The sequence below is a fragment of the Mastigocoleus sp. MO_188.B34 genome (genome assembly GCF_030065675.1).
In the GTDB taxonomy this organism is placed as follows: Bacteria; Cyanobacteriota; Cyanobacteriia; order Cyanobacteriales; family Nostocaceae; genus Mastigocoleus.
This window is the reverse complement of record NZ_JASJDK010000004.1, coordinates 1-57,671: the sequence shown is the minus strand read 5'-3', so window position 1 is coordinate 57,671 and position 57,671 is coordinate 1. Positions and strand designations below refer to the sequence as shown.

The following is a 57,671-nucleotide window of genomic DNA, read 5'->3' as shown; positions in this document are numbered from 1 at the left end:
TGGAGCTGTTTGCAAGCGTGTAAATATTTGCCTTGACTTGTTGGGTGGGTGTTGGGGACTGGGGTTAGCGCCTAGCGTAAGCGTACCGTAGGTATTGCGTGACGCGACAGCGTCATATGGGGATTGGGTATTGGATTGGTAACTATAAGTAAAAAACTAGGTTTATGGATTAAGTATTTCAATACTTGTAGAGACGTAGCAATGCTACGTCTCTAGATTTTGGAATCTGAAAATATATTTGACTCAAGCGAAAAACTGTATCTATATTTACATTGTCCTCAGCCATTAGTCGCTACATGCCGCAAGGCCGTAGGCAGTGCTATCCCCAGTTATCAGTCCTTTTTTAATTCACGACTGACTGAATATTTTGTAAAAGACATCTAGTTTCAGCACAAGCCAGACGATCAATTACTTGTTCTGCACTCATAAGCCTTTTGAGAACTACCTGACCAATTTTTTGTCCAGAACCATTTTTACTCGGGGGTAGTATTGGCATGACTTCCACCATGACAATGGTATCTTCTACCCTATGAAGCCAAAGAACTTCATTTTTTTCTTCCAGAGATACATCAATGCGTTGAATCTCGGGTTGGCGTCGCCATGCAGTTGTCTGCCATAATCCTTCAGCAGCCCAGATTCTGCCGACTTTCCAGCCCTCGGTTAAAAAGAAATACTTCACGAGCTTTTCACTCTCTACGTTAGATTTTCAATTTGCCGTTCGTAATTTAAGGATAATCTCGGAGTTTAATGTATAAATAAAATCTGTTTTATCCATTAATCTATCGGAGATAAAAGTTTTAGGCAATTCAAATATATACCCTATCTCGGTGAAGTTAGGTCGTGAAAAAAAGTTAATAAATATGTCGGAATATAGAGGAGAAATTGAAGCTATCTTTGGTAATGATTGATTTGCTTGACTTCACTTAAACTTTTTCAATCATCAAGGAATATTATTGTATGGATTTGAATTCAATATTGTAGCGGGTTTGTCATTTCTTGATTTCTTACATAAGAGTATTTTATTAACATAGTAAGTTGAGAAAATGTGGTTGTAAGGAAGCTTCTAATAACACATTTTCAATTTCAATATATTTTTTCTATAGCTAAATTTCAATTGCTTTTTAAGTCTTGGTTTAAGTATTAGATTTTTTGTATTTCTTTTAACTTTTATTGATGCTTTTTTTTACGCAGAGCTAAATTATTTGTTAGAGATTTCTAAATTGCAACAACTAATCTACAGCGTTCAGGCAAACATATAGTAAAATAACTCACCACTGAATTCAATCATCCCACTGCTATGTGCTGGTTTCCTTTGTCTAGAAAAAGTTGGGGTCGACTTAAACCATTATTTTCTTTGTTTTGCGCGTGTTTAATTTTACTCAGTAGTTGTGCGAGTAACCCCCAAACCGTAGCCCAATCATCCAATCGTATTACCATCGGGACAACAGGCAAACCACGTACTCTCGATCCCGCTGACGCTTACGAATTATCTTCGATTTCCTTGATTTCCAATATGAGCGATCGCTTATACGCTTACGAACCGGGAGATCCAGAAGTTAAGCCAGATTTAGCAACTGCGCTACCCAAGGTTAGTGAAGATGGTTTGACTTACACTATTCCCATTCGTAAGGGAGTTGTCTTCCATGATGGAACCCCTTTTAATGCTGAAGCGATGGCGTTTAGTATTAACCGTTTTATTCAAAATAAAGGTAAACCTTCATTTTTGTTGGGGGATGTTGTTCAGTCTGTAAAAGCAACAGGGGAATATGAATTAACTATCCAGCTTAAAAACCAATTTGCAGCATTTCCAGCTTTGTTAGCTTTTCCGGGTGTTTGTGCGCTTTCTCCCAAAGCTTACAAAATTGGCGAAGGTCAATTTAATCCAAATAATTTTGTCGGTACAGGAGCTTACAAGTTAGCTCGATATGGTACCGATTTGATTCGTTTTGATGTATTCGATCAATATTGGGGCAAAAAACCAAAAAATCAAGGTGTTAACGTCCAAATCCTCAGTAGTGGAGTCAATTTATATAATGCTTTCCGCAAACAAGCTGTGGACATTGCATATTTAACCTTGGATCCTGACCAAATTCGCAGTTTACAACAAAGTGCCAAAAAAGGTAAATGGGATGTCATACCCAATGAAGGTAATGTTATTAGTTTTTGGTCCCTCAACCGCAATCAACCACCTTTAGATCGAATTGAGGTGAGACAGGCGATCGCTGCGATGACTAACCGGGAGGTACTCTCCGAACGGGTACTCTACGGACAAGCAGATCCGCTTTATAGTTTAATCCCAACCGGTTTTGATGTTTACAAACCAGTATTTCAAGAGAAATATGGCGATGCAAATACTGATAAAGCTAAAGAATTACTCAGAAAAGCTGGTTTTACTAAAGATAATCCCGCTGTTGTGGAAATTTGGTATCCTTCAGGCTCAGCACCCCGTGCATTAACTGCAATGGTACTTAAAGCCCTGGCGAAAAAAACCATGGGTGGATTATTAGAATTTGATATTAATACTGTAGAAGGTACTACTTTCTTTAAAAATAATGGTCAAGGTTTATATCCAACAACTTTAGTGAGTTGGTATCCTGACTTTTTAGATCCAGATAATTACACTCAACCATTTCTAGCTTGTCAGAAAGGAACCCCAGAAAAGGGATGTGAAGATGGGGGTAGTCAAACCCAAGGTTCTTTTTATTATAGCGATCGCATTAATAAATTGATTGAACAAGAACGGAAAACACAAGATCCTGTCAAGCGCAAACAAATTTTTGCCGAAATTCAAGAACAAGTTGCTCGGGATGTTCCATATATTCCTTTGTGGCAAAACCAAGATAATATATTTGCTCAAAAAAATGTCAAAGGTGCGTTGTTAGACCCGACGCAAAATTTGATATACAAAAACTTGGAAAAATAGTTTTGAGTTAATAGGGAACAGGGAGAGAAGTCAGGAATCAGGAGTCAGAAGTCGTAGAGACGCGACATGTCGCGTCTCTACAGAAGTCAGGATTCAGAAATAAGAAGTAAGAAGTTTATTATCCGGATTACCAATTACTCATTACTCATTACTCATTACTCACTACCAATTACCAATTACCAATTACCAATTACCAATTACCATTCCCCAACAAAAATGTCTCGTTCAAAAGCTTTAGGATATTACATTACTTCTCGGTTGTTGTTAGCACCACTCCAGCTAATAACCATTGTGACTATTGTTTTTTTGCTACTCAGAGCTACACCTGGAGATCCTGCTGATGCAATCCTGGGTGGACGCGCTCCAGAAGCTGCTAAACAAGCCTTACGCGAACAGTTAAATTTAAATTTGCCTTTGCCATTACAGTATCTTGAATATGTTAAAAGTCTGCTGAGCTTCGATTTAGGAAAGTCTATTAGTAGCAGCGGACAACCTGTTTGGGACATTATTTGGCAATATTTTCCCGCGACTGCTGAGTTAGCAGTATTTGCAATTTCTATTTCTTTACTTATTGGTATCAGTGTTGGTGTATTTGCTGCTTCTCGTCCCGGTACATCTCTTGACCTGAGTGGTAGATTATTCGGTATTATCACTTATGCTTTGCCCATGTTTTGGGCGGGAATGATGCTGCAATTAGTTTTTGCAGTTGGTTTGGAATGGTTTCCCTTTGGAACTCGTTTTCCGGCTTCCCTTGCTACACCGGATAGAATTACTGGCTTATATACCATTGATAGTCTTTTGCAGGGTAACCTGACACAGTTTTTTACAGCGGTTCAGTATTTAATTCTCCCTAGCTTTACTTTGGGATTATTGCTTAGTGGTATTTTTGAGCGAATTGTCCGGGTTAACTTAAAGCAAACCATGCAAGCCGATTATGTAGAAGCTGCAAGAGCTAGGGGTATCCCCGAACGAAAAATTTTAATTTCCCACGCTTTGAAGAATGCTTTAATTCCCGTAATTACTGTTTTGGGTTTGACCTTTGCATCTTTGCTGGGTGGAGCAGTATTAACAGAAGTAACATTTTCTTGGCCGGGATTAGCAAATCGTTTATTTGAAAGTATTGCCGAACGGGATTATCCTACAGTTCAAGGAATCATGGTGTTTTTTGGGGCGATTGTCGTGGGAGCAAGTATTTTAATTGATATTTTGAACGCTTATGTCGATCCGCGCATTCGGTATTAGAAATTTTCAATAAAAAATATACCAATTTTTAGGGCGCATATCGGTGCGCCCCTACCAAAAAAATAATGATATGAAAACACATAGTAAATCGTAGGGTGTGTTAGGCGCGCAAGAGAATATCTTTTTTAGGTCACACTTATCACCGCGCCGTAACGCACCGCCGCATAAAATTAATTGCACCGCAATATATTTGCCAACAAGTATCAATCAAAGATGTGAATATGATAAATTATTTGAGTCTTAAATTCCCAAACAATTAAATTTTGACACTCACCTAAATGAGTAGTTCTTCCCCTATAAAAATTTTGTTTTTAGCAGCCGATCCCAGTGATGAATCTCGGTTACGTTTGGGGCAAGAAATACGGGATATTAAAGAAAGATTGCGAATTGCAAAAGAAGCAGACAAGTACCAATTAGAACAGCGAGAGTCGGTACGGGTTGGTGATATAACCCAAGCAATATTTGATTTTGAACCACAAATAATTCATTTTTCAGGACATGGAACCAATCAGGGAGAACTCTGTTTTGAAGATGAGCTAGGTACAGCAAAACCTGTGGAAGCTGAGGCTTTAGCTGCAATGTTTGAATTGTTAGAATCTCAGGTTAAATGTGTAATTTTAAATGCTTGTTATTCTGAAATTCAGGCGCAAGCGATTGCTAAACATATTCCCTTTGCGATCGGGATGAATGATGCGATCGGGGATAAAGCTGCGATCGCATTTGCTGTTGGTTTTTACAAAGCTTTGGGAGCAAATCGTTCCATTGAAGATGCTTGCAAATTTGGTTGTGTGGAAATTAGGTTGCAGGGAATTCCGGAGCATCTCAAACCAGTTATTTACAAAAGAGAAATTACACCTACACCTACACCTACACCTACACCAAAAAATAATCCTTTTGTTCCTCTCACAGGAATAGTTAAAGATCCAAACAAATTCTTTGGTAGAAAACGAGAAATTAGCTGGATATTTGAAACCCTCAACAGTGGAAGTAGTGTAGCGCTGATTGGTAAAAGAGAAATTGGAAAGTCTTCTTTACTCTGGGCGATTCAACAACAAGCAGAAGCAAAATTAACTCCGCCCCGCAAACCAATTTATCTCGATATGAGCCAGGTTTATGACGAAGAAGATTTTTATTTTGCGTTGTGTGATGAGATGGGAATTGAGGAATGCAAAGGATTTCGTTTGAATAGAACTTTAGCAAAACAACGTCTACGATTCTTACTCTTACTTGATGAAATTGAAAAAATGACTTGGGAAGGTTTTACCAATCAGGTAAGGGGACAACTACGGGGTTTAGCAAATGGAAGAGATGCACCTTTACGTTTAGTTGTTGCTGCTTCGACTTCCTTAGATCGACTGTTCCCCGATAGTCACGAGTTAGGGATGGTTTCGCCTTTTCAAAATATTTGTCTTGAGGAAGAAATTGAATTGTGGAATGAAGCTACTGTTAGGGATTTTATTAGTGATCGCTTGGTGAATAATCCGATTCGGTTTACAGAATCAGAAATTACCCAAATTATCGAAAGCTGTGGTGGTCATCCCAAGGACATAATGCAAATGTGTTATCGAACTTATGCGGCGAAATTTCCAATAATCATAGAATAACGGAAAGCCAAAAATGACCCAAGAAAACCCCGTACCTCGCTTAGATTTAGCACCAAAACTAAAACGCCCGCTCTCCCTGTGGAATCCGTTAGATTATCTGCGTCTGTTGTATTGGGTATTTTATTTTCCCCAAGCTTTGCGGTGGTATGTGGATACTTTTGGCGGTGGGTATATTTCTCCAAAAGAAATGAATTGGCGTAAGGGATGGGAGTTACTGCAACAAAATGCTATTAAGCGTAATTTGTCTCTCCAAGGGTTGATGTTATCAGGTATAACACCATTGATTTTGAGTGTAATTCTACAGTCCATGGGTGTTTATATTGATTGGTTAAACGTGGCAGGGGGTGTAGCTTTTGGCGTAGCTTTTATGCTGGTTTTTGGCGTGGCGGGGGGCGTAGCTGTTAGTTTAGCTTTTGGTATGGCGGGAGGCTTAGCTTTTGACCCCCCGGTAAGAGACGTGGCTTTCAGTATAGCTTTTAGCATAGCGGGAGGCGTAGTTTTTAGACTGGCTTGTGGTGTGCAGGGCTTGGCAAGCATGGCTTTTAGCTTGAGGAGGGACATGGTTGTGAACCTAACTTTTAGCGTCGCTTTAGGTCTGATGTTTACCCGGTTTTTTATCCCGTTTTTAGACCTGACGGGGATTGTGGCGGAAAGCATGATTTTAGCCCTAACTTTTGGCGTGGTGATTCTACGTCCAGAAAGTTGGTTGATTGGTTTATCCTTCAATATCCGATATCTTCAAAGAGGTAGCTTACTTTTTTTACGTCCTACTTCGCTACCCCTACCTTACCTTTCTGTTCGCTTAAAAAAATACCTGCAACACGATTGGGAAACAGGTTTACATAATGCTAATCAGCTGCTTGCTTACACCTTACAATTCATTCCTGTTCTTAAAGCAATTAATCAAGTACTTAGTAAAATACCATCCGAACAAATTATTTGGTATGTTTCTAAACTAGCCGAAGATCCCTTTGATTGGAAACTTGTGCAATCTACTTCAGTGACTCTAAGGGAAGTACTAATTTCAGAAAATCCAAAAATACGCTTAGACACCCCAGCCCGTGCAACAGCAGCCGGTTTTTGGTACCTCCACGAAAAAAAACCAGCCAAAGCAGAAAAAGCTTTTACTGTTGTACGTCCTATCCTTTATGGAGAGGAAATGTACGCCCTCAGCCACAATCTTGCAATATTTCATGAGGCTAAAAATTTTGATGATATTACCAATATTCCTGTAGAGACGTTGCATGCAACGTCTCTACAATTATCACAAGGTCAAACGTTTCTACAATCGTCTCAAAAAGCCCTTTTACGCCCAAAAACTTGGGAAGCAATTTCTAAGCTGCATCGTGTTATCGAAGATATTCAACTAGTACAACGCAGTGTATCCCGTGCGACTCGCGCCTTTGCTCTCAACCGCGCCCAAGGAGAACTTACCAATATCCTCAATAATTCCGATACCTTACCCCAAGCAGAACGGGGACTCATCATTGATATCGCACAAAATTGGCAAAAAGCTTTACTACAAATTGCTGGTGAAGTTGGAGAAGTTTCCATCACCAAACCTGTCCGCAATCCCTATATTATTGGCGATCCAGTTTTAGGCGATCGCTTTGTGGGAAGAGAAGATGTGATGAGAGAGCTAGAAGAACTTTGGGTGACGGGCGAGCAATTGCAGTCTGTAGTTATTTACGGTCACAGGCGCATGGGTAAGACTTCCATCTTACGGAACACAGCTAACTCAGTAGGTTCAGGTGTCAAAGTCGCCTATGTGAACATGTTAAATGCTGGCAACATTTCTGAGGGAGTGGGTGAAGTATTAATGGCGATATGTGATGCTGTTTCTGACGTGGTGAATGTTCCTCCCCCAGATGACTATAAATTGTTGCAAATTCCCTACCGTACCTTTGAACGTTATTTAAAACAAATTGCAGAGACGTACCATGGTACGTCTCTACAGGGTTTAATTATTGCTTTAGACGAATTTGAGAAAATTGAAGAACTGATTGCAGCTGGAGAAATACCCCAAGACTTTATGGGTTATTTGCGGGGATTGGTGCAAATGAATTCCCAAGTAGCTTTTGCTTTTGCTGGTTTGCACACCTTGGAGGAGATGACAGCAGATTATTTTCAGCCCTTCTTTGTCAGTGTAATTCCCATCCATGTTGGTTTTATGGGACGTGCAGCAACCAAGCAGATTTTAGCTAATCCTGTGCAATTGTTAGATGTGGAAACGCGTCATCAGTCATCAGATACAGAAAAGACGTACCATGGTACGTCTCTACAGGAAGATTTCCCTCTAGACTACACCCCGGAAGCCCTAGATAAAATCTATGATTTAACCCACGGACAACCATATTTAGTCCAATTGATCGGGTTTCAGCTTGTTCGTCGCTACAATGACCAAGTATTTGAAATGGGACGCAAGCGCGATCCAATTTTTACTGTGGAAGAAGTCGAAGCTGTCATCAACGATCCTCAATTCTTCAAACGGGGACGCTATTACTTTGATGGGGTCTGGAGTCAAGCTGCTCAAGGTGCACCTGGACAACAAATGATACTAAAAATATTAGCGCCTCATCCCAGAGGATTAAATTGTGGAAACATTACATCATGTAGAGACGTACCATGGTACGTCTCTACAGAGAATATTGACGACGAAAGTGTACAAGAAGCCCTCAACACCCTTAAACGTCATGATGTAATTCAAGAAACTGAAGGACGTTGGTATATCATCGTGGAACTATTTCGCCGCTGGGTTTTGCAATTACAGTCAGGCAAATAGTACAAATGAACTTAAATAGTGTTATCCTGTGTAAGTATTGCATCGGGAGCATAAGAGAATATCGACGTATATGTCCTGCGGACACGCTGCGCTAACGCAAAAGCTCTGAGATTGCTATCTCCTAAACGGAGACGCTCCGCTAACCCTACACTGCGTTTCGGTCGCAATGACAAATCTTCTTTGCGTAAGTCCTGTAAGATTTAACAGAGTCTAATTTACGACATACTTTTCTACTGTATCCTTGAGATAATCATAGGTGAGGAGTTCAGATTTGCCATAAGAATAAGATGGTGTGGTGTATCTGGCAAAAATTTAGGTAAATACAAATGAGCGATACAGTAGAAACAAATAAAACACTAACATTTCCCAAAATCAAACTAATTCTCATTGGTATAGGTGCAACCATTGTAACTGGCGCTGCAATTTATGGTATTGGTTGGTGGCAAGGACGTTCCCATGTTTCAGTGGAAGACGAAGAAATCAAGTCCGTTCGACAGGAGTTACAACAAACTCAAAGTCAACTTGAAGCTGTAGGAAATTACGCCTATTTAATGCAAGCACGAGCTGCGCTATATCATTCAGCTGTTGATTTAGATCAACGTAATTTTGGTACTGCAAACACTAGTTTACAAGAAGCATCTACCGCTTTAGGTCAAGTTAAAGATAATAGTGGTACTTTAGATATCAATAAAATATCTTCATTACAAAAGAATATTTCTCAAACTAATATTAATGTTGCAGTTAACTTAGAAAAACAACGGCGACAAATTTTAAAACATGTCAATCAATTAAATAGTTTAATTCCTGAAGAAACACCAATTAATAATTCTACTTCTGAAAAAAAGCCTGAGAAATAAGTGATCGCATTTGTGCTTTAGCACCACATAAATTTATAACTATAGTAATCCTAAATCATTTATGAGAATTAATTAGAGACGCGACATGTCGCGTCTCTACGAGATTTATCTGTTCACAAATCAAATATGATTGATATATATATTTTGTATAACTATAGATTTTATGAGTACTTACTATAACTCCCAATATGAAAAATTTTTAGGGATGAGAATTTAATAACCTGTAATTCTGAAATTTGGAATGGTGCGTTACGCGATGCTAACAGCACCGTACTTTTGCACTTTATTTCATCCACATTTCTTAGTGAAGTTGGTAAATAATACCAATTCAATAAATCATTGCAACAGATTAACCCGTAGAGACGCGACATGTCGCGTCTCTACAAAAATTTATTTGTCTCATTGTTTTTCCAAACTGGTATCATTTGCTGTCTGTTTTTTCATTAATTATTGAGGGACTTTTGCCCACTTTTTAAGGAGGTTGGGGGATCTCAATAATGATATTGGGTAATAAGCTCTACTTTCCAAACATCCTCTAATGACTTCCGCGCAGCGATAATAGTTCAAAATCTTTAAAAATAGTGAATAATTAGGCAAATTTCTGGATAACGCTCGCAATAAATTGTAGTTAAGTAGACTCATGAGGATAAAACCTCTGATTTTTTGAATACAAGTTATAAATAATACTTACAGCATTACATCTTAAAAATGAGTGAATCGCCTTTATTCCGTTGGCTGAAATCTGTAAATATTTTACTATTCTTTTTTCTTGGTTTAGTAATGCTAGCCGTATTCGGCTATGTTGGCTATTACATGTTCCGAGATATTTCTCGAGAGCGTAATGTCTATAACTCAGTAAGACAAGAGCAAACAAGCGACGTTGAAGTCAAGGTGAGCTTAAGTAACTTCAAACCACTCAGTGGAACTCCTTACTTAATGGCACCAATCGGTTCTCAACAAAACTATCGCCACTCATACTACGACAAAAGCGCAAATAGCATTCGTAATTATTTGTTTTTCAATGGTAACGATAAGTCAGCCAAAAAGTTATTAACAAAAAATGATTTTTTATTCCTTAATGCAAACAATGTGGTAGAAAGAAATACACAAACAAATATTAATAAAGTAAACGGAATTTGGTACACATTAGTCATAGAAGACACTAACAATGATAAACGTTTAGACTCTCGCGATAAAAAAACAATTGCTGTTTCTGATGTTTCTGGAAATGGTTATACTGAGGTAATAAAGAAAATTGATAGAGTAATTGGGAGCCATCAAAAAAACCAAAACACTGTATTAATTTTTTATGAATCAGGTGGAAAAAATCTTTTTTCTGAAATTGATGTTGTTCAACGTAGATCAGTAACGGAGCAAAATTTACCTGCTCTAGATTAAAGTTGACGATGGGAAGGGGTAATTGCTAATTGCGATTAAAAATCTAAAATCCCGTATCAAAAATTGAGATGACACTTCCTGCACTTCCCAAATCTTGGGAACATATATTAGTTGAAGAACTGGAAAAGCCTTATTTTCAGCAACTTCAAAATTTTTTAGCCGAAGAACGAGAAACCCAGACTATTTTTCCCGCAGAGGAAGACATATTTTCAGCTTTTGAACTGACACCTTACGAAAATGTCAATGTGCTGTTACTGGGACAAGATCCATACCATAATCATAATCAAGCTCATGGGCTTTGCTTTTCCGTTAAGCCCGGAATAAAACCACCCCCATCATTGGTTAATATCTTCAAAGAGCTTCATTCTGACTTGGTGGTTCCGACTCCGGAACATGGATTTCTCGTTACTTGGGCAAAACAAGGTATCCTCATGTTAAACGCTGTTTTGACGGTACGGGCGCATACACCAAACTCCCATAAAAATAAGGGTTGGGAACAGTTTACCGATGCTGCGATCGCAAAAGTCAATGAAAAACCAGATCCAGTTGTATTCGTTCTGTGGGGTGGATACGCCAAAAAGAAACTTAAATTGATTGACACAAACCGACATATAGTGATTCAATCAGCGCACCCTTCACCGCTTTCTGCACGCAATGGTTTCTTTGGTAGTAAACCCTTTTCAGCAATTAATCAGGCTTTATTGCAGTTAGGTAAGCCGGAAATTAATTGGAAAATACCAAATATTAATACTAAAAATCAATTAAATGTTTAATTTATCAGTTAGCAGTTCACTACAGAAACTCTGACTGCTATATGAAAAGCTTATATTACTATGTCTTTGCTAACGGTACATTGAGCTTGTTGTAATAACTTGAAACACAATACATATCACTACGTAACTAGGTTGACACATTTATGAATGCGAAAACCTATGACTAGTAAAATTTTGGTCACCTTACGGACGCAGTCTGTTTTGTTAGCAAAGCTATTTTGACTTCCATATAACACCATAACTTGTTTTCAGAGGTATTTAAGATGATAAATTTTTCCCCTGCAAAGATTATCAATTCTCATCTTAAGTTTTTTAAGGAACTATTTTCTCTATGGTTACTCTTGTTAGCTAAATCAATGGAAATGGAATTAAGTTTATTTGATTAGAAATTATCATCCTTTTTCTTTAGCTGATATCAACTTATTTTGTTTATTCATGAATCACACGCAAGATATATGTTGGGAAGAACACTTTTTGTATTACCCTGAGTTCAGTTATGTCAAAAAATAGATGGAATCGTTATTTTCGGGGTTATAGCACTACGAAGTTACGTTAGGACATGTATTAACCCTAAAAGCCATACGTATTAGGCTTTTTACTTTTTACTTTTTACTTTTTACTTGCGCGTAGCGCTATAACTTTTTTGGGGTTTGCTTTTTTAAGACTTAATTTTTTGGAATTTATCTGTTTGGACTTTAATTTATTGGAGTTTTATTCAAGAGGTTTTAATGAAAAAAATAATCTCCACCACATTATTGCTTACCTCCTTTTCTTTAGTTGGTTGTGAGGGCATTCATAACAAATTCTGGGATAATAGAGTTGTCAGCCCTGAGCCAATTGCTTCCACTACAAATAGTTCATTCTCAGTACCTGAAACTAATATTATCCAGAAAACTAGAGATGGAAAACCAAAAGTTGCAACCATCAGAAGCATGATTCAGGGAGATCTGAAGTGTTACGTCAGCATTTTGGATCAGGGAGGAATCAAGCAAGAATTGGGTGCAACCTTCGATATCTGCGCCCAAGGAGAAAAGTTCTTGTCGAAAAAAGTTAATTTAACTTATGAAACAGTTAAAGTTAACGACTGCGAGAGTAATGAACCCTGTGGTAAGACCAAAGAGGAATCTTTAATTACCAAAATGGATATTTTGCCTAATGCTGCGACACAAAGCAACAAGATCCCCGATGTTGTGACTTTTACTAATGGTCAGTGGACGATCGCGATCGGCGGTCAGAATTCTTGGGACGGCATGAATAATACTGGCAATCTTACTTATTATGGATGTAATTCTGGGGGACGATGCATCAGATTAAGGGGTGGTAAAGTTAATTGTCGTGAGGGAGAATGCACTATTGTTTGGAAAAATAGCGATCGAGATTATGTTGTCAAAGGCAGAATTAATTCTAAAAATGGTCATCATTCTGTTTCTCCATCAACATTAATAGTTCGTCAGAATAATAAAGTTATTGCCACAGCACAAGGCTTAAGACCTTTAAACTAACTTATTTCGGGTGGTTTTTGTTAGTTTTTAAGATTCCTAATATTTCAAGTTTGACTTTAATTTTTTCATTTAATTCTTTCACTTATTAGTGTTCGTGTTGTATTCGAAAATCAGTTACTCATTACTCATTACTCATTACTCATTACTTATTACTCATTACTTATTACTTGTTACTTATTACTCATTACTCATTACTTTTCAAACTCCCAACAATTGTTTAATAATAGGTAAAACAACAACAGCATTCTCTTCACTAAAGTCATTGTTGTCTGTTGTCACAGATTTATCTTTACCAGTAGTTCCTCTTCTCACCCGTTCGCCCATTTGACGTCGTTCTGGTTGGGTGAAGGTTGCAAAAGTACGTCTCAATAATGGTAGTAAATTAATAAAAGTTTCTTCAGGTAATTGGGTTACCCAATCGTCAATAACCTGCCAAAGATTATCATCATGTAATACCAATAAACCGCTACCCTTAAGAAAACCTTCTACCCATGCAGCTGCTTGGGGTGGTTCTGTAGCTACTGAAAGTGCTAAACCCATCCGACGTGCAGATTCCCTCGCTTCAAACACATCAGCATCAAGTAACAAACGACAGCAACGTCCAGCTATTAAACCGTGTAAATTAGGGTTGTCAACCATTTGAACTAAAACTTGTTGCCAAGAATTAACATGCTCTTGATTTTGCAATATACCAATAGCACCGTTAACCTTCATTAGATTCTCATACATTGCAACTGCTGCATCATCGTCTAAAGAACTGCAAGCAGCAGGTAAACCAATACAAATTCTTGCAACTAAGCCATCCACCACATGCGCAATCGTAGTTGTGTCTGTTTGACGGACGTTTCCATAACGCATTACATTCGCTAATGGCGGTAACGCAGCCATTAAGTGAGTTACATCACTAGCCAAAGCTGCAGCATTTTCTAAACAGGACATCAAGTGATTAACAGCATCTGGTAAATCAGACAAAATAACTTTATCTAACAAGTCTGTGAGTACCGGTAACTCTTCAGCATTATTTGCTCTATCGCAAGCCTTTGCTGCTGCTGCATCGCGAATTGTATTACCCCAAATCCCAGCCTCAATTAGGTTAACGGCAAATTCCGGGTGCCAAATTAAGTTCCAATATTCATGAAAAGTACCTTTCTTACCGTAACTTTGTTGAAATTTCCCCCAAGGGATATCCAGTAAATTTAGACGATGGAGTAGGTGCGATCGCGCCAGATCATTTTCTTTGCGTAGATCTAAATCGTAGGTTTTTTCAGTGGGTTGAGGTGGTATTCGTAAGCGTTTTTGTTGGCGAGTGAGGTCTTTTTGTAACGGTACCATCGGTGTTTCTTCCGGGACTTTACCCAGACATTCCCCAACAATTAATTTGTCGTGAATTAGTTGCATCGGTAAACTACTACCGAAACATAGTACTGTCTGTGTCGCCTCATTTAATTCCGGTAAGCCAGGTAAAGGACGATTTCGCAAAGCCGCTAAAGACTCTGCTAGGCGTACCGCTTCAATGACATGTGCAGAAGAAGCATCCAAGTCTTGTTCTCGCAACAATCGTGCAACCCGCGTCATCCAACTAATTGTCACATTTACATTAGAAGATTGGAAATTGTTATTTTCCTTAGTTCCACCTTGCCAAAGATGGTGATACCAACCAGGAGACTCTATCCCTGCACCATAGCCACTACTATAAGCCAAGCGTCCGTAAGTCCAGGGGATCCAAGTTACTTCCACCTTTGTTTTCGGTAATCCTTTCAGTAAAGCCGTATCTTCTTTAGCAGGGGGCATAGATGAAAGTGCGGGGGCATGCCAAGCACCACAAACCACAGCAATACGTTCAAAACCTGATTTCTGGGCTTGGCGGATAGTTTTGCGCATATATGCTTCGCGCTTTGCTTCCATCGGGTCTTGGGAAGGTGGTAATTCTTGGCGTACAGCTATCATGGCTTCCAAGATTGCTGCAAATAGATCGACACTATTGCTGCGAGTTTCTACCATATGCTCCCACCAACGTTCACCATCACTGTAGCCTGCAGCTTCTGCAAGTAAGGACAAGGGATCGGGAGGAATTTGGACTTGATTTAAATCGAGGCGTTCGGGATCGATTTGATGCGAACCTAGCTTTTCTAATTCTTCATTTTCTAGCTCCTCAGGGGATGGAGATTCTGGTTGTAGTTCTTTTTTTTGCAGTTCTTCCTTTTTTAATTCTTCCTTTTTAGCCTTCAACGCCAAACGATGGGTTTGGGGTAAGTCCATAAACCCCACGGGGATATTGTTACTTAAACCATGCTGGATCGCTTGCCATTCTGGAGAAAATACAGCAAAGGGGTAGTAAACACTTTCTTGAGGTAGATCGGGTTGATAAATTAATAATGCTACCGGAGGTTCCATTGCAGATGAAGCGATTAATGGTAGTAAAGGTTCTGCGTCCGGTGGACCTTCAATGAGGATGGTATCTGGTTGGAGTTCTTCTAATGCTTGACGCAGGCTACGTGCGGAACCGGAACCGTGATGGCGGATACCGAAGACGTGGATAGTCATAATTTTCCCAAAATGATTCGTAATTCGTAATCAACCGCATCCTGACGGAAGAAGGTACTTTGTAGTTTGTCATTTTGTAGTTTGTCATTGATAACCCAATAATCGCAACAAGTTATGGCATTTCAACTAATTTGCAATTGATCTCTTGTGTTACAAAACAGAAGTCAGAAGTAGTAACTCATTACCCATTACTCATTACCCATTACTCATTACTCACTCCCTGTCCCCTTGTGGTGAAAATAATCACCCATCTTCTAAAGCTATTTTCCCTGACCTAAATCAACTTTTTACCTGCAAAGCATATTTTTTAAAACGTTCTAAATCGGCTTGAAGAGTTGATTCAACAATTCTCCCCAAAATTAGATTATCCATTATTTTGCCCAATACCCCAGGAATGGCATAAGCAATAGTGAGTTTGATAATGCTACTATTTTTGCGATCGTAGAATCTTACAGTTGCGCGATTTGGTAGACCATCAACTGATTCGCATTGAATAATCTGATGGGTAACTACTTTAATAATCCGAGTTTTCCAAGTAAACTCAAAAGTACCGCTACGAAGTTTCCATAACGATATATCTGGATTATCTTCGGATATTTTCACCGAATCAATCCACTTCATCCAGCGTGTCATTTGCCCCAGATCCGACCACAAATCCCAAACTAAATCCATTGGAGCGTTAACTTCAATCTGTCCGCTGTGTTCTAGCCAGTTTGACATTATTTTTCGAATGATATTTATTGAGATGAGCAGGTAATATAAATAAATTTAATTTGTAAATCGCTACTCATTAATAATATGGAGACGCTTCACCGAAACGTCTCATGTGATTACTAATTTAAATTATTCTGCGTCTTCAAAGCATATTCCCGAAACCGCTCTAAATCTGCTTGAATCGTTGATTCTACAATTCTTCCCAAAAATAAGTTATCCATAATTCTGCCCACAATACCGGGAATATCATAGGCAACAGTCAGTTTAACAATACTGCTTTCCTTGCGATCGTAAAAACGAATTGCTCCCCGATTGGGTAAACCATCAACAGATTCCCACTGAATAATTTGATTGGTAATAACTTTAGTAATCCGAGACTTCCAAGTAAATTCAAAACCACTACTACTAAGTGTCCATAAAGATATATCTGGATCGTCTTCCGGTATTTTCACAGAATCAATCCACTTCATCCAACGTGGCATTTGCTCTAAGTCCGACCACAGACTCCAAACTAAATCAATAGGAGCATCAACCTCAACCTGCACGCTATGCTCTAGCCAGTCCGACATTTTTTGTATCCTTTATGTCTATAATGCTACCGCATGATGCAATCAATATTTAGCCCATAAGGCAGAGCCTGCGGCGTCGGCAAAGCCTTATTTGGCAAATTTATTCCTCGGAAAAACCCTTAAGAAAACTATTGCTTTACAGTTTCCAAAATCACTTTTGCTGCGCGTCTACCAGAAAGTGTAGCTCCTTCCATACTATCAATATAGTCCTGCTGCGTATAACTTCCTGCTAAAAAGAAATTTGCAACCGGTGTTTTCTGGTCGGGACGGTAAACATCCATTCCCGGAGCTTCCCGATATAAGGACTGGGCTAACTTCACCACATTGTACCAAGTCATATTCAGTTCCCGTGAAGACGGGAATAATTCATGTACTTGCTTGAGGACGTGTTGAGCAATTTCTTCATTGCTCTTCTTAATGAAAGGATCTCCTGGAGTTAAGACTAACTGTAATAGGGAACCCTGACCTTGACGATAATAATCACTTGGACTGGTCAAAGCTAAATCCGCAAAACAAGAAAAATCAGCATCCGGTGTATAAAGTAAATTGTCAATTCCTGCTGCATGTTCTAATTGCTTGCGTTTTTGGGGATCTTTAAGTTCGCTAACCCAACCATCAAACCGTAATTGCACCGTTGCAACTGGTACTGTATCTAATTTATATATATTGTCAAACTCCGACCAGCGACGCCATTGGGAAGGCAAAAGTCTTTTAATTCCCGGTACATCGCAAGCTGCAACATAAGCATCAGCTGTCACAGTTTCCTCTGTATCCCCATTCGCTACAAGCAAACCAGTTACTTGGGTTGTTCCTTCTTTCTCAATAAACTTAATTTCTCGTATCTGTTGACGCGTATAAATCTTTGTATTTCTTGCTTCGAGATATTTAACTATGGGTTTAAGCAGATATTCATGGGGTGAACCTTCTAACATCCTTAACTTGGAAGCTTCAGTTCTCACTGCAAATAATTGAAAAATTGTCAGCATACATCGAGCCGACATGTTTTCACAATCAATAAAACCCAAAGCATAAGCGATGGGATCCCACATCCGCTTAATGCTACTGTTATTACCGCCATGGGAACGAAACCAGTCAGCAAAACTAATTTTATCCAAGTCTCGGATGTTTTTCATCGCACCTTGAAAGTCCACTAAACCCCGAACTACAGGACTTGTAGCCAAAGCCATGGAATTTCTTACCTTATCCAACAAGGAAAGTTGAGAAGTGGTAAAAAACGCTTTCAACCCATTAAAAGGTGCACCGGTGATAAAACGAAAATCTAACTCTCCAGTTTTTCCACCCTTATTAATAAAAGTATGGGTATGTTCCTTAATACGAAGATGCTCTATCGCTCCAACTCTTTCCATTAACTCGAACAGTTGGTAATAGCACCCAAAAAAAACGTGCAACCCCATTTCTATGTGGTTACCATCTTTATCAACCCAACTTCCAACTTTTCCACCCACAAAAGGACGTGATTCAAAAATACTGACCTCACACCCCGCATCAACTAAATCCATCGCAGTTACTAGTCCTGCTAGCCCTGCACCTACTATTGCAACACGCATTCAATCTTGTAATTACTCAGTTTCTTTACAAATTGTAACTGTCTTCGCGTAATAAGATTAGCACCACCCAAAGAACTTTACCAGTTATTTTGTTGTACTGACATTTTTCATTACAAGTCCCTTCCTAGAAATTTTAGAAAGGGACAAGAAAAACAAGTAAATTTTCGACAATATGTTATTTTTTTGGCGTTGCGATATTTGCTACATTAATGTATTTTATGTAACTTAATTTCTAGCTTTTCCACAACACCAAATATGAGGATGGAAATTCTTGAATAACTGATGTTGGGAAGATTTAGAAGCACAGCGGTGCTATGCTTCTACAAACTTTATGTGTGTCATTTTATCCCCTATTAACACAAGGCGATACAACACGTAATGATTGTAGTCTGGGGATACTAGTCTGTATGAGATAAATTTATTTCGCGTCCTCAGCAACAGGTAAGCTACGAATTAGTTCTCTAATTACGTCGGTTGCGGGTCTACCCGTCTGTTGACAATACTTTTCTAACTTTTCTGCTTCTTGTGCTGCTAAGTTCACAGTTATACGTTTGACCGCCCATTTCTTATTTGTCATTTTATTATGTACATTACCGTATGTTGATGTCATTGAGTCCATGTAATCAAGTAATAAAAAATGAAAATTGTCTACTAGATTACTTCAAATAAACAATAAAAAGCAATATTGTTTATTTAATAATCGAAATCATGGTGAAAAGAATTTTATCATCTAAATTCAGATAGATGATTCATCCGGTGAAGTAATTAGTGTTTACAAAAGGGTTTATTGTTTACACGTGTTAAAGAAACAATTCAAACCACGCGAGAAAATTTGACTGTAAATCAGAACTTTATCCCTAATTAATAAGTGTCAAGCAAATAACTTTTTCTCGCCATTCAATCACCAAAATCACCTAAATTGAAAGCTAATTTTTTTCTCGCAAAAAATCTCTTGTGAGAAAAAATTAAACAATGCTTGAAAGCATATTCTAAAAGCTTTGGTTAGTTTAGCAGATAGCTGAACATATATTTGTTGCATGAGACGATTTTCTCCCGGAATAAATAGAACATCATTAAAATGAATTAATATTACATGGTTTTTGTTGAGTAAAGCATTACACATCTCATCAATGTTTAGGGTTTTGAAAATATTGATTACAAGTTGATTTAAATTATTTTTGTTTATTTTATGCATTGGAGGAGAAGCCTTTTTTTTATCTCCTCTCTTCGCCACTAAATCAATTAATTTTGTACTGAATGAATTTTGCATTTATTAGTTTTATTGGATTATATACAATCGATTTAAAAACGGAATTAATCGATAATCCTATTTTAACCGCATATCCTATGCCTCTTAGCCGCTTTACCCAATCTTTATTTAGGAAGAATTAATGAATTAGTTTTGATGCTTTTTAAAACATAGCTTTCATCGTTAATTAAAAATTAGATTAATTAATATTTTTTCACTTTTTATTAATAAAATATTCAATAAAAACGAGAGTTTAGCCTGAGGACAGGATAGTTCTGGGTATGATAATAATAAATATATTTTACTTAAGTTTTACTTTAAGTTTAAATGTCCCAATAAACACTGATGCTGTATAAAATAATCTGGGTTACTGATTCATAAGTTATCAAAAATCAACTACAACCGAAATTATAAACAAACTTATTAATATCTTTATCTCGATATTAAGTAATTTACTATTTAAAAGTTGGTTGATTTCTTATATTGTTAAGTAGGACAGGTTGAAAGCCAGTACTATTTTGAACGTAATATAAAATAAATCAGAAGGCATAACTGCACTACAATTATTTCACTCTCAAAATTTCTCCTGACTTGAAATCACAGGGAAGTTTTTTGGGAGTAAATTGTGTTTGCATCTGGCGAATAAGACATCCAAAATACTGACAGATTCGACTGTAATTATTGACAATGATTTCGGTTGTAATTTTGACGAAGTCCTAAGGACAAATTGAGTTACAAAATACAGAAGGAAGAAATCATAAAAGTTGAAGATGTTGAGCAAGTTATTCTATGCTCGGTTTTGCCCTAAAACGGGTACAAGACCTCACTTAATATCTTTTCCTTCTACTTTGCCTATTTGTTCTCAAACGCTTGAAGAAACAAGTTAAACAAAAAAATATTATTATTGTTTATTCACATAAAATCCGTATTTAGTCAAGAAGTATTTAGATGTATTTACCCAAGAGCAATAAACTTAAGTTAAAATCGCAGCACCTAAATTCCCATAACAAAGACAACATCGCCTTAACTTGTAGGGGTAAAATAGACAAAGTTTTTTTATGATCGATTTACAAATTCATTTGAGCATAGTCCTTAATATTACTCTGACGAGCCTATTATTTTTACTTAACCTTCTGTATCTGTTATGTTTATGCCTCTACGGCTTATAAAATCGTTGCTTCAATATTATCCAACCTTAGCTTATATGGGCGATCTTTGACCCAACTTAAAAGAATCACCAGACAAGGTTACAAGTTAAATAAGTTACACTATATTTTTAAGCCTCAAGGTTTTTCTTGCGTTTCAGATTCCACCCATAATCCCAATCCAATACAACCTATATTCGTTTTCAAAATTACTCTTCCGAAAAAAATTGATGATTTTAAGTTATTTTTTTTGGCTGTGAGCATTTATAGGTTTCATTCTGCTTGATAAATTGAATATAAAATCAAAAAACATCTGTAATTTTATTCACTAATACGAAATATAACGACCGAAATTCAGGAAAATAGTAAAAGATCCTTTCTCGAAATCAGCTTTCTTAGTGCAAGAATATGGCTTATCCTTTCCTCGAACACTTGAATAGTCCAAAACATCCCGTGTTAGTTTTTGATGGGGCGATGGGAACAAACCTTCAAGTTCAAAATCTAACAGCAGAAGACTTTGGCGGTGCGGAATACGAAGGTTGTAACGAATATCTCGTCCACACCAAGCCAGAAGCCGTAGAGAAGGTTCATAGAGGTTTCCTGTCTGCTGGAGCAGATATCATTGAAACCGATACCTTTGGCGGTACATCCATTGTATTAGCTGAATATGACTTAGCGGATCAGGCTTATTACTTAAATAAAACTGCAGCTCAATTAGCGAAGCGGGTTGCAAATGAGTTTTCGACTCCAGAAAAACCTCGTTTTGTTGCAGGTTCAATGGGACCGGGAACCAAGTTACCAACATTAGGTCACATTGATTTCGACACATTAAAGACTGCATATATCGAACAAGCAGAAGCTTTGTTTGATGGTGGGGTAGATTTATTTATTGTCGAAACCTGTCAAGATGTGCTGCAAATTAAAGCAGCTTTGAACGCAATAGAAGAGGTGTTCGCGAAAAAAGGCGATCGCCGTCCTTTGATGGTTTCTGTAACAATGGAAACAATGGGGACAATGTTGGTGGGTACGGAAATTAGCGCCGTAGTGACAATTTTAGAACGCTACCAAATTGACATCCTTGGTTTGAACTGTGCGACCGGTCCAGACCTGATGAAACCGCACATTAAGTACTTGTCGGAACATTCACCATTTATTGTTTCTTGTATTCCTAATGCAGGTTTACCGGAAAACGTTGGCGGTCAAGCACACTACAAGTTAACGCCAACGGAATTGAAGATGCACTTAATGCATTTTATCGAAGATCTAGGTGTCCAAGTGATTGGGGGTTGCTGTGGGACACGTCCAGAACATATCCAAGCCTTAGCTGAAATTGCTGGGGGTTTAAAGCCGAAAATTCGAGAACCACAATTAGAAGCTGCGGCTTCTTCGATTTACAGTATTCAACCTTACGATCAAGATAATTCCTTTTTGATTATTGGCGAGCGACTGAACGCTAGTGGTTCCAAGAAATGTCGGACAATGCTCAACGATGAGGACTGGAACGGCTTAGTTTCCATGGGAAGATCCCAGGTGAAAGAAGGAGCCCACATCTTGGATGTGAACGTTGACTATGTGGGACGCGATGGTGTGCGAGATATGCACGAATTGGTTTCCCGTCTAGTTAATAATGTAACTTTACCTTTAATGTTGGACTCCACCGAATGGGAAAAAATGGAGGCGGGTTTAAAAGTCGCTGGGGGTAAATGTTTACTTAATTCCACCAACTACGAAGATGGGGAACCCCGTTTCTTGAAGGTCTTGGAATTAGCGAAGAAATATGGTGCAGGTGTTGTAATTGGTACCATTGATGAAGATGGAATGGCGCGGACTGCTGACAAGAAATTTGAAATTGCCCAACGCGCATATCGCCAAGCCTTAGAATACGGTATCCCTGCCCATGAGATTTTCTTTGACACTTTAGCATTACCAATTTCCACCGGGATTGAAGAAGACAGAGAAAATGGTAAAGCAACTATTGAAGCAATCAGTCGCATTCGTCAAGAATTACCTGGATGTCACGTTGTTTTGGGTATTTCTAACGTTTCCTTTGGTTTAAACCCCGCAGCACGAATAGTTCTCAATTCCATGTTTTTGCATGAGTGTATGGCTGCAGGGATGGATGCAGCTATTGTCAGTGCAAACAAAATATTACCAATTTCTAAGATTGAGGAGAAACATCAAGAGATATGTCGCCAATTGATTTACGACGAACGTAAATTTGAAGGAGATGTCTGCGTATTTGATCCCTTGGGCGAACTAACCACAATGTTTGAAGGGGTAAGCGCCAAGCGTGATAAAGGTGTTGATGTTAGTCTACCCATTGAAGAACGTCTGAAGCAGCATATAATCGACGGCGAACGCATTGGTTTGGAGGAAGCACTCACCGAAGCAATGGGAAAATATCCACCTTTAGATATTGTTAATGTCTATCTATTGGATGGGATGAAAGTAGTGGGCGAATTGTTCGGTTCTGGACAAATGCAGTTACCCTTCGTGTTGCAGTCAGCCGAAACCATGAAAGCGGCGGTTGCTTTCTTGGAACCGCACATGGAAAAATCAGAAAATGGTAATAGTGCCAAAGGAACTTTTGCGATCGCTACGGTAAAAGGCGACGTTCACGACATTGGTAAAAACCTGGTAGATATTATTTTATCCAACAATGGTTACCGGGTAATTAACCTGGGTATTAAACAGCCAGTGGAAAATATCATTGACGCTTATAATAAGCATAACCCTGACTGTATTGCCATGAGTGGTTTGTTGGTAAAATCCACCGCCTTCATGAAAGAAAACTTAAACGTATTCAACGAGAAAGGAATTACCGTTCCGGTAATTTTAGGTGGTGCGGCGCTAACTCCTAAGTTTGTTCATGAAGATTGCCAAAATACCTATAACGGTAAGGTGATTTACGGGAAAGATGCATTCTCCGATTTACACTTCATGGATAAATTAATGCCAGCCAAAGCTGCTAATAAGTGGGATGATGCGAAAGGATTCTTAGATGAATTTAGCGAAGGAGAAGCTACTCAAAATCGTCATCAGTCAGCAGGGGGAGAAAAATCCGCAAAGAAAAAAGCACCTAAAGAACCACAGGTTATTGATACCCGCCGTTCTGAAGCAGTTGATGTAAATATCGAACGTCCCACACCACCTTTCTGGGGTACAAGATGGCTTCAAGGTGAGGATATTCCCATCGAAGAGATATTTTGGTACTTAGATTTACAAGCTTTGATTGCCGGACAATGGCAGTTTAGAAAACCCAAAGATCAATCGAAGGAAGAGTATCAGGTTTTCTTACAAGAGAAAGTATATCCAATTTTAGAAAATTGGAAGCAGCGAATTGTTGCAGAAAACTTGTTACATCCCCAGGTAATATATGGATACTTTCCTTGTCAAACCCAGGGGAATACATTGCACATTTATGATGAGGAAATAATCAGTCGTAAAGATACAAAGGATGCACAATTAAGGGCAAGTTTTGAGTTCCCCAGACAAAAGTCCTTGCGGAGATTGTGTATTGCAGATTTCTTTGCCCCGAAAGAATCGGGAATAATTGATGTATTTCCCATGCAAGCAGTGACTGTGGGAGAAATTGCTACGGAATTTGCTCAAAAACTGTTCGCAGATAATCAATATACCGATTATCTTTATTTTCATGGTGTGGCGGTACAAGTTGCAGAAGCTTTAGCTGAATGGACTCACGCCCGCATTCGTCGGGAATTAGGCTTTGGCGCAGAAGAACCGGATAATATTCGGGATACTTTGGCGCAAAGGTATCGTGGTTCCCGTTACAGTTTTGGCTACCCGGCTTGTCCGAATATCCAAGACCAGTATAAGCAATTAGAGTTGCTGGAAACTGACAGAATTAATCTGTATATGGATGAAAGCGAACAGATTTATCCAGAACAGTCCACAACGGCGATTATTACTTATCATCCCGTAGCTAAGTACTTTAGCGCGTAATGATGATTTAGGAGTATTAACCGGGATTCAGGAGTCACGAGCAAAAGGTTTTATAGCTCAATACGGTTAAAATAAGATTGAATTAGTTGATAGAGACGCGACATGTCGCGTCTCTACAATGTTATTTGTGTGAAGCATTTCAAACACTCCAAAGTTTTCTTCCTGGTCTGCTGTTTCTAGTGGTCTGTCTCCTGAATTCATCACCAAAGGGGAGCATAACAACAGACAATTCTCCTATAGATACAAACAGAGCGGGAAAACCGTACTTGGGTATTAGCATTTCCTACCCAGAAAATCCAAGTTTGGGTAGATACAATCGAAATGCGAAGAGTAATGCTAAGAGTAGGGCAAGATTGCAAAAGCAAATGCAAGCATTACAAGGAGAGGAATATCAATAATGGGAAATCAATTTAAAACTGCTGCTTTGTTAGCCGCACTCAGCGGTCTTCTAATTGCAATCGGTTATTACGTAATTGGCGGACCCATGGGTTTAATAATCGGCATAGGTTTTGCTGCAGTTACTAACTTAGTTTCGTGGTATCAGTCAGACAAAATTGCTTTAGCAGCCTACCGCGCCCAACCCGTAACGGAAGCAGAAGCACCAGGGCTTTATCGCATGGTTGAAAGACTCTCGCAGCGAGCAAATATTCCCACACCTGGTGTATACATTGTTCCTAGTTCCGGTGCTAATGCTTTTGCAACTGGGCGCGATCCCGAACATGCTGCAGTTGCAGTTACCCAAGGGATTTTGAATGCACTTACAGAAGAGGAACTAGAAGGTGTAATTGCCCACGAATTAACTCATATTATTAATCGTGACACTTTAACTCAAGCAGTATCTGCAACGGTTGCTGGTGCAATATCCTTTGTGGCACAAATGGCAAGTTACAGCTTGTGGTTTGGTGGCGGACGCGACAGCGATCGCGGTGGAAATGTCTTAGGAACAATTCTGACTATAACCCTTGCTCCCCTTGCTGCTACAGTTATTCAGCTTGCGATTTCCCGTACCCGTGAATTTTCCGCTGATGCTGGTGCGGCGAAATTAACAGGTAATCCCCGTGCTTTAGCTAGCGCTTTACAACGGCTAGAATCAAATGCACGACAAATACCCATGGATGCTAACCCTGCATTTGAACCATTATTAATTATTAATCCTTTCTCTGGTAATTTCTTAAGTAATCTGTTTAGAACTCATCCATCTACAGAGCAAAGAGTTAAAGCATTATTAAAAATAGAACAAAAAAGATTTAGGGCTATTTAGTTGGGGATTGGTGACTGGGGATTGGTAACAATTCGTAATAACAATAGCCTAACGATGGAGGACAGAGAAGAAATTACTGACTACTCTTAAAGAAGAAAGAACATTTTTCGTATTAGTTTTTCTCGCTTTCTCCTTTCCCTGTCTGCTTAAATTTATAGATTCATTTAAATTTTAAAGAAGGAAATCTAAAATCATGACTGATAAAAATATTGAAGAATCCTCTGCAATTGTAGAAGTTACTCCCCAAACCAATGAAATGGTCGACCGAGAAATGGCTGGAGCAAGTGATGATGTAAAAAACGAAACAAAAGCATTAATTGACGCTATCAAAAAACGCGCCCAAGCCGAAGCACAGTCAGCTGGAACCCTGACTCGTGAAACTTATCTCAATGCAGTGCGTCAGGCGCGCCAAGCCATTGAAGATAACCCAATTATTGAACGCGATCGCATTGAACACGCTTTTGACATGATTCAACAAGAAGCCCAAAAAAATTGGGATTCAGTTTTTAAGGAAGTTCAAGATTTGGGTGATCGCTTACAAGCAGCAGCTCAAGCAGCATGGGATGTACTTACAGGCGAACGTCCTAAGTCATAATTAGTAATGGGTAATGGGTAATGGGTTTTGAGCAAATTATTGTTTGTTATTGTTTGTAAAAACTCTTTAAACCTGTAGGGTGTGTTAGGCGCGCAAGAGGAATATTTCTTTTAGGTCACCTTTATCGCCGCGCCGTAACGCACCGCCCCAAAATTAACATACAAAGGTTATTAGACGTACAAGAGAAATCTTATTTCCATACAACCTTATCCCCTTACTGTACATGGTCATTAACATTAATATACAAAGATTTTTAGACGCATAAGAGAGTGTTTTATTTTAAGATCGCCTTTATCGCCGCGCCGTAACTCACCATCTTTAATATATTGACAAAAATATATTGACAAATTAACAGCAACCAAGAAATTACTTACAATTAATATGGTGCTAGATAATCAAAAAGCTTTAAGATTAACATGCATTTTCTAGCCCCAGGACTTCAGATTTAATACCTATGCGAACTCACTATTGCGGCGAACTCCGTGCGTCAGATATTGATAAAACCGTAACCTTGTACGGATGGGTAGATCGTCGCCGCGATCATGGAGGAGTAATATTTTTAGATATACGCGATCGCACTGGCGTTGTCCAAATAGTAAGCGATCCGCAACGCACCCCAGATTCCTACGAACAAGCGAATACTCTGCGAAATGAGTACGTGATAAAAGTTACAGGAAGAGTTTCTCGACGTCCAGATGACTCTCTTAACCCCCGTCTACCGACAGGTGAAGTAGAAATTTACGCCGATCATATTGAGTTACTCAATGCTGTTAGAAAACAATTACCGTTTCAGGTTTCTACCGCTGATAGCGAACCAGTTAAGGAAGAGTTGCGTTTAAAATATCGTTACTTGGATTTGCGTCGGGAACGAATGGCAAAAAATCTTCAATTGCGCCATCAAGTTGTTAAAGCAATGCGCCGCTATCTTGAAGATAAAGCCGGTTTCATAGAAGTGGAAACTCCCGTACTAACTCGTTCGACCCCTGAAGGTGCACGGGATTATATTCTTCCCAGTCGTGCTAACCCAGGTGAATGGTTTGCTTTACCCCAATCTCCTCAGCTTTTCAAACAAATATTGATGGTATCGGGTTGTGACAGATACTATCAAATCGCCCGTTGTTTCCGCGATGAAGATTTGCGGGCTGACAGACAACCGGAATTTACCCAGTTAGACATGGAAATGAGTTTCATGTCTACGGAAGAAATTATTGCACTGAATGAAGATTTAGTTGGTCATATTTTTAAAAGCGTTAAGGATATTGACCTCCCGTCACCTTTCCCCCGTCTCACCCATGCTGAAGCGATGGATCGTTATGGGTCGGATAAACCAGATACGCGCTTTAATTTAGAACTAGTCGATGTTTCCGATGTCGTTAAAGATTGCGGTTTTAAGGTATTTCGGGAAGCTGTAGCTAAAAATGGAATTGTCAAAATATTGCCGATTCCTGGGGGTAATGAAATTTCTAATGTCCGCATTAAACCTGGTGGTGATGTCTTCAAGGAAGCTAGTGAAGCAGGTGCAAGGGGCTTAGCTTATATTCGAGTGAGGGAAAATGGTGAAATTGATACCATCGGAGCAATCAAAGATAATCTGAGCGCTGAACAAAAACAAGAAATTTTACGTCGCACCGATGCAAAACCCGGTCATTTATTGTTGTTTGGTGCTGGGGATACTGCCACAGTTAACAAAACTTTAGATCGATTGCGTCAGTTCATGGCAAAGGAATTTAGGTTAATCGATCCCGCAAAAATCAATTTGTTGTGGATTACCGATTTTCCAATGTTTGAGTGGAATGCAGATGAGAAGCGCCTAGAAGCATTACACCATCCATTTACTGCTCCCCACCCCGATGATATTGATGACTTGAAAACTGCTCGCGCTCAAGCTTATGACTTAGTTTTCAACGGTTTTGAAGTTGGTGGTGGTAGTTTGCGGATTTATCAACGGGATGTTCAAGAACAAGTGTTTGAAGCAATTGGTCTTTCTGAGGAAGAAGCTCGTAATAAATTCGGCTTTTTATTGGAAGCATTTGAGTATGGTACTCCTCCCCATGGTGGTATCGCCTACGGTTTGGATCGATTGGTGATGTTACTAGCAGGTGAAGATTCGATTCGTGATGTAATTGCTTTTCCCAAAACGCAACAAGCTGGTTGTATGCTTACTGATGCACCTTCGAAAGTGGATCCCAAGCAACTCAAAGAATTGCATGTTGCTTCTACATACAAGCCCAAGTCTGATTCTTAGATCGAGATCGAATTATCTGGATCGAATGATGAATGATACTTGTAGAGACGTAGCATTGCTACGTCTCTACCGATATTACTGAATAAAAATCAGTACTCGTCTTCATCTCATATAAAGTCCGGTAAATTAGTTTTAATTCCCATGTCTTGTACAAAAAATTGGAAATCCTTTCTCCCTCTGCACCAGTGCTCACTCCCCTTGCATTTTACTTATAAGTAATTAAGCGAGCTTGATCTCAGCGGTGCGTTACGGCGCTATTTAGTTTTTTACTTAAAAAAATTTATTGTCGAGCGCCTAACACACCCTACGTGAATTACTATTAATTCAATTAATACTTTTAAAGCAAAAGTTAGCATATCTGTTGCCAATTAATCTTTGGAAATTAAATAGTTAATGTTCAATAAATTTAAAATTCGGCAACGTTTATCACTACTTAAATCTGGTTCTGAATTACACTTGATTGTTGCAAATACGGGTTGGTTGTTTGCTGATCGTATTCTTCGTATGGGTGCAAATTTATTTGTGGGAGTTTGGATTGCACGTCATCTCGGAGTGGAACAATATGGTTTATTTAACTATGCTGTTGCTTTTGTCGCTTTATTTGTTCCAATCGCTAATTTAGGGCTAGATAATATTGTTATCCGTCAACTTGTCCGTAACCCAGAAAATAAAACAGAAATATTAGGGACAACTTTCTGCTTGAGGTTATTGGGTGGTATTAGTTCTTTATTATTAGCCGTAATATGTGCTTTTTTACTACCTCAAAACGATCCAGTAACAATATGGTTGATTGTAATTTTAGCCACTACAACTGTTTTTAGAGCTTTCGACACAATTGACCTTTGGTTTCAATCACAAGTACGTTCTAAATATACTGTAATTGCCAAAAATATAGCTTTTATAATTGTCACAATTTTCAAAATCATTTTAATTACTTTTCAAGCACCATTACTAGCTTTTGGTGGAGCAGTATTAGCAGAGTTGAGTTTAGCTGCATTGGGCTTGGTAATTATGTATCACTTTGAAGGTAATTCATTGTGGTTTTGGCGTTGGAATCTATCCACTGCTCAAAGCTTATTGAAAGAAAGTTGGTCTTTAATTTTATCTGGTTTAACTATCATCATATATATGAAAATTGACCAAATTATGTTGGGACAAATAGTTGGTAGTAGTGCTGTTGGGATTTATTCAGCTGCTGCGAAGATGTCTGAAGTTTGGTATTTTATTCCCACAGCAATTTCCTCTTCTGTAGCCCCAAAATTATACAAATTCAAAGAAGAATCGGAAACAATTTACTATCGACGGCTCAAACAATTAATTAAGTTACTAGTAGTATTAGCTTTAGTAATAGCCTTACCTATTACCTTTATTTCTGGAAATTTAATTACTTTGTTATTTGGTCAAAGCTATATCGCCGCAGGCTCTATATTAGCAATTCATGTTTGGGCTTGTATATTTGTTTTTATGGGGATTGCATCATCTCCATGGTTTGTTGCAGAAGGTTTAACTCATTTCTCTTTACATCGGACTTTAGCTGGAGCAATTATTAATATAATATTAAATTTTTTACTGATTCCTAAATATGGTGGTGTGGGAGCTGCGATCGCCACTGTCATATCCCAAGCAGTCGCCTCATTTTTGGGTAATGCAATGCATCCACAAACCCGAAAAATTTTTTGGATCCAGATCGCATCATTTTTACCTATTTAAGGTTAGAAATTATGACCTATCTCACATCCTGCATATTTGGATATCTATTATATTTTTAGTAATTGGCAGGCGGATAAATTTACTGAAGAAACATTGTATAAACCTAATGTATTTATGCCTTTCAAAGTAAAGATTAAGCAAACCTTGAAGAAGATAGAAAAAAATATCCTAGGTTAACCGGATAAGAGATTAGGGTAATTATAATTTATAAAAGACTCGTACAACGGGAATAGATGCGTACAGGGCATATTGAAGACAGTCTAAGCTTGTGACAACATAAAATTGTGCTACATAGTTCCGTATCACATAAAGTTGTTGAAGACGCATGGAAACAGCGTCACTAACAACACAATCCTATTATTTCAACCAATAAATATCATCATCTCAAGCTCAAAAAATGGATGCGTCTTTGTTAAACTCATCCTCTTTATTTTACTGAATGATGTTGTCTATCAATTCTTGAGAGTATCCATTTAACGAAAACTTATCTTGTATGAGTTGTTTGTAGACAGCCTCGTACCCGTCAATCATACTGGAAACGCTAAACTTCTGTTCCACATGCTTGCGACACTCGTGACGGTCGATTTCTTTGATACGAGCGATCGCATCCACAAATTCTGCTGTCGTATCGCATAAAAAGCCTGTCTTACCATGGGCGACAACTTCTGGTGCAGAACCTAAAGGCTTCGCTAGCACAGGTGTCCCAGCAGCCATAGACTCTGTCATCACTAGCCCGAAAGGTTCGCGCCAGGTGATAGAGAATAATGTTGCTATAGCTCCTCCTAAAAGGGCATTTTTCTCAAAATGATTGGCTTCACCTAAATACTGAATTTGCTCGCCATCAATGTGGTGCTCAATTTCAGTTTTAAAATACTCTACATCTACTACGTCTACTTTCCCTGCCATTTTTAAGGGAATACCTGCTGCTTTGGCAATTTCAATTGCAAGGTGAGTACCTTTTTCTGGAGATATCCTACCTAAAAAGGCTAGATAGGGGGGATCTTGGGGCTCTGGGTAAAAACGATGGCTATCAATATCGATACCGTTATATACAGTTGCGGCATAGTTGAGCCCTAATCTTGGCTCCCGTTGAGCATTGGAGATACTAACATATGGCTGGGAACGCCCCTCTATATAAACTTTTTCGGTATCAGGCGTAAAAATACCGTGCAAGGTGTGCACGGTTGGGGTTTTGACTAAATCGGCATAACTAATAGCTGGGTAACCAACGTGAGAATGAATAATGTCAAACTTATCAGCTTGCTGGTAAAGGCGACTCAGTTGCAGTACTTCGTAGACGTTGTAGTCTTTGACGAGTTTATCTGAACGAAAGGAACGTGGATAAACTGAGTCTAAGTTGGCTAAGGTGATTGAGTCCCCTGATGCAAATAATGTTACTTCGTGACCGCGTCGGACTAACTCATCACACAGTAATCCTACGACTAACTCTACGCCGCCATATGCGGGTGGCGGTACTCTTTCCCACAGTGGAGCGACCTGAGCAATCCGCATGTAAGTCTCCTTGATTATATGTATATTTAGTGTAGCCAAAAGAGCTGGAAATTTCCACCCCCCTTTAGTAAGGCTTAAAGTATTTTACTATACAACTATCAACAACTGTATTTCTTCGGAGTAATATTTTCTGGATAAAGAATAAATATTTATTATGATTTTGCTTTATAAACGAGTATTTTTAAATGATTTTTGAAAAAATAATACTTGTGTAAAAACAGTTAATATGTTTGCAGTAGTACTTATACTGGTGATGTCAAGATATTAACTTTGTCATATATAAAATTTTGATGAATTTTGAATTTATATTAAATTGATTTTATTTAAAGTTTCTTTATTTTTTGGAGTTGAATTTTGGCTTATGTCAACTTAATCCCAATACAATTTAACTGGGATTAAGTATTAAGGCAAGACTACTTCCAGTTCCCATGTCGAGAGAAGGTTGTTTGATCGAGTGAAAGGAGTGTGGGGAGTGTGGGAGATGTGGGAAGTGTGGGAAGATGAGAATTTAAAAGATTCCTGCTGACTCGTAAAGTCTTTTGAGCATAGCTTTAATTTTCTCTCCGTATTGCAAATCTGCTGACCATCTACCGGACAGTTGGTCAATTAATGGTGCAATTCCTCGGGTAACAAAGCGGAAGCGTGGGTCTACGACTTCATTAACTAGGGGTTCCAAGCTGGCGTACGCTTTTAAGTGTTGGATATGAGCCCTAACACCAATTCTGGCGTTTTCAAAAATTGCTGTATCCGTACCACCACCAATGGTTCCCAAACCAGCAAAGTTATTTTGTTCGGGTCTAATATCGCCACCAAAGCGCAAAAATCCTGTTTCTACACACATTTGACAGAAGGCGACATCATAATTCACTCCTTCTACACTTGCTTCTTCCCGGTAAAGTTTGGGTAAATCCGGAAATTTAACTAGGGAGTTTTCATTATTATTTCTTAAAAATAACTGTAGTTGAACTTCAGATGTGTTGCCAGCGGACATAATTCTCTCAATGTTACCGACACAAATTTGTAAGTTGGATTTTAAGATTACAGTCCGAGTAGGTGCATCCCAACCAACGGAAACATTAAAATCTCGTAGTTCTACTGCTTTGACATAAACTACTCGCCGATAGGTAATACGACGGACATCGGGATTTTGGGATAAATCAATTCGCAAACGATCTATTAAATCGATGGGAATATAAGCGTTACCACTGACTAGTATCCCTTGCTCTTCGTAATTTTGCCCATTCATTTTAATGTTAATTGCTGGGTAGCTGGGCTCAGTGGGAGGAGGGGGAGCGGAACCGGGATCGATTGTGCGACTCCAAGAAGCAAGACCATCAGCAATACCCACAGCAAAATCACGCCGACGGCTTTGCAATAAAGAACGGTCTTCTGGGCTACTTAAAAACCCAACTTCCATCAACATTGAAGGTGCAGCAACTTGACGACAAAACATCAAGCGACCTATACCTGTAGCGGTATCTGGTTTGACACCCCGGTTTGGTAATTGGGGGACGCGACGCAACAATCCCACTAACAGTAATTCCGCGTGTCTTCTCCGCTCTTCATTATTGGCGATATAAAATACTGTGGAACCTCGGACAGAAGGGTTAGATCCTGCATCAGCATGAATTTCTACGGCGATATCATTTCTACGAGCGCGGGCGTTGATCCAGCTAATTGTTTGTCGCGCGCTTAAATCGTCAGGTACCCCTAAAACAGAAAATTTGCGCGATCTGAGTTCTGTTAAAATTAAATCTCGTAATTGAATCATTTCTTTGGCTTCGGTTGTACCACCTGCGACCGAACCTGGATCTATTCCTCCAGCTTCTCTACCACCATGTGCTGCAGAAATAAAAATACGTCCCATAATATATTGGTTCCTTATCTATATCGTTAAATCCGAAAATAAAATTTGAGAAAAAATTTGAGAAAACAAATTGAGAAAAAATTTAAAAGTCTACATAGCATTCTTGCCCGAACAATAACAATATGATAATTACTAATTCGTCGTGAATCGCATATTTACGGACGTTTGTGATTTTAGGGGCATATTTTATGGAATAATTCTTCCGAACAATTAAACTCAAATAATTAAACTCACATAATTAAAATTGAAAAATATTAAAATTGAAAAATTTATAGATCGTTCTTGCTTTAGGGACGACTATAATAAGGTCGAAACTTATAAACCACGGATATTCGAGCGGCAAATAACTGACGGCTAGTACTCCTTTTCATTTGTTGTGTTAGCCATTAGCCTTGTTTTTTCCACAAAACCCCGTAGAGACGCGACAGAGCCTGCAGCGTCGGCGTTAGCCTCTGTCGTGTCTCTACAAATCGCCAGAATGAATGAAAAATACTACTAGTCAACACAGCTAATTGATATTTAAGAATTGGAACTGAGCATGTAATGATGCAAATCCCCTCCCTACACCCAGATACTGTTGAGGAAGTTAAAAGCAGAGTAGATATATATGAGGTGATCTCAGATTACGTAGTCTTACGGAAGCGTGGCAAAGACTTTTTGGGTTTATGTCCTTTCCATAATGAGAAAACACCTAGTTTTAGTGTCAGCCCGAGCAAGCAAATGTATTATTGCTTTGGTTGTCATGCGGCAGGAAATGCGATTAAATTTTTGATGGAATTGGAAAAACGTTCCTTTGCTGAAACTGTGCTAGATTTAGCACGACGTTACCAAGTCCAGGTTAAAACTCTCGAACCACAACAAAGACAAGAATTACATCGCCAACTTTCTCTACGGGAACAACTTTATGAAGTTTTGGCGGTAACCGCACAGTTTTACCAACATGCTTTGTGGAATTCCCCCAGCAATCCTTCTGTTAGTAAGTCAGCACTGGAATATCTAACTCAAAATCGTCAACTACAAACAGAAACTATTAAAAAATTTGGTTTGGGTTATGCTCCTGTGGGTTGGCAAACCCTTTATCGTTATTTAGTAGAAAATAAAAATTATCCCGCTCCGTTGGTAGAAAAAGCCGGACTAATTAAACCCCGGAAAGAAGGACGGGGTTATTACGATGCATTTCGCGATCGCGTGATGATTCCCATCCGAGATATACTCGGACGCACCATCGGTTTTGGTGGTCGAACTATGGGAGACGACCAACCAAAATATCTCAATTCTCCGGAAACGGAATTATTTAATAAGGGTAAAACTTTATTTGCCCTCGACCAAGCCAAAGCAGGGATTTCTCAATCTGACAAAGCTGTGGTGGTGGAAGGATATTTTGATGCGATCGCACTTCACGAGAAAGGTATTAATAATGTAGTTGCTTCTTTGGGTACGGCATTAAGTTTAGATCAAGTTAAATTAGTGTTGCGTTATTGTGACTCAAAGCAACTGATACTTAATTTTGACGCTGACAAAGCTGGAACTAATGCAGCAGAAAGAGCAATTGGTGCGATCGCCGACCTTGCATACAAAGGCGAAGTTCAATTGAAAATTCTCAATATTCCCGATGGTAAGGATGCTGATGAATATTTACAAAGTCATACTTCGGAAGATTATCACCAATTATTAGCAAATGCTCCTTTGTGGTTAGATTGGCAGATTCAGCAAGTTACCAAAGATTGCGACCTCAAACAAGCTACTGATTTTCAACAAGTTTCCCAAAAAATGGTGAAGTTGCTGAAAAATATTAGCAACAGCGACACTAGAAATTATTATGTTTCCCATTGCGCGGAAATTCTGAGTTTGGGAGATACTAGACTGGTACCCCTAAGAGTTGAGAATCTGTTAACTCAGATTACTAGTGGGAAAAATTCGGGAGAATGGAATTCAAACTTTAGTTCGAAGCAACGTTTTAGTTCGGGACGCAAAAACTCTAATAAAAACTCTACCCAGAGAAAACCTTCCCTTCCCAACAATGAATCTAGTCTGTTAGAACAAGCAGAAGCATTACTACTGCAAATTTATCTTCACTGTCCTTTACAGCGACCAATAATTTCTCAAATTTTAGAAGAACGGGATTTACAATTTAGTTTGTCTCACCATCGATTTTTCTGGCGACAGATTTTAGAAATATCTCCCAATATTGCAGCAGAAACAGATTTAATTTCCCGATTGCAAGACCGATGTTTAGAATTTGAAACCGAGATGAGTTTGGTTTCCCGATTATTTCATCTTGATGAAAAAACTGAAAAGGAACTTACTCGCGCTCCTCAAGTGGTTCATGCAACCACAGCTTGTATGGAAAGAGTACTCCGGGAAAAACGCTATCGTCACTATTTGGAACTTTGGGAGCAAACAGATCCAGAAGCAGAACCCAAACGCTGGCAATCTTATTATGATGCTTTTTATGGGGAAAAAATGAAATTGCAGGAATTGGATCGTTTACGACAATTTTCCCTGACAGATTTGTTTTGAGGAGAAGGGAACGGGGAACGGGGAATGAGAGTGTTACTTAATTTGTTAGATCTCTGGTTCCCAGGCTCAGGCTTGGAACCCATACAAGAGGCTCCGCCTCTTAATTATACCTGAGGCAGAGCCTCGAATAAGGTGTTCCTTGCCAGAGACAAGGAACCAGTTATGTTACACCCTACCCTACAGGATTAATTCCTACTCATTTCGTTATACAATATAGCTAGATTAGCTAGATTAATGGAATAATGTAGTGCAAGAATGGCGTTTGGCGGATGCAAAGAATAGATTGACTGAACTGGTGAACAAAGTACTCACCGTAGGACCACAGATAATCCAACGACGTAATGATACAGTGGTTGTGATATCGAAAGCAGAATATGAACGCTTAATAGGAGAAAGACCAAGTTTTAAACAACATCTTTTAAACCCCCCACATAGCATGGAGGATATAGACTTAGAACGGGATAAAAGCTCCATGCGGACAGTAGATTTATGAGGGTCTTACTTGACACTTGCGTTTTATCCGAACTGTACAAACCAATACCATTAGAATCTGTTAAGAATGCTGTTAATAGTCTCCTGGATAACGATATTTATATCAGTGTTATTACTTTAGGTGAAATCAGTAAAGGAATTTCTCTACTGTCTGAAAGTCGTTGTAAGCGAGATTTATCTGTATGGTTTAATAATATTGAACATATTTATGCAGAACGTGTTTTACAGATTGATTCAGAAATAGCGGCTATCTGGGGTGAGATTACAGCAATTGCACAAAAAAAAGGATTTATTCTTGCAGCTGCAGATGGATTGATTGCAGCAACAGCTTTACGTCATGGTTTATATTTGATGACCCGTAATGTGAAAGATTTTGAGGTTACGGGTGTATTACTTTTAAATCCTTGGAATGATGTTTCATAACAGATAATCAAATGATCTTGCTTATCACTTAAAGTACCGTTTTTTGACTTTTGACTTTTGTACAGACGTGACATGTCACGTCTGTACGACTTTTGACTTTTGAATTGCGCGTAGCGCCATAAATATCCGGGTGGATGATACCAAAAAACCATCCTGACAGATGAGTTTATATATCCGATCGATAGTGATTTGATTGCAATTATCTTAGCGAAACTAAAGCTAACACAGAGCACAAAATAAGTTCGCTGAGCAAAATAATTATTATAGATTAGGGAAATATTAATGGAAAGTTTATATACATCAGTTATTAACTTCTTCGTACAAGATGATTGGAACTATACAGAAGTAGAAGAAGGTAGAGCTTTTAAAGTAGCAGTAGATTTGGATAATAGTAACTACAATTGCTACGTAATTATTAATGAAGAAAAGAGGAATTTTAAATTTTATTCCATATCTCCAGTGAAAGTACCTGAAAATAAATACACCGAAATGGCGGAGTTCTTCACTCGGGCGAATTACGGGATGAATTTAGGTAATTTTGAAATGGATTTTAGAGATGGGGAAATTCGCTATAAAACTAGTATTTATCTAGCAGATAATGAATTAGATTTCCCCATTATTAAAAGAATGCTTTATGCAAATCTATCCACTATGGATGATTATTTTCCTGGAATGATTAAAGTCATTTACGCTGGTGCTTCGCCAGAAGATGCAATATGTGAAGTGGAGGAAGTTGAAAAGGAACCCGCCGCACAATAGGGCTAAGCGCAAGTAAAAAGTAAAAAGATATGAATCAGTCCGCAAATACTAAGTTTGGATTATCAAAACCCAGTAAAAATTTCGCCAATCCACCTTCAGTACACCTTGACTTGATGCAATTCCACTCAGTTTCTTTTGGCGAATCGTCGGTATTAAGATTAGCAATTTTTTCGAACACACCATCAATAGGAGCAAGCTGTTTCCAATGAGCCCGAACAGTTAATCTTTGACCGTGAACTCGTCTGAATTGGCGCTTTACCCTGTGTTGAGGCAAAATTTTTTTCAGACGAGAAATGAACCGACTCATTGAATGACTCTGAAATCTATGAGCTTTACAAAAAGCTACATACCAACAGTATAATTCTTGGTTTTCTATTTTTGTCTCTGAATTATCAGATGGTCTTAACGTCAAGTCTACAAATGCTCTGACAGAGTCACTGTAGCTTGAATTTTCATATTTGAACTGCATGATTCGGTCTGATGAGTCAGACCTAGTAAGTAAGTCTTTCCTGATGTTAAGAACTTCTTTCTGTTTAAAGTGAATACTTGCCATATGCTTCTTAACTGTACTAGGAGCAATAAATAACTCCGAAGCAATTTGATCGTAAGTGTAATTCTTGCGGCGAAGTAACCAAACTTCCTTTTCACGAGGTGTCAATCCATATGTTTGGGCTTCCTCAAATGCTATATTGCAAATTGCTTGATGTCGATCCTCGACGGTGATTAGTAGAAAAGGACTTTCCAGTTTTTCTAGTTGTAACCATCGCACCTGAATATGTAAGCAGGTTAAGTCATTAGTAAGGATTTCAGAATGAAGCAGCCAGCATTGATTTGGAAATAGATTGCGACTCTGAACTAAGGGTTGACAGAGATGCAAAATTTCCACGGGTAGTTGATTTGCTGGTAACTCATCATAGCTTAGTTGTTGCAAGACCTGGAAAACCCGATCATTTGCATAAACTAACTCCATTTGGGCAGTCAGAATCAAGCTATTCTCAATAAGCTTTTCGTAGGGGAAGATGCAACTCATGGTTCTGAAAAGAGAAAAAATCGAACAATTGCGATCGAGTACTTGGCTTTCTTGATACATATAGAGTTATTGTCCGAGCTAGTAACCCCGATCCAAAAATATTAAATATCAAGAATAAAAGTGATGAACAGACCAGGAAATAGTCGAATCAGTTTGATTTTAGGCTTTCACATCAATCATTTTTATTAAGCTATTTTTGTAGTCATAGGAAGATTTAGGTAAATATAGGCTAGTATTACATCTGGATAAATAAGCTGATTAAACTACAAATTTATTAAGTAAAACTATTTGGATTTGATAGTCCTTGATTTGTCGTCTTATTTCCATCATGGCAAAGTCAAGCAAGCTTGAAAATTACCCCATTAGGGTACCGTAGTATAGTTAATCAGCTCAAAAATAACTATCATCTTTTGTGTTTTTTCTTTTAAAATAATCAAAGTATTGCTATAATCTCTGTTCACATAAAATAATTATATCCGGTTTAAAATATATTTATATTAGTCTATTTTTGCTTAAACTTGGAAATAACTCAAATTCTATTGAGCCTAGTAACTTAACTATGCAGACTGAAATTTATTTGAAATATTAATGTTTTAAGGATTAATGTTTTAAGGATTAATAATTGTGTAAGTTTCAAAATATTTGATAATGGCAGTGAATCTCACGAATTGTCTGAAAATAGAATACTAAATCGATTGCGTTTTTAATCTCTAAGAGTACAGTTTTCTATCAATTCTTGACAATTTAAAATTCTAATTATATCCATTGATATGTATAATTTATGCATATTGATTAATTGCTTATATTTATTTAGAAATCCTTTAATAGAAATAATTGAACTTTAAGAACTTTAAAATAAATGTTTATTTATTGATTACAACTTAGAACCCAATCTGTATTCAGTTTTGTTATCACTTCTGGGTTATATTTCCTTTAAATCAAGAAAGTTTTCATATTCCGCTTGCATCATTTCGCAAAATGATCTATATCGGTCAGCGCCTGGAAGCCAGTCGCCAAAAAACCAGGCTTCCCATTCTCCATCTTCTGTAATGACCTGGGGATTGAGAAGGTAAATAGCAGAATCTCCTTTGTCACTAATTTCCAGAGCTGTTTGGAGGTAATCCACTCGTAACTTCCTACAATCCTGAGTATCACTGTAGACAAAGTATTCTGCATCTGTTGTTGGCGGAATTGGTGTATCCCAGCCGTTGATGGAATTATCTGGATATTGTTGTTTCAGGTATCGGTCTATAAAAGCATTGATCCAATCTTGATGTCTGCGCGAAAACCACCCAATTTCTTCAGTTGACCAAAGTCTATGAATAAAAGGTGTGGTCTGACGCCAACCGTTGGTGACTTTCAGGAAAGCTCGATAGGAAGGAGGTAAAGTAACCTCTAAGCGGACTTCGGCATGGCTAAGTTGTTCTTCAGTTGCGCCTGGATACCCTAACCAACCAGAATCGATCACCTCTATTGGTAGTTCCCCTAGAAAATTTTCCCTTGATTCCAGTATCTCTCGGCTCCACTGTCTTAAAAAGTTTTCCCAGTCGAATGTACACATTTTAAAAATACTTATTTCACTCCCTGCTGTTAAGGAACTACACTGAGGATCGGACCTTGATAGGACTTCATTTGAGTATGGGGTGGCAGCAAGAGTACAATCGTGTGGAATTCGTAACGACCCGCCTTAGGAACCGGAAATTCCTTTTGGATGGTATATTCCAATTTCTGGGCTTTGAGTTTTCCTTCCTCACTGGCAACCAAGTTCAAATTTTTACTTCTTAAATCAACAGTATAAAAGGAAGTTTGGAAGGGATAATGTTCTGTTGTCAGAATTTTGGCTTGGGTTCCCGATATCCTAAAGTTAAGCTCTGCCACTAGTTTTTTCTTGAGGATTGAAACACCAACCGAGTCTTCAGGCTCGAATACTCGAACATTGAGAATTTCGATCTGGATATTATCTGATGGCTCAGGTGTCGCTAGTAAAGGAATGTGAGCCTCAGTTGGAGGTGGTACCGCTTTTTGATTTACCTCAACTACTTCTTGTGATTCTTGTGTTTCCTGTGCTGTTGGTATTTCTTCTTTGTCTGGGATTTCCCTTATCTCCTGGCGTTCGCTTTCTGTAGAAGCTGATTGATTTTCTTCGACTGGTAGATTATTTTCATTTGTCACGATCTTTCTCCATTTGTAGTGGGGAGAACTATTCGCAGAATTCACAACAATACAAGGTTACTGATTACCCTTCTGTTGCGAGGGTATCTGTGTTACTCAAACTCGTACTCTCCAGGGATGACAATGACTGGGATACCCTCAATCTGGCTAGGGAAAGTAATCCGTTCCTCAAGCTTAGCCTTCATCCAGCGATCGCGCACATGGATCCGTAGTACAATTTCCCCACTATTCTGATTTCCTTCAGGTGAATAACCAATATCAATCAGACTTACGTCGGGATGGTTAAGGAATTGCTCCACTAGTTCGTTTTGAGCACGACGGGCTTTTGCCCAAAATTCAGAGTTACCTTGTACCATTGGCTGTACTTTTTGCAATGTCCGATGTTAGAACAATGGTAAATATACTTAGAGAGCGATGTCCACATTAAGGGCATCTAATACTGGAGGCATGGCGATCGCTAGCCCATATTCTGGATGGTCACTGCCTGCAAAATGCAGACCTACCGCCTGATGAGTTTTTTCATTTAACCACCACGAACCAGAATCACCTGCTGCACTAATTTGTCCACCGTCATCTGTTTGAGCAATATGGACAACATGACGGATAACTCGCTGTACTCCGTTGTAGTACATCACTTCTCGGCCTTCAATACCATCAATGATACCTGTGGTAATCCCAGTACGACGGCCTGATTTTATCACTTGCATACCCAGGGTGGGATTAGTTACACCAGTCACCGCTCCAATCTCAAATTGATTTTTGCTTAAAGACCTTGTATCGGCTAATTCTGCGACAGCCGCATCAAGAAACTGTTCCATCGCATGACGTTTAAGGTGGGCAACGGTGTGGTCAGAGTGCCCTTTATCTCCCCTGCCAGGTTGGTAAACCGCCATTCCTGGCCAAGCATACCAGTTGCCATATAGTACGTGCCAGTTGCTCAAAATCATTTCAGCGCCAGTCTGATGGTCAATAACCTTGCCACCCAAAGTCCCATATCCAGAAGAAATGGCGTTTGATATACTAATGCCGCCCTGCATAGGATTGAATACTCCCGCACGGGATTTGGATAGTGTTGACGAAGCAGGATACCGAAACTGTCTGAGCTTATAATCTGCTTGTGGCACATCCACAGGAAAGCCAATGCGCTGAGGATCGATGATGCGTCCCGGATGTTGGTTCGTAAACATTTCAAAGGCAGGTCCTTTGAGTTTTTGGCGTACATGGACTCGAACACAAACCTCAGGCTCCAGGGTTTGACCTTGACTATCTCGAATGCGGAGTCCCAGGTCGATGAGTGAGACATTAGGATCAAAAAGATGTAACAAAATGGCCCGATCCAGACCTCGCTGAGCTTCTTGAGAAATACTGGTATTGGGTAACACCATTGCTTACCATCTCCTTGTACAATGATTAACGGCCCCGACAGCAGCTGAATTGCAGAAACCATCAGGGTCGAGATCTCTATCTAGAGGCCTATGAGCACTGTTGGTCGTGTTAATAGGCCATTTGTCAAGCTGTATAAACTAAGAAGCGCGCAGGTTTATCATAATCCCAATGAGGGGGTACTCCTGGACGAATGAACGGTGGGAAGATGGCTGGCTCTAGGTCGGGATTGAATACCCAGGTTGCATATCCAGCAAACGGTAGACCTCCTACAGGTCCGCTAACGTCTGCAGTCAAGTTCATCTCATAAAGGTTAGGTCTTCCTTGTTGAGGAACTGGAAAGTTGATCGGTTGGATGAATCCGTTCAAGAATCCACCGCCGAGAGGAGCAAAATTGATTGGACCAAAGTCCGGTCCATTACCGCAGGTTGTTACATTACAAGTCTCCAACCACACCCGGAGGTTATAGGCAGCCATAAGTACATTAGCTTGCGGAGCAGTCGGATCCCAGTTCACACCTACTGGATTGCGCCAGACAATACCAATCATGAAGGCGGGTTCACCAGCCCTAATGACCTTCTGAGGTAGAAATGGCCCCCCTGGCAAAAGGGGTTGGAATGGACCTGCTAGGATTACATTAAACCATGGGTAGGGGACAGGACCTCCGATTGAGATGGGTTCGGCGATTTCTAAACCTTCACCCCTTGCCATTGCCATGGCACGCTTTGTGTACTCATCAGTCTGTTTCGTCAGTTTGACCATCCATGCATCCATAATGGCCTGTGCATGCTTTTCAACCTCATCTGGGGCATAGGCTTCGGCCGCTGCCTGAGCTGCTGCTGCTACGCTACTGGGAGCAGAGGCTTTGACAATTACATCGTCAGCCATTTTTATTCTCCTTAATATTGCATATTATTTGAGGATTTGTCGGACACTATCTTAGGCACTGAGTTTTCAATGTCTCAGAGGCTGTTGCAAATCAAAAGTTGAGTTGGTGTCCGTATCGTATCTTCACGGGTTGTTGAATTTCTGAGTCGGGTAGGTATGAGTTAAATTAACCTTTCTGCTTCTTGGCTTTGCCTCAACAACCCTTATTTCTTTAACCACCTTGATCATGACAGAGCTACTCGGGTCTGAAAATTCCCCTGACATGACACTTTTACAAAATTCAGAGCTTTACAAAAAAGCTATTATGGCGTATATTTATTAGCTAACTATGTAATAAAAAATTAAATTAAAAAATTCCTAAAAAAATTGCTAAATATCTAATCTATTGATACTTAGAAGCTTTCACTCAAACCTAATGAATATCCTGGACTAATTACCTTAAATAAGAGCTTTTCGTCTGAAATTATTGTATTTAAGTATTTCTGGATCTCAACTTTAGAGTTTTAACTAAAAGTGTGTTTTTAGGATTAATCAATCACAGCCAGTAACAATTGCTATGACTAAAAGTCGGACACAGGGCGACACAACCTAAAAACTCTACTGATTAGATATACACTGTGTCACCTCAAAGTCTGTAGTAGATAATACTTCAGAACTTTAGTATTCTGCTTTATCTAACTGACACAGGGTCAAGTAATCATTTGAGGAGAGAATTTGATTCCTACTCCAAAATTTACCGGAAATAATGGGTCTAAAGCCCGGTCCTTTCAGGACTGCTTTATTTATGCTATAGTATTTTGCGTAGAGTCATCCCACGTAAATGATCGTTTTAGAATTCAAAGCTAAAGGGAAGACAACTCAATATGCAGCTATTGATGAAGTAATCAAGACTGCTCAGTTTGTGCGTAATAAGTGCATCCGTTATTGGATGGATCAGCGTGGTGTTGGGCAAAAAGATTTGTATCGTCATAGTACTTCACTTAGAAAAGAGTTTGATTTCGTTAAAGCTTTGAATTCCAGTGCTTGTCAGGCTTCCGTAGAAAGAGCATATAGTTCAATTGCTAGATTCTACGACAATTGCAAGAAGAAGGTTTCAGGTAAAAAGGGTTATCCACGTTTTAAGAAAAACTGCCGTTCAGTAGAGTATAAAACTTCTGGGTGGTCGTTGTCAGAAAACAAAAAACAGATTAGCTTTACTGATAAAAAAGGAATTGGAATCTTAAAGCTCAAAGGTACTTGGGACTTAAATTTCTATCAGTTAGAAGAGATAAAGCGAGTAAGGTTAGTGAAAAGGGCTGATGGTTATTACGTTCAGTTTTTGATTAGAACTGATGCTAAAATAAAGTCAAAACCCACAGGTAAGACCATAGGCTTAGATGTAGGATTAAAAGAATTCTACACTGATAGCAATGGGAATACCGAGTCTAATCCAAGATTTTATCGTACAGGAGAAAAGCGATTAAGATTTTATCAGCGTCGCGTTTCTCGTAAAAACAAAGGCAGTACCAACCGCAAGAAAGCAATCAATAAACTTGGTAGAGTACACCTCAATATAAGTAGGCAACGTGAAGAACATGCTAAGAGACTAGCACGTTGCGTAATCCAATCTAACGATTTGGTCGCCTATGAAGATTTGAGGGTAAAGAATTTAGTAAGAAATCATTGTCTTGCCAAGTCTATTAATGATGCAGGTTGGTATCAGTTTAGGAGATGGTTAGAATATTTTGGGACTAAGCTTGGCAAGATAACAGTTGCTGTTAATCCTGCTTATACGTCACAAAATTGTTCCACTTGTGGTGCAACGGTGAAGAAATCTCTATCCACTAGAACTCATGTTTGTCAGTGTGGATGTGAATTAGATCGCGACCACAATGCAGCCATTAATATTCTGAATCTTGCTTTGAGTACCACAGGGCATGTGGGAACTTGGATTTTAGATCCCAACGCTTCGGGAGATTTAGCCCCTACTGTTTTAGGTGCAAACCTATCTCAGCAAGCCGAGTCTATGAACGAAGAATCCTCACGCCTTTCAGGCTGAGGAGTGTCAACAATGGTAGTTTTGCCAGAGCCAGACACACCCATGAGGATTATTATCATGGGGGGTGAGAAGTGGGGGAAGTGGGGGAAGTGTGGGAAGTGGAGAAGTGTGGGAAGTGTGGGGAGTTTAATAATACTCATTACCCATTACCAACTACCCATTACCCAAAACTCGTTTATTTCAACAAAAAGCGTTTAACAAACATCACCGTAGAGTAAAACTGAAAGTCAACATTTTTCTTCTTACTAAAGCCATGTCCTTCGTCCTTCGCCATTAAATACCAAACAGGGACATCATTCTTTTTAACTGTCGCCACTATTTGCTCTGCTTCTTTCAAAGGAACACGGGGATCATTTTTACCATGAATCACAAATAAAGGTACGGTAATTTTATCTGCATTATTTACAGGAGAAATATTCAGTAAAAATTCCCGCATTTTTGGATCCCGTTCGTCTCCATATTCCACCCGTCGCAAATCTCGTCGATAACTTTCGGTGTTTTCCAGAAAGGTTACAAAATTAGAAATTCCAACAATATCGATCGCCGCACGAATTTTATTACTGTATTTAGTTGCTACAGCTAAAGACATATAACCACCGTAACTACCTCCGGTTACTAGGATCCTACTTTTATCCAAGTTCGGCTGAGTACCAATCCAATCTAACAGTGCGCCAATATCTTTTACTGAGTCCTCCCGCTTATAATCGTTATCCAACTTTAAAAAGGTTTTGCCATATCCAGCAGAACCACGAACATTAGGAAATAAAATTGCAACCCCCAATTCATTGAGGTAGTAATTTAAACGCCCCAAAAATGTTGGTCGAAACTGTCCTTCGGGACCGCCATGAATGTTAATTATTACCGGACGTTTACCTTTAAAATTACTAGGAGGACGATATAAAAAACCAGAGATGATTTTACCGTCGAAACTTTTCCAACGTACTAACTCTGCTTCCGGGAAATTCTTGGTATTCAATCCCCCCGTTTCACTTTCTGTCCAACGTTCAACTTTATTACTAATAATATTCAAAGAATAAACATCTGCTGTTGAACGAGCGGAAACTAGGGTAAAACCTAAATCTTGGTTATTACGGTGCCATCTTACACCATATATTTGTCCTACAGGTAATTCTGGTAGTGGTTTTTCCTTTTTTGTAGCGGTATCTAATATATGTAAGACCCCCGTACCATCTTCATTCGTCACAAAGGCGAGATTCTTACCATCTTCCGAAAGGTCAAAATCTTCCACATTCCAAGGAATATCACTGGTTAAATAAGTATGCTCAAAAGTTGTGAGATCCAGATAAGCTAGTCGGGAAAATTCTGAGTCGCGATCGGTTATGACATACAAACCTTTACCATCTTTAGCAAAGATCCCGCCATTGTAAGCAACTTTCTCTTTACCCTCTTTTTTTGGTGTAATTAACCTTTTGTCGCCCGTACGAGTATCAAATAGCCACAAATAGCTTTCGTTGATCGAAACATACTCGAGCACCAAAAACTGAGAATCATCAGGAGACCAATTCAAACCAAACCAACCACCCCCATCCACCTCAGCTAGCAACTTATCACTTTCAGGGTTCTGAGGTTGGATAATATATAGATCTCTATCCTTACCAGTGCGTCTGGTGGAAGAATAGATCATGCGATCACCGCTATTAGACCAAACACCACGACTGTTTTTTGATTTTCCATCAGTCAGTAGTTTAATGTCACCAGTTGCAAAATCATAGCGAAAGTTTTGGTTGAATTCATTACCTCCAATATCTTTACTGAAAACAAAATAATCACCTTTTGTCGGTTGAAAAGTTGCACCACCAACCCTTTCTGAGAAAAAAGTTAGTTGTTTGCGAGCAGCCAAAGGGAATTCAACTAAATGAACCTGACGGGTATCGCCAAAACGAGTTGATATTAGCATTTGCCGCTTGGTAGGATGCCAACTAGCAATACTCGCAGACCTAAACTGGGTATAACGTTCGACTGTATCCACTAGCGAAACTGGAATTTGGGGGAGACCTTCAACAACAAGATTGTCCCCAGGAGTAATCGTAGGCTGTTGTGCAGAAACCATGAGAACAGGTAGCAAAAATACTGCGAGCAGGGTAGCAAAAAATCTTGAGAAAAAATGCATCTCATCATTATGCCAAATAGGAAATAAAATTGAGCAGTTTATAGCATATATTGTTCGTAATGCTGATAGCTATAAACAACTGATAAGATACTGATTATAGATAAGGAAGCATCGGATCGTGGCTAACAGCAAAATTATTATTTTTGATTGTGATAGTACCCTAAGCAGTATCGAAGGAATTGATGAATTAGCACGAACTGCAGGTGATGATGTTAGCCAGCAAATTGTCCAGATGACCAATGAAGCAATGGGAGGTAAGATCCCCATTGAAAGTGTTTTTGCAAAACGTTTAGAAATTATTAAACCCTCACGAGATGCTGTTGCAAAAACCGGCGAACTTTATGTTCAAATGGTTGAACCCAATGCAAAACAAGTAATTGCAACTCTCAAGCAAAAGGGATGGACGCCATTTATTTTAAGTGCTGGATATGTGCAAGCGATCGCACCTTTAGCTAAATATCTTGGTGTTGAATCGTCGATTGAAGCTGTTGAATTATTTTTTAACGAAGATGGTAGTTACCGAGATTTTGATCGCGATTATCCCACAACTCGGAATGGAGGGAAATTAGAAGTAGTAGAAAAATTACGCCATAAATTTACGCCAGAAAAAATAATTATGGTGGGTGATGGTGTCAGCGATTTGGAAACCAAGCCTGGTGTGGATATTTTTGTTGGATTTGGGGGTTACGCTGTAAGAGAAAAAGTGCAAGCCGAAGCTAGTTGCTATATATATGATTTTAATGAGCTTTTATCGGCGTTGCTTAATTATGGGATGATTTAGCCCCCCTAACCCCCCCAATTATAGTCCCTCAGAATTGGGGGATTTAGGGGGCTACACTGGCGACTATAAATTTTAAAAATTCATCCCTATATTCTGCAACGCCCTTTTATCATATGTTTTTTAAGCCCCATCACACCTGCAGTACAGTTAAATTGGGGAATGGCTAAAAAGCAACTTTATAAACATACTCTTAGACTTTAAAGATGCTGTATCAGATCTGCGAAACCATAGATACTGACAATAAGTAATAAAACTGCTGTAATTTGTGTAATCAGGGTTCGCGACGACGGTGACATCACTTCTCGCACTAAAATTGATAAAGATGCTCCAACTACAAAGCTCAGACCTAAGATTAAAAATGCCTCTTTCCCAGGGAAAAATGTAGAAATTGCCAGCATAATAATCGCCAAGGATAACATCAAAAGTTCAACGAACCTAGGCGGATTGTGCTGGCTGGACAAAATTACAGCATTTAACCAAAAGCGCCAAAATCTCATGAATAATGGGGATTGGGGATTGGGGATTGGGGATTGGGTAATGGGTAATGGGTGTAGTTACTGCATTTTTGGTATTTGACAACTAAAAGTTAATTTCTAGCTCCAACTTTTCTACTAGTACCATTACTTTGATTTGCATCTTCTGGGAGTTCTACCCCGAATACCCGAGCAAATGCTTTTTCAACTTTATAACCAGAATCAATTGACTCGAGGGGGTCTTTCCGGAGTCGGTGACGCAAACACAAGGTAATAACTCTACGAATGTCATCAACTGTTACTTCTTTGCGACCTTCAAAAGCTGTTAAAGCTTTAGCTGCACGATTAGTAACAATATCGCCACGCAAACCATCAACATCTAATTCCGAACAAACCTCAGAAATCTTCACCCGTAGTTCGTAGTCGAGGTTTACTGAGGATAAGTTTTCCTGTGCTTTGACAATGCGCTTTTGTAGTTCTTCTTGTTCTGAGTGATATTTTTCCAGAAAACTAGGAGGATTTTGGTCAAATTCTGAACGTTGTTCGACGATTTGTACCCTCAGGGCTGGTTCTTTGACGGTATGAATTTCAGCATGCATCCCAAAACGATCAAGTAATTGGGGACGCAATTCCCCTTCTTCTGGGTTACCGGAACCTACTAAAACAAAACGTGCGGGGTGACGAATGGAAATACCTTCCCGCTCTACTGTGTTCCAACCACTTGCAGCCGAATCTAGCAATACATCAACTAGGTGGTCGTCAAGTAAGTTAACTTCATCCACGTAAAGAATACCCCGGTTAGCTTTTGCCAAAAGTCCCGGTTCAAATGCTTTAACACCTTCAGATAAAGCTTTTTCAATATCAATTGTGCCGCAAACCCGGTCTTCAGTTGCACCCAAAGGTAAATCTACCATTTGCACTTTTGCCCGGGTGACTTCTACATCAACCCCTTGCTCTACTTGCTCGCGGACTCCATCGCTCATCAATTCTGGGTCTTGAGGATCCGAATTGAAAGGATCGTTTGCAACCACGGCAATTTCTGGTAATAAATCAGCTAAAGCCCTGATAGTTGTTGACTTTCCAGTACCGCGATCGCCCATGATCATCACGCCACCGATTTTGGGGTCGATCGTGTTCAATATCAGAGCCAGTTTCATTTCTTCCTGACCCACAATTGCTGTAAATGGAAATACTACACGACCTTTCATTGCCGAAGTTTGAGCAGTAGGACTCACTAAATTAACCTTAACCTTATCTATATTTTTTCCTTAGTGTCTTTTTATTGTGCCACAATTGTCGTTTTTAATATTTTTCACATTTTATTCGTTAACTAAATCTAGTGGGAATGATTTATTGGCAATTTTATTTTTTGTTTTTATAGCTCAGTAACTCATCATAAATAAAAAATCACAATGGCGATCGCATCTACTCTGCAAAATCATCCATTGCGATTAAAAGTAATAAAAATTACTAGTAGTCCCCATTTCTAGTTACAAACAAACTTTAAGAGATAGGAGTTTCTAATTCCTCAGGAACTTCCCCATCTTCTCTTAGTTGTTTGTAAGGTGGTTTTTGATGGGGTGGGCTAAAGCTTTCTCGCAGAGAAACAATAATGATGTACAAAACCGGTACAACAAACAAACTTAAGAAAGTGGCAACAAACATACCGCCGAACACCGCATTACCAAGAGATTGACGGCTAGGAGCACCCGCACCCGTTGCAATCATCAGGGGGAAAATTCCTAACAGTGTAGAAAAAGCAGTCATTAAAATTGGTCGCAAACGTTCCTGGGATGCTTCCAGAGCTGCTTTAAAAATTGGAAGTCCTTGTTCTTCCCGTAATTGATTGGCAAATTCAACAATCAAAATTGCATTCTTGGAAGCTAAACCAATTAACATCACCAAACCAACTTGACAAAATATATCGTTGGGTACACCTCTAAGTGACTGCGCAGATAATGCTCCCAATATGGCTAAAGGTACCGAGAGCATAATAATTAACGGATCGACATAATTTTCATATTGGGCTGCTAGCACCAAAAATACGAATACTAGACCCAAACCAAAAATTAAGGGTGCTTGTCCGCCAGATTCTTTTTCCTCAGCAGAAATACCCGACCATTCAAAACCCATGGAAGCTGGTAATACCTGATTTGCTAATCTTTCCATGGTGTTCATTGCTTCTCCCGAACTGAATCCCGGAGCTGCTGAACCGTTAATTTCAATCGATCTGAATAAGTTGTAGTGGTTGATTGTTTGTGCTCCTGTAGTCTGCTTGATTCTCACCAAATTACTCAAAGGAATCATTTGGTCAGTCGCAGAACGGACATATAGCTTTCCTATGTCCTCAGGATTGGAACGATGTTTTGCATCTGCTTGGACATATACCCGATAAGTACGTTGTCCGAGGTTAAAGTCATTGACATACCGAGAACCCAAATATGATTGTAGGGTATTAAAGATGTCACTAATCGATACTTGTAAGGCTTTAGCTCTATTGCGATCGACTTCAACCTCCAATTGAGGCATATTTGCAGCATAAGTACTAAGTACACCCTGCAATTCCGGCTGCTGATTACTTTCCCCGATTAGTTGGTCTTTTACTTCCAGCATTTTAGGTAAACCAGTAGTTCCCCTCCGGTCTTGCAACTGGAACTGAAAACCACTAAAGTTACCCAAACCTGGAATCGCTGGCGGATTGAATGGAAAAACATTCGCATCGGTAATGCTAAAAAACTTTGGCATTAATCGACCCATAATTTCTTGGGCTGATTGTCCTTCAGCAGTACGTTCATTCCAAGGTTTGAGTGTTGTCCAAATGACCCCTGTGTTTGCAGTTGCACCGCTAAAACTAAAACCACCAACAGCAAATGTACCGACAACTTCAGGTAATTTAAGAATTTCTTTTTCCACCTCAAGCATTACCTTGCTGGTGTAGTTGAGTGAAACTCCTTCCTTAGCTTGAATTACGGTAATAAAATAACCTTGATCTTCATCAGGGACGAATGCAGTAGGTACGGTATTATACAGCCAAGCTGTAATTCCTAGCAAACTAACAAAGACTGCCAAAACAACAAATCTGAGTCTAGCAATCTTCCTCAGAGCCCAACGGTAATTTTTACGCAATCCATCGAGGAACCAATTAACTCGACCAAAAACCCAACCAAGCAATCCCCGTGGCTTTGGTTTCTTTCTTAACAGCAACGCTGCAAGAGTAGGGGTCAAGGTAAGAGCGAGAAATGTGGATATGGTAATTGAAAAAGCTATTGTCAAAGCAAATTGACGATAGATTTGACCCGTTGAACCGGGAAAGAACGCAACGGGAACAAATACAGCCATCAATACTAATGAAGTTGCAATCACAGCCCCAGACAGCGATCGCATGGCGCTAGAAGCAGCCGACTGAGGTGACATTCCCTTCTCTTGAATTAAACGGGAGATATCTTCTACGACGACAATTGCATCATCAACAACCATCCCCGTTGCTAATGTCAAACCAAATAAAGTTAAAGTATTAATGGAAAAACCAAAGGCTTTAACAAAACCAAATGTTCCAATTAAAGCCAAAGGAATGGTAATAACGGGAATAATAGCCGTCCGCCAATCTTGTAGGAAAATAAAAATTACTACAACTACGAGAAAAATCGCTAATAACAGCGTTTTTACGACTTCTATTAGGGATGCTTCGATAAACATCGTTACATCAAATGCCACCTGATACTTCATCCCGGGTGGAAAATCTTGAGCCATCTCAGCCATGGCTTTTTTTACGGCTCTAGCAACTTCTAGGGCATTACTTCCTGGAGTTTGTAATACACCAATACCAATACCATCTTTAGCTCTGAAGCGAAGAAAAGTGTTATAGTTTTCTGCGCCCAGTTCCGCCCTACCGACATCTTTAAGTCTGATTAGCGAACCATCAGCCCCAGTTCTAATAACAATATTTTCAAACTCAGATGGATCTTCTAAACGACCAGAAACCCGTATATCCTTAATATACATTTGGTCATCTGGAGCGGGCTGTTGACCAATTTGTCCTGCACCAATCTGGAGGTTTTGCTCGTTAATTGCATTGACCACATCTTGAGCAGTCAGATTACGACTTGCAAGACGATTTGGATCGAGCCAAAGACGCATTGCATAGCGCCGTTCGCCGAAAACCTGTGCGTTACTGACACCCTCTATCTTTCTCAGGTTGTCTGTTATATATAAATCTGCATAGTTACTAAGAAATACATTATCAAACTCTTTATTATCACTATATAGCCCTATCCCCAAGACAAAGTTACTCGACTGTTTACTGACGGTAACGCCTGTTCTTTGTACCGATTCAGGTAGTTGGGGTTCAGCAAGAGATACACGATTTTGAACATCGACCGCAGCAATATCTTTATCTCTAGAAGCGTCAAATGTCACTGTAATAGTGCTGGTACCATCATTAGTACTGGAAGAGGTCATATATTTCAGACCTTCAACACCATTAATTTGACGTTCTATAACGGTAGTGACTGTTTTTTCTACAACTTCAGCACTAGCACCTACATAGTTAGCAAGTACTTGAACTTGGGTCGGACTAATTTCTGGATATCTGTCTGTAGGGAGAGTCGGAATACTGATAGCCCCTATCAGCAGAATAATAATCGCGCAAACACTGCTAAACACAGGGCGCTTAATAAAAAAGTCAGCGAACATAGGTGTAAAGGGATTGGGGATTGGGTATTGGGGATTGGCGTTAGCGGATCCGTAAGGTAGCGGCTCCGGATCCGTAGGTAGCGCAGCTAGAGCCTGCGGCGTCGGCGGATCCAAAGGTAACGTAGTTATAACCTCTAGCTATAGCGTGACGCGTTAGCAAAGCGGGACACGTAAGTGTACACAGCGTCATATGGGGACTGGGGATTGGGAATTAAAGAGAAAGAGTCATTACTTCTTACTTTTTACTTTTTACTCCTTACTTTTTACTTTCTACTCCTTACTCCTTACTTCTCAGTTGTTTGCTTTGGCATAATTGGTATTCCATTTCTCAGGTTAAGTAAACCCGAGACAATAAGTTTTTCTCCGGCTTCCAAGCCATCTATCACTTGGTAGCTATTACCTCTAACGCTTCCTAATTTGACGCGTTTCTGTTTCGCCTGCATTTGAACCTTACCATCGGTCGACTTTCCATTTTCAGCGATATAGACAAATGTTTCTCCAGCGACTCTGACGACTGAATTCACTGGAATTACAACTCCTTGACGCTGTTCCCAAATAATTTTGGCGTTAACAGATTCCTCCGCTCGGACTTGACCTTTAGAATTATCGAACAGTGCTTTAACCAAAATAGACTGCGTATTATTTATAACATTAGGTGAGATAAAAAATATCCTAGCCGTACCAATAGAATTTCCCTGGGCGTTGATAACTTCAACTAACATACCCTTTTCTAATTCCGGTGCGCGCTCAATAGGTACTGAGATATTGACCTCTAAAGGTTGATTCTGAGTAATAGTTGCAAGTTGGGTAGAAGTATTAACAAAATCACCAACTTTGACCGGTATATCTCCTACTGTTCCAGTAAAAGGAGCTGCGATCGTGTAATATTGCAACTGAACTTGTTGTTCTTTAGCATTGGCTTTTTCCTGCTCTAGTGCTCTTTTTGATTGGGATATCGCTGCTTTTTGAGCTTCAATTTGAGCATTAATTGTACCCAGACTTGCTTGTGCAGCATCTAACCTATTTTTGGCTTGGTCTAAGTTTCTTTGAGATAGCGCCCCTTCTTTTTGAAGCTGTAAGTCACGCTTGTATTCTTGTTGATTTAACTGCAGATCGGCAACTCTAGATAGTTTATCAGCCTCTAAAGATTTCAGCGTTGCTTGGGCATTTTCCAGTCGGGACTGTGCTACTCCTATTGCTGCTTTGACGCTATTGAGTGACGCTTGTTGTTCTCTTGGATCTATTTGGACAATTGGGGTTCCTACTGGAACTCTGGTTCCCGAACGAGTCAAGATTTGAGTGATTTGTCCTTGAACTCTTGGTTGAAGTGTTATGGAGCGTCGTGATTCCAAACGGGCTCTGTAGGTCTCGGTGTTACGAACCAAGTCAGTTCCTACGGTAGATAGTTCAACTGGTACCCCAGGAGGTTGATTAAGATTAGCAAATCCTTCTTGTCTGTTGGAGGAAAGCACGTACCAAGTAGCAGTACCACCACCAACTAAAAATATTCCTAACAATAACCAAAGCCACCTTCTTTGTAATTTTGGTGGCTTCAATGTATTTTGAGAACCAGGATCTGTTTGGGGAGCAGAATACTTCATGATTTCAGAGATACCCACTGTAGATGCGATCGATTTCTTTTTTTGAGAGCTATTTGACTGTTAATTTTTAGTCACGGGAATAAAAAAGGAGTTAATTTTATCGCAGAACAGCATTTTTTATTATTTTATTTATATAAATATATAATCTTACATGTTTTGGGTTACTCTACCCAAAGGTCAGTATTTTTGAATTGAAATAACACTCAAAAAATAAATCAAAACTTTTGCTATTAAAAGCTTACAGCTAAAGAGTTTCACCTGTCTTTCAAATTCTTGCTGAAAACTTTCACGAATTGCGAGCATGAATTTGACATAACACGCTATTAGCTGGTGTTTGGAATTGTAAATGAGAAGATTTCAATGGGAGGATTTTCTATATGGGAAAAGTTTCTACCCATTCTATTTGCTCTGGTTTTGTACTAGTTAGCAATTTACCTTGGGAGATGACGTACCGTGGATTAGACCGACAGCGTATCGCATCATAAGGGTTGCTAACATCCAGAACGATCATATTTGCTACATTGTTTATTTTGCAACTATGACTATCTTTAATATTTAAAGTTTTAACACCGTTAATTGTCACCATATCATAGCAGGCATTAATTTCTGAGATTCCTGTCATTTGACAAATATGGACTCCCATATGTGCCACATCTAACATGCTACCCGTACCCAAGCTGTACCAAGGATCTTGAACGCAGTCATGTCCGAAACTAACGTTTAATCCTTGTTCCCAAAGTTCCTTGACTCTAGTGACTCCACGACGTTTGGGATAACTATCTCCTCGACCTTGAAGGGTAATATTAATCAAGGGATTAGCAATCAAGTTAATTTGGGCGCGTTGCAAAAATCCTATTAATTTGTAAGCATAGGCATTATTGTAAGAACCAAAGGCTGTGGTGTGACTCGCTGTCACTCGCGAACCCATTCCAGAGCGAATCGCACAAGCAGCAATAACTTCCAAAAATCTAGATTGCTCGTCATCTATTTCATCGCAATGAATATCAATTAAACGGTTATACTTTTCAGCTAATTCAAATATCCTGTGAATCGAACGTACTCCATCTTCACGAGTCAGTTCGTAGTGGGGTATTCCACCAACAACGTCAGCACCCATCTCGAGAGCTGTTTCTAAAAGTTTCTCATTATCTGTTTGAGAGTAAATACCATCTTGAGGAAATGCGACCACTTGTAATGTTATCCAATCTTTAACTTCTTCCCTAACCTCAAGAAGTCCTTGTAAAGCAATTAATTTTGATTCGCTGACATCAGCATGGGTACGTACAAATAAAGTCCCCTGTGCTGCTTGTTGTTTGAGCATTTTTTTCGCACGGGTTTTTACATCTTCCAGGGAAAGACTTTGTTTGCGATCGCCCCAAATTTTTATTCCTTCAAATAATGTTCCGCTCTGATTCCAGCGTGGTTCTCCTGCGGTGAGTACAGAGTCCAAATGAATATGAGATTCTACAAATGGAGGAGAAACTAGTTTTCCTTGTAAATCTAATTCTACTTCTCCGTATTCGCTTATATGGGGGCTAATTTCAGCTATTATGCCGTTCCTAATTCCAATGTCTACTAGTGAATCATCCTTTTCGGTATATCCTAACAATTTACCGCGACGCAGTAACAAATCGTAGGTGTTGTGGGACATAGTAGTTTGTGCTGGAGATGAATGACATAAATACTTAGTATAAGTTGTATTCTAAATTTGCGATCGCAAGCATAGCAAAAAAGTAATTTTTGTATTCAGGAATTACCCACAGACAACGCAATTACAGACTCGAATTTAAGTTTGGAATTGCAAAAATATTGGTCATATTTTCTTCAAAAAATGACATCTAATATTAAATTTACAGGGAATGGGGTTTAATATTTATTTTTTATACAATCGACTATTAACTGTACAAGCTCCTCACAATTTCCTCAAATTTGTTATTTAATTTGGGATTAGAACAACAGGATACATATAAATAATCCCAGGAAAATTCTATGAGTACTAAATTTGATTTTCTTTATCCCCAAAGTTCTTATCGTGGTAAGGTTCAGCCTGAAAATTTAGTGTTTGATGCAAATCTACAGGAGTTCGCTCAGAAAGTAGGATATATTTGTTGTCTAGAAAGTAATGGGAAAGTTTCTGGGGAAGAAGCTTTTAAGGAAATAAAAATTCTTTGGAAACAACTCAAAGAAAGCAAAAAACTATTACAGGTTGGGGAGCATCCATTTCAAAATGACGAAGATAAATAACTGAAGGATTGCATAAAGAAC

Annotated in this window: 44 protein-coding genes; 22 read left to right on the top strand and 22 right to left on the bottom strand. The window is 39.1% G+C overall.

The window, feature by feature from the left end:
• Nucleotides 1-343: 343 nt before the first annotated feature.
• Nucleotides 344-679, bottom strand: a complete 336-nt coding sequence (locus QNJ50_RS01640; RefSeq protein ID WP_300631328.1) for a hypothetical protein — start codon at nt 677-679, stop codon at nt 344-346.
• A 618-nt stretch (nt 680-1,297) separates the two neighbouring features.
• Between QNJ50_RS01640 and QNJ50_RS01635 the strand changes: the two genes are divergently transcribed.
• The 8 genes from QNJ50_RS01635 to QNJ50_RS01600 all read left to right on the top strand — a co-directional run bounded on the left by QNJ50_RS01635 (nt 1,298) and on the right by QNJ50_RS01600 (nt 13,081).
• Entirely contained in the window at nt 1,298-2,923 is a 1,626-nt protein-coding gene (locus QNJ50_RS01635; RefSeq protein ID WP_300631326.1) for an ABC transporter substrate-binding protein, read from the top strand.
• A gap of 216 nt (nt 2,924-3,139) precedes the next feature.
• Nucleotides 3,140-4,165 carry an ABC transporter permease gene (locus tag QNJ50_RS01630; protein WP_300631324.1) on the top strand — a complete coding sequence of 342 codons (1,026 nt, stop codon included), beginning with the start codon at nt 3,140-3,142 and terminating at the stop codon, nt 4,163-4,165.
• 278 nt (nt 4,166-4,443) lie between these two features.
• Nucleotides 4,444-5,769 (top strand): CHAT domain-containing protein, encoded by a 1,326-nt coding sequence (locus QNJ50_RS01625; RefSeq protein WP_300631322.1) that lies wholly within the window; start codon nt 4,444-4,446, stop codon nt 5,767-5,769.
• A gap of 13 nt (nt 5,770-5,782) precedes the next feature.
• On the top strand, nt 5,783-8,551 hold the full coding sequence (locus QNJ50_RS01620) for an ATP-binding protein (protein WP_300631320.1): 2,769 nt from the start codon (nt 5,783-5,785) through the stop codon (nt 8,549-8,551).
• Between the two features lie 326 nt (nt 8,552-8,877).
• Nucleotides 8,878-9,408 carry a hypothetical protein gene (locus QNJ50_RS01615; protein ID WP_300631318.1) on the top strand — a complete coding sequence of 177 codons (531 nt, stop codon included), beginning with the start codon at nt 8,878-8,880 and terminating at the stop codon, nt 9,406-9,408.
• A 708-nt stretch (nt 9,409-10,116) separates the two neighbouring features.
• Complete coding sequence (locus QNJ50_RS01610) at nt 10,117-10,806, top strand: hypothetical protein (protein WP_300631317.1); 690 nt, start codon at nt 10,117-10,119, stop codon at nt 10,804-10,806.
• A 68-nt stretch (nt 10,807-10,874) separates the two neighbouring features.
• Nucleotides 10,875-11,579, top strand: a complete 705-nt coding sequence (locus QNJ50_RS01605) for a uracil-DNA glycosylase (protein WP_300631315.1) — start codon at nt 10,875-10,877, stop codon at nt 11,577-11,579.
• A 728-nt stretch (nt 11,580-12,307) separates the two neighbouring features.
• Nucleotides 12,308-13,081 carry a hypothetical protein gene (locus tag QNJ50_RS01600; protein ID WP_300631313.1) on the top strand — a complete coding sequence of 258 codons (774 nt, stop codon included), beginning with the start codon at nt 12,308-12,310 and terminating at the stop codon, nt 13,079-13,081.
• A gap of 198 nt (nt 13,082-13,279) precedes the next feature.
• Here QNJ50_RS01600 and QNJ50_RS01595 read toward each other — a convergent pair whose 3' ends face one another.
• The 6 genes from QNJ50_RS01595 to QNJ50_RS01570 all read right to left on the bottom strand — a co-directional run bounded on the left by QNJ50_RS01595 (nt 13,280) and on the right by QNJ50_RS01570 (nt 19,746).
• Nucleotides 13,280-15,625 carry a DUF5682 family protein gene (locus QNJ50_RS01595; RefSeq protein ID WP_300631311.1) on the bottom strand — a complete coding sequence of 782 codons (2,346 nt, stop codon included), beginning with the start codon at nt 15,623-15,625 and terminating at the stop codon, nt 13,280-13,282.
• Nucleotides 15,626-15,904: 279 nt separating this feature from the next.
• Nucleotides 15,905-16,345, bottom strand: a complete 441-nt coding sequence (locus QNJ50_RS01590; RefSeq protein WP_300631309.1) for an SRPBCC family protein — start codon at nt 16,343-16,345, stop codon at nt 15,905-15,907.
• Nucleotides 16,346-16,458: 113 nt separating this feature from the next.
• The gene (locus tag QNJ50_RS01585; RefSeq protein WP_300631307.1) at nt 16,459-16,908 is read right to left on the bottom strand and encodes an SRPBCC family protein; all 450 of its coding nucleotides are present in this window, start codon (nt 16,906-16,908) and stop codon (nt 16,459-16,461) included.
• A 128-nt stretch (nt 16,909-17,036) separates the two neighbouring features.
• A complete protein-coding gene (gene zds, locus QNJ50_RS01580; RefSeq protein ID WP_300631305.1) occupies nt 17,037-18,476 on the bottom strand; it encodes a 9,9'-di-cis-zeta-carotene desaturase in 1,440 nt (479 codons plus the stop codon).
• Nucleotides 18,477-18,894: 418 nt separating this feature from the next.
• Entirely contained in the window at nt 18,895-19,053 is a 159-nt protein-coding gene (locus tag QNJ50_RS01575) for a ribbon-helix-helix protein, CopG family (RefSeq protein ID WP_036265212.1), read from the bottom strand.
• Nucleotides 19,054-19,386: 333 nt separating this feature from the next.
• Entirely contained in the window at nt 19,387-19,746 is a 360-nt protein-coding gene (locus QNJ50_RS01570; protein WP_300631300.1) for a hypothetical protein, read from the bottom strand.
• A 1,532-nt stretch (nt 19,747-21,278) separates the two neighbouring features.
• On the opposite strand from QNJ50_RS01570, the gene metH reads away from it, so the two are divergent.
• Nucleotides 21,279-24,833: a methionine synthase gene (gene metH / locus QNJ50_RS01565; RefSeq protein WP_300631298.1), complete on the top strand. Its 3,555-nt coding sequence runs from the start codon at nt 21,279-21,281 to the stop codon at nt 24,831-24,833.
• 66 nt (nt 24,834-24,899) lie between these two features.
• Here the strand turns inward: metH and QNJ50_RS01560 are convergent, their stop codons facing one another.
• Nucleotides 24,900-25,055 carry a hypothetical protein gene (locus QNJ50_RS01560; RefSeq protein ID WP_300631297.1) on the bottom strand — a complete coding sequence of 52 codons (156 nt, stop codon included), beginning with the start codon at nt 25,053-25,055 and terminating at the stop codon, nt 24,900-24,902.
• Nucleotides 25,056-25,099: 44 nt separating this feature from the next.
• On the opposite strand from QNJ50_RS01560, the gene QNJ50_RS01555 reads away from it, so the two are divergent.
• The 5 genes from QNJ50_RS01555 to QNJ50_RS01535 all read left to right on the top strand — a co-directional run bounded on the left by QNJ50_RS01555 (nt 25,100) and on the right by QNJ50_RS01535 (nt 30,644).
• A complete protein-coding gene (locus QNJ50_RS01555; protein ID WP_300631296.1) occupies nt 25,100-25,231 on the top strand; it encodes a hypothetical protein in 132 nt (43 codons plus the stop codon).
• A complete protein-coding gene (locus tag QNJ50_RS01550; RefSeq protein ID WP_300631294.1) occupies nt 25,231-26,094 on the top strand; it encodes a M48 family metalloprotease in 864 nt (287 codons plus the stop codon). Before QNJ50_RS01555 ends, QNJ50_RS01550 begins: the two co-directional genes overlap by 1 nt.
• Before the next feature lie 193 nt (nt 26,095-26,287).
• Complete coding sequence (locus QNJ50_RS01545; RefSeq protein WP_300631292.1) at nt 26,288-26,689, top strand: hypothetical protein; 402 nt, start codon at nt 26,288-26,290, stop codon at nt 26,687-26,689.
• Between the two features lie 454 nt (nt 26,690-27,143).
• The gene (aspS, locus tag QNJ50_RS01540; protein ID WP_300631290.1) at nt 27,144-28,934 is read left to right on the top strand and encodes an aspartate--tRNA ligase; all 1,791 of its coding nucleotides are present in this window, start codon (nt 27,144-27,146) and stop codon (nt 28,932-28,934) included.
• Nucleotides 28,935-29,327: 393 nt separating this feature from the next.
• Nucleotides 29,328-30,644: a flippase gene (locus tag QNJ50_RS01535; protein WP_300631288.1), complete on the top strand. Its 1,317-nt coding sequence runs from the start codon at nt 29,328-29,330 to the stop codon at nt 30,642-30,644.
• Nucleotides 30,645-31,076: 432 nt separating this feature from the next.
• On the opposite strand, the gene QNJ50_RS01530 is transcribed toward QNJ50_RS01535, so the two are convergent.
• Complete coding sequence (locus tag QNJ50_RS01530) at nt 31,077-32,156, bottom strand: glycosyltransferase family 4 protein (RefSeq protein WP_300631286.1); 1,080 nt, start codon at nt 32,154-32,156, stop codon at nt 31,077-31,079.
• Nucleotides 32,157-32,664: 508 nt separating this feature from the next.
• The gene (locus tag QNJ50_RS01525) at nt 32,665-34,023 is read right to left on the bottom strand and encodes an N-acetylmuramoyl-L-alanine amidase (RefSeq protein ID WP_300631284.1); all 1,359 of its coding nucleotides are present in this window, start codon (nt 34,021-34,023) and stop codon (nt 32,665-32,667) included.
• Between the two features lie 546 nt (nt 34,024-34,569).
• On the opposite strand from QNJ50_RS01525, the gene dnaG reads away from it, so the two are divergent.
• The 4 genes from dnaG to QNJ50_RS01505 all read left to right on the top strand — a co-directional run bounded on the left by dnaG (nt 34,570) and on the right by QNJ50_RS01505 (nt 38,217).
• Nucleotides 34,570-36,543 carry a DNA primase gene (gene dnaG, locus QNJ50_RS01520; RefSeq protein ID WP_300631410.1) on the top strand — a complete coding sequence of 658 codons (1,974 nt, stop codon included), beginning with the start codon at nt 34,570-34,572 and terminating at the stop codon, nt 36,541-36,543.
• Between the two features lie 247 nt (nt 36,544-36,790).
• Nucleotides 36,791-37,036 (top strand): type II toxin-antitoxin system prevent-host-death family antitoxin, encoded by a 246-nt coding sequence (locus QNJ50_RS01515; RefSeq protein ID WP_300631282.1) that lies wholly within the window; start codon nt 36,791-36,793, stop codon nt 37,034-37,036.
• Complete coding sequence (locus QNJ50_RS01510; RefSeq protein WP_300631281.1) at nt 37,033-37,458, top strand: type II toxin-antitoxin system VapC family toxin; 426 nt, start codon at nt 37,033-37,035, stop codon at nt 37,456-37,458. The genes QNJ50_RS01515 and QNJ50_RS01510 overlap by 4 nt, the downstream gene beginning before the upstream one ends.
• A 282-nt stretch (nt 37,459-37,740) precedes the next feature.
• Entirely contained in the window at nt 37,741-38,217 is a 477-nt protein-coding gene (locus QNJ50_RS01505; protein WP_300631279.1) for a YbjN domain-containing protein, read from the top strand.
• Between the two features lie 34 nt (nt 38,218-38,251).
• On the opposite strand, the gene QNJ50_RS01500 is transcribed toward QNJ50_RS01505, so the two are convergent.
• From QNJ50_RS01500 to QNJ50_RS01480, 5 genes are all read right to left on the bottom strand, one after another.
• Nucleotides 38,252-39,307 carry a LuxR family transcriptional regulator gene (locus tag QNJ50_RS01500; protein WP_300631277.1) on the bottom strand — a complete coding sequence of 352 codons (1,056 nt, stop codon included), beginning with the start codon at nt 39,305-39,307 and terminating at the stop codon, nt 38,252-38,254.
• A gap of 862 nt (nt 39,308-40,169) precedes the next feature.
• Nucleotides 40,170-40,808: an SMI1/KNR4 family protein gene (locus QNJ50_RS01495; RefSeq protein ID WP_300631275.1), complete on the bottom strand. Its 639-nt coding sequence runs from the start codon at nt 40,806-40,808 to the stop codon at nt 40,170-40,172.
• Nucleotides 40,809-40,837: 29 nt separating this feature from the next.
• Nucleotides 40,838-41,419, bottom strand: coding sequence for a hypothetical protein (locus QNJ50_RS01490; RefSeq protein ID WP_300631273.1), 582 nt, complete (start codon nt 41,417-41,419; stop codon nt 40,838-40,840).
• 92 nt (nt 41,420-41,511) lie between these two features.
• On the bottom strand, nt 41,512-41,793 hold the full coding sequence (locus QNJ50_RS01485) for a hypothetical protein (protein ID WP_300631271.1): 282 nt from the start codon (nt 41,791-41,793) through the stop codon (nt 41,512-41,514).
• A gap of 30 nt (nt 41,794-41,823) precedes the next feature.
• Nucleotides 41,824-42,360: a hypothetical protein gene (locus tag QNJ50_RS01480; RefSeq protein ID WP_300631269.1), complete on the bottom strand. Its 537-nt coding sequence runs from the start codon at nt 42,358-42,360 to the stop codon at nt 41,824-41,826.
• A 34-nt stretch (nt 42,361-42,394) separates the two neighbouring features.
• Here QNJ50_RS01480 and QNJ50_RS01475 point away from each other — a divergent pair, with 34 nt between their 5' ends.
• The gene (locus QNJ50_RS01475) at nt 42,395-42,529 is read left to right on the top strand and encodes a hypothetical protein (protein WP_300631267.1); all 135 of its coding nucleotides are present in this window, start codon (nt 42,395-42,397) and stop codon (nt 42,527-42,529) included.
• Nucleotides 42,530-42,928: 399 nt separating this feature from the next.
• Here QNJ50_RS01475 and QNJ50_RS01470 read toward each other — a convergent pair whose 3' ends face one another.
• Nucleotides 42,929-43,564, bottom strand: coding sequence for a hypothetical protein (locus tag QNJ50_RS01470; protein ID WP_300631265.1), 636 nt, complete (start codon nt 43,562-43,564; stop codon nt 42,929-42,931).
• A 946-nt stretch (nt 43,565-44,510) separates the two neighbouring features.
• On the opposite strand from QNJ50_RS01470, the gene QNJ50_RS01465 reads away from it, so the two are divergent.
• Nucleotides 44,511-45,728, top strand: coding sequence for a transposase (locus QNJ50_RS01465; RefSeq protein ID WP_300631263.1), 1,218 nt, complete (start codon nt 44,511-44,513; stop codon nt 45,726-45,728).
• A gap of 175 nt (nt 45,729-45,903) precedes the next feature.
• Here QNJ50_RS01465 and QNJ50_RS01460 read toward each other — a convergent pair whose 3' ends face one another.
• Nucleotides 45,904-47,799, bottom strand: coding sequence for a S9 family peptidase (locus QNJ50_RS01460; protein WP_300631261.1), 1,896 nt, complete (start codon nt 47,797-47,799; stop codon nt 45,904-45,906).
• Nucleotides 47,800-47,977: 178 nt separating this feature from the next.
• Between QNJ50_RS01460 and QNJ50_RS01455 the strand changes: the two genes are divergently transcribed.
• On the top strand, nt 47,978-48,640 hold the full coding sequence (locus tag QNJ50_RS01455; RefSeq protein WP_300631259.1) for an HAD-IB family phosphatase: 663 nt from the start codon (nt 47,978-47,980) through the stop codon (nt 48,638-48,640).
• A 197-nt stretch (nt 48,641-48,837) separates the two neighbouring features.
• Here QNJ50_RS01455 and QNJ50_RS01450 read toward each other — a convergent pair whose 3' ends face one another.
• The 5 genes from QNJ50_RS01450 to codA all read right to left on the bottom strand — a co-directional run bounded on the left by QNJ50_RS01450 (nt 48,838) and on the right by codA (nt 57,057).
• Nucleotides 48,838-49,137 (bottom strand): hypothetical protein, encoded by a 300-nt coding sequence (locus QNJ50_RS01450; protein ID WP_300631257.1) that lies wholly within the window; start codon nt 49,135-49,137, stop codon nt 48,838-48,840.
• Between the two features lie 89 nt (nt 49,138-49,226).
• A complete protein-coding gene (gene bchI, locus QNJ50_RS01445) occupies nt 49,227-50,348 on the bottom strand; it encodes a magnesium chelatase ATPase subunit I (RefSeq protein WP_300631255.1) in 1,122 nt (373 codons plus the stop codon).
• Between the two features lie 268 nt (nt 50,349-50,616).
• The gene (locus QNJ50_RS01440) at nt 50,617-53,805 is read right to left on the bottom strand and encodes an efflux RND transporter permease subunit (protein ID WP_300631408.1); all 3,189 of its coding nucleotides are present in this window, start codon (nt 53,803-53,805) and stop codon (nt 50,617-50,619) included.
• A gap of 284 nt (nt 53,806-54,089) precedes the next feature.
• Entirely contained in the window at nt 54,090-55,406 is a 1,317-nt protein-coding gene (locus tag QNJ50_RS01435) for an efflux RND transporter periplasmic adaptor subunit (RefSeq protein WP_300631253.1), read from the bottom strand.
• Between the two features lie 373 nt (nt 55,407-55,779).
• Entirely contained in the window at nt 55,780-57,057 is a 1,278-nt protein-coding gene (gene codA / locus QNJ50_RS01430; RefSeq protein WP_300631251.1) for a cytosine deaminase, read from the bottom strand.
• Between the two features lie 338 nt (nt 57,058-57,395).
• On the opposite strand from codA, the gene QNJ50_RS01425 reads away from it, so the two are divergent.
• The gene (locus tag QNJ50_RS01425; RefSeq protein ID WP_300631249.1) at nt 57,396-57,650 is read left to right on the top strand and encodes a hypothetical protein; all 255 of its coding nucleotides are present in this window, start codon (nt 57,396-57,398) and stop codon (nt 57,648-57,650) included.
• Nucleotides 57,651-57,671 lie beyond the last annotated feature (21 nt).

Coding starts and splice junctions, on each gene's coding strand:
- QNJ50_RS01425 (WP_300631249.1), top strand. CDS start 57,396: ATGAGTACTAAATTTGATTTTCTTTATCCCCAAAGTTCTTATCGTGGT.
- QNJ50_RS01625 (WP_300631322.1), top strand. CDS start 4,444: ATGAGTAGTTCTTCCCCTATAAAAATTTTGTTTTTAGCAGCCGATCCC.
- QNJ50_RS01610 (WP_300631317.1), top strand. CDS start 10,117: ATGAGTGAATCGCCTTTATTCCGTTGGCTGAAATCTGTAAATATTTTA.
- QNJ50_RS01440 (WP_300631408.1), bottom strand. CDS start 53,805: ATGTTCGCTGACTTTTTTATTAAGCGCCCTGTGTTTAGCAGTGTTTGC.
- QNJ50_RS01600 (WP_300631313.1), top strand. CDS start 12,308: ATGAAAAAAATAATCTCCACCACATTATTGCTTACCTCCTTTTCTTTA.
- QNJ50_RS01525 (WP_300631284.1), bottom strand. CDS start 34,023: ATGGGACGTATTTTTATTTCTGCAGCACATGGTGGTAGAGAAGCTGGA.
- QNJ50_RS01530 (WP_300631286.1), bottom strand. CDS start 32,156: ATGCGGATTGCTCAGGTCGCTCCACTGTGGGAAAGAGTACCGCCACCC.
- aspS (WP_300631290.1), top strand. CDS start 27,144: ATGCGAACTCACTATTGCGGCGAACTCCGTGCGTCAGATATTGATAAA.
- dnaG (WP_300631410.1), top strand. CDS start 34,570: ATGCAAATCCCCTCCCTACACCCAGATACTGTTGAGGAAGTTAAAAGC.
- QNJ50_RS01630 (WP_300631324.1), top strand. CDS start 3,140: ATGTCTCGTTCAAAAGCTTTAGGATATTACATTACTTCTCGGTTGTTG.
- zds (WP_300631305.1), bottom strand. CDS start 18,476: ATGCGTGTTGCAATAGTAGGTGCAGGGCTAGCAGGACTAGTAACTGCG.
- QNJ50_RS01505 (WP_300631279.1), top strand. CDS start 37,741: ATGGAAAGTTTATATACATCAGTTATTAACTTCTTCGTACAAGATGAT.
- QNJ50_RS01550 (WP_300631294.1), top strand. CDS start 25,231: ATGGGAAATCAATTTAAAACTGCTGCTTTGTTAGCCGCACTCAGCGGT.
- QNJ50_RS01570 (WP_300631300.1), bottom strand. CDS start 19,746: ATGCAAAATTCATTCAGTACAAAATTAATTGATTTAGTGGCGAAGAGA.
- QNJ50_RS01495 (WP_300631275.1), bottom strand. CDS start 40,808: ATGTGTACATTCGACTGGGAAAACTTTTTAAGACAGTGGAGCCGAGAG.
- QNJ50_RS01465 (WP_300631263.1), top strand. CDS start 44,511: ATGATCGTTTTAGAATTCAAAGCTAAAGGGAAGACAACTCAATATGCA.
- QNJ50_RS01450 (WP_300631257.1), bottom strand. CDS start 49,137: ATGAGATTTTGGCGCTTTTGGTTAAATGCTGTAATTTTGTCCAGCCAG.
- QNJ50_RS01585 (WP_300631307.1), bottom strand. CDS start 16,908: ATGTCGGACTGGCTAGAGCATAGCGTGCAGGTTGAGGTTGATGCTCCT.
- QNJ50_RS01470 (WP_300631265.1), bottom strand. CDS start 43,564: ATGGTCAAACTGACGAAACAGACTGATGAGTACACAAAGCGTGCCATG.
- QNJ50_RS01435 (WP_300631253.1), bottom strand. CDS start 55,406: ATGAAGTATTCTGCTCCCCAAACAGATCCTGGTTCTCAAAATACATTG.
- QNJ50_RS01615 (WP_300631318.1), top strand. CDS start 8,878: ATGAGCGATACAGTAGAAACAAATAAAACACTAACATTTCCCAAAATC.
- QNJ50_RS01620 (WP_300631320.1), top strand. CDS start 5,783: ATGACCCAAGAAAACCCCGTACCTCGCTTAGATTTAGCACCAAAACTA.
- QNJ50_RS01535 (WP_300631288.1), top strand. CDS start 29,328: ATGTTCAATAAATTTAAAATTCGGCAACGTTTATCACTACTTAAATCT.
- QNJ50_RS01460 (WP_300631261.1), bottom strand. CDS start 47,799: ATGGTTTCTGCACAACAGCCTACGATTACTCCTGGGGACAATCTTGTT.
- QNJ50_RS01575 (WP_036265212.1), bottom strand. CDS start 19,053: ATGACAAATAAGAAATGGGCGGTCAAACGTATAACTGTGAACTTAGCA.
- QNJ50_RS01595 (WP_300631311.1), bottom strand. CDS start 15,625: ATGACTATCCACGTCTTCGGTATCCGCCATCACGGTTCCGGTTCCGCA.
- QNJ50_RS01605 (WP_300631315.1), top strand. CDS start 10,875: ATGACACTTCCTGCACTTCCCAAATCTTGGGAACATATATTAGTTGAA.
- QNJ50_RS01500 (WP_300631277.1), bottom strand. CDS start 39,307: ATGTATCAAGAAAGCCAAGTACTCGATCGCAATTGTTCGATTTTTTCT.
- QNJ50_RS01590 (WP_300631309.1), bottom strand. CDS start 16,345: ATGTCAAACTGGCTAGAACACAGCGGACAGATTGAAGTTAACGCTCCA.
- metH (WP_300631298.1), top strand. CDS start 21,279: ATGGCTTATCCTTTCCTCGAACACTTGAATAGTCCAAAACATCCCGTG.
- codA (WP_300631251.1), bottom strand. CDS start 57,057: ATGTCCCACAACACCTACGATTTGTTACTGCGTCGCGGTAAATTGTTA.
- QNJ50_RS01545 (WP_300631292.1), top strand. CDS start 26,288: ATGACTGATAAAAATATTGAAGAATCCTCTGCAATTGTAGAAGTTACT.
- QNJ50_RS01635 (WP_300631326.1), top strand. CDS start 1,298: ATGTGCTGGTTTCCTTTGTCTAGAAAAAGTTGGGGTCGACTTAAACCA.
- QNJ50_RS01510 (WP_300631281.1), top strand. CDS start 37,033: ATGAGGGTCTTACTTGACACTTGCGTTTTATCCGAACTGTACAAACCA.